This window comes from Ruegeria sp. CDSB022 (assembly GCF_059611145.1).
Genome location: NZ_JBXWOZ010000019.1, coordinates 1 through 55,151 on the forward strand (window position 1 = coordinate 1; position 55,151 = coordinate 55,151).

General features: G+C 58.9%; 59 protein-coding genes. 33 read left to right on the top strand and 26 right to left on the bottom strand.

From position 1 onward, the window contains the following. Window positions 1–306 precede the first annotated feature (306 nt). Genes AC2FIZ_RS18680 through AC2FIZ_RS18700 form a run of 5 tightly spaced genes read left to right on the top strand, consistent with a single transcriptional unit; the run spans window position 307 to window position 4,081 of the window. A complete protein-coding gene (locus tag AC2FIZ_RS18680) occupies window positions 307–957 on the top strand; it encodes a histidine phosphatase family protein (protein WP_142640087.1) in 651 nt (216 codons plus the stop codon). Between the two features lie 21 nt (window positions 958–978). Beyond that, window positions 979–1,593: a glutathione S-transferase family protein gene (locus tag AC2FIZ_RS18685; protein WP_142640085.1), complete on the top strand. Its 615-nt coding sequence runs from the start codon at window positions 979–981 to the stop codon at window positions 1,591–1,593. 15 nt (window positions 1,594–1,608) lie between these two features. Continuing rightward, window positions 1,609–2,655, top strand: a complete 1,047-nt coding sequence (locus AC2FIZ_RS18690; RefSeq protein WP_496791458.1) for a saccharopine dehydrogenase — start codon at window positions 1,609–1,611, stop codon at window positions 2,653–2,655. Between the two features lie 12 nt (window positions 2,656–2,667). Continuing rightward, window positions 2,668–2,916, top strand: coding sequence for a SemiSWEET family sugar transporter (locus tag AC2FIZ_RS18695; RefSeq protein ID WP_142640081.1), 249 nt, complete (start codon window positions 2,668–2,670; stop codon window positions 2,914–2,916). A 22-nt stretch (window positions 2,917–2,938) separates the two neighbouring features. After that, window positions 2,939–4,081, top strand: a complete 1,143-nt coding sequence (locus tag AC2FIZ_RS18700) for a saccharopine dehydrogenase family protein (protein WP_142640079.1) — start codon at window positions 2,939–2,941, stop codon at window positions 4,079–4,081. Between the two features lie 48 nt (window positions 4,082–4,129). Here AC2FIZ_RS18700 and AC2FIZ_RS18705 read toward each other — a convergent pair whose 3' ends face one another. Both AC2FIZ_RS18705 and AC2FIZ_RS18710 read right to left on the bottom strand, forming a co-directional pair. Then, a complete protein-coding gene (locus AC2FIZ_RS18705) occupies window positions 4,130–4,447 on the bottom strand; it encodes a DUF3775 domain-containing protein (protein ID WP_142640076.1) in 318 nt (105 codons plus the stop codon). 79 nt (window positions 4,448–4,526) lie between these two features. Beyond that, window positions 4,527–5,303: a DUF1365 domain-containing protein gene (locus tag AC2FIZ_RS18710; RefSeq protein ID WP_142640074.1), complete on the bottom strand. Its 777-nt coding sequence runs from the start codon at window positions 5,301–5,303 to the stop codon at window positions 4,527–4,529. Window positions 5,304–5,450: 147 nt separating this feature from the next. Between AC2FIZ_RS18710 and AC2FIZ_RS18715 the strand changes: the two genes are divergently transcribed. Together AC2FIZ_RS18715 and AC2FIZ_RS18720 are read left to right on the top strand one after the other, a co-directional pair. Then, window positions 5,451–6,107 carry a sigma-70 family RNA polymerase sigma factor gene (locus AC2FIZ_RS18715; RefSeq protein ID WP_142640072.1) on the top strand — a complete coding sequence of 219 codons (657 nt, stop codon included), beginning with the start codon at window positions 5,451–5,453 and terminating at the stop codon, window positions 6,105–6,107. Window positions 6,108–6,117: 10 nt separating this feature from the next. Then, window positions 6,118–6,768 (top strand): ChrR family anti-sigma-E factor, encoded by a 651-nt coding sequence (locus AC2FIZ_RS18720; protein WP_281973765.1) that lies wholly within the window; start codon window positions 6,118–6,120, stop codon window positions 6,766–6,768. Window positions 6,769–6,828: 60 nt separating this feature from the next. On the opposite strand, the gene AC2FIZ_RS18725 is transcribed toward AC2FIZ_RS18720, so the two are convergent. The 6 genes from AC2FIZ_RS18725 to AC2FIZ_RS18750 all read right to left on the bottom strand — a co-directional run bounded on the left by AC2FIZ_RS18725 (window position 6,829) and on the right by AC2FIZ_RS18750 (window position 14,139). After that, window positions 6,829–8,058 (bottom strand): DNA recombination protein RmuC, encoded by a 1,230-nt coding sequence (locus tag AC2FIZ_RS18725; protein ID WP_282022372.1) that lies wholly within the window; start codon window positions 8,056–8,058, stop codon window positions 6,829–6,831. A gap of 52 nt (window positions 8,059–8,110) precedes the next feature. After that, window positions 8,111–9,961: a DNA mismatch repair endonuclease MutL gene (gene mutL / locus AC2FIZ_RS18730; RefSeq protein WP_496791459.1), complete on the bottom strand. Its 1,851-nt coding sequence runs from the start codon at window positions 9,959–9,961 to the stop codon at window positions 8,111–8,113. 282 nt (window positions 9,962–10,243) lie between these two features. Next, the gene (locus tag AC2FIZ_RS18735) at window positions 10,244–11,173 is read right to left on the bottom strand and encodes a metal ABC transporter permease (RefSeq protein WP_281996045.1); all 930 of its coding nucleotides are present in this window, start codon (window positions 11,171–11,173) and stop codon (window positions 10,244–10,246) included. Further along, window positions 11,170–12,375 carry a metal ABC transporter permease gene (locus AC2FIZ_RS18740; RefSeq protein WP_281973767.1) on the bottom strand — a complete coding sequence of 402 codons (1,206 nt, stop codon included), beginning with the start codon at window positions 12,373–12,375 and terminating at the stop codon, window positions 11,170–11,172. The genes AC2FIZ_RS18735 and AC2FIZ_RS18740 overlap by 4 nt, the downstream gene beginning before the upstream one ends. Before the next feature lie 3 nt (window positions 12,376–12,378). Then, the gene (locus AC2FIZ_RS18745; RefSeq protein ID WP_142640060.1) at window positions 12,379–13,182 is read right to left on the bottom strand and encodes a metal ABC transporter ATP-binding protein; all 804 of its coding nucleotides are present in this window, start codon (window positions 13,180–13,182) and stop codon (window positions 12,379–12,381) included. Window positions 13,183–13,185: 3 nt separating this feature from the next. After that, a complete protein-coding gene (locus tag AC2FIZ_RS18750; protein ID WP_496791461.1) occupies window positions 13,186–14,139 on the bottom strand; it encodes a metal ABC transporter solute-binding protein, Zn/Mn family in 954 nt (317 codons plus the stop codon). Between the two features lie 198 nt (window positions 14,140–14,337). On the opposite strand from AC2FIZ_RS18750, the gene deoC reads away from it, so the two are divergent. The 3 genes from deoC (at window position 14,338) to AC2FIZ_RS18765 (ending at window position 18,590) form a co-directional block, all read left to right on the top strand. Then, window positions 14,338–15,336 (top strand): deoxyribose-phosphate aldolase, encoded by a 999-nt coding sequence (gene deoC, locus AC2FIZ_RS18755; RefSeq protein WP_271952143.1) that lies wholly within the window; start codon window positions 14,338–14,340, stop codon window positions 15,334–15,336. Between the two features lie 11 nt (window positions 15,337–15,347). Further along, window positions 15,348–17,681 carry an aldehyde dehydrogenase family protein gene (locus tag AC2FIZ_RS18760; protein ID WP_281996042.1) on the top strand — a complete coding sequence of 778 codons (2,334 nt, stop codon included), beginning with the start codon at window positions 15,348–15,350 and terminating at the stop codon, window positions 17,679–17,681. A 177-nt stretch (window positions 17,682–17,858) separates the two neighbouring features. Next, window positions 17,859–18,590, top strand: a complete 732-nt coding sequence (locus AC2FIZ_RS18765) for a Crp/Fnr family transcriptional regulator (RefSeq protein ID WP_281996041.1) — start codon at window positions 17,859–17,861, stop codon at window positions 18,588–18,590. Between the two features lie 3 nt (window positions 18,591–18,593). Here the strand turns inward: AC2FIZ_RS18765 and AC2FIZ_RS18770 are convergent, their stop codons facing one another. The 7 genes from AC2FIZ_RS18770 to AC2FIZ_RS18800 form a co-directional block, all read right to left on the bottom strand. Continuing rightward, window positions 18,594–19,898 carry a M16 family metallopeptidase gene (locus AC2FIZ_RS18770; protein WP_142640051.1) on the bottom strand — a complete coding sequence of 435 codons (1,305 nt, stop codon included), beginning with the start codon at window positions 19,896–19,898 and terminating at the stop codon, window positions 18,594–18,596. Next, the gene (locus AC2FIZ_RS18775) at window positions 19,895–21,235 is read right to left on the bottom strand and encodes a M16 family metallopeptidase (protein ID WP_282027878.1); all 1,341 of its coding nucleotides are present in this window, start codon (window positions 21,233–21,235) and stop codon (window positions 19,895–19,897) included. Before AC2FIZ_RS18775 ends, AC2FIZ_RS18770 begins: the two co-directional genes overlap by 4 nt. 81 nt (window positions 21,236–21,316) lie before the next feature. After that, window positions 21,317–21,835, bottom strand: a complete 519-nt coding sequence (locus tag AC2FIZ_RS18780; protein ID WP_271952136.1) for a DUF3035 domain-containing protein — start codon at window positions 21,833–21,835, stop codon at window positions 21,317–21,319. Window positions 21,836–21,885: 50 nt separating this feature from the next. Then, window positions 21,886–22,356 carry a signal peptidase II gene (gene lspA, locus AC2FIZ_RS18785; RefSeq protein ID WP_282022380.1) on the bottom strand — a complete coding sequence of 157 codons (471 nt, stop codon included), beginning with the start codon at window positions 22,354–22,356 and terminating at the stop codon, window positions 21,886–21,888. Continuing rightward, window positions 22,356–23,945 (bottom strand): bifunctional phosphoribosylaminoimidazolecarboxamide formyltransferase/IMP cyclohydrolase, encoded by a 1,590-nt coding sequence (purH, locus tag AC2FIZ_RS18790; protein ID WP_282027879.1) that lies wholly within the window; start codon window positions 23,943–23,945, stop codon window positions 22,356–22,358. Before purH ends, lspA begins: the two co-directional genes overlap by 1 nt. 22 nt (window positions 23,946–23,967) lie before the next feature. Next, window positions 23,968–25,707 (bottom strand): heparinase II/III family protein, encoded by a 1,740-nt coding sequence (locus AC2FIZ_RS18795; RefSeq protein WP_142640040.1) that lies wholly within the window; start codon window positions 25,705–25,707, stop codon window positions 23,968–23,970. A gap of 90 nt (window positions 25,708–25,797) precedes the next feature. Then, window positions 25,798–27,054 carry an RsmB/NOP family class I SAM-dependent RNA methyltransferase gene (locus tag AC2FIZ_RS18800; protein WP_496791462.1) on the bottom strand — a complete coding sequence of 419 codons (1,257 nt, stop codon included), beginning with the start codon at window positions 27,052–27,054 and terminating at the stop codon, window positions 25,798–25,800. An 89-nt stretch (window positions 27,055–27,143) separates the two neighbouring features. Here AC2FIZ_RS18800 and AC2FIZ_RS18805 point away from each other — a divergent pair, with 89 nt between their 5' ends. Further along, window positions 27,144–27,326 carry a DUF1674 domain-containing protein gene (locus AC2FIZ_RS18805; protein ID WP_142640036.1) on the top strand — a complete coding sequence of 61 codons (183 nt, stop codon included), beginning with the start codon at window positions 27,144–27,146 and terminating at the stop codon, window positions 27,324–27,326. On the opposite strand, the gene AC2FIZ_RS18810 is transcribed toward AC2FIZ_RS18805, so the two are convergent. Next, a complete protein-coding gene (locus tag AC2FIZ_RS18810; RefSeq protein WP_496791464.1) occupies window positions 27,327–27,677 on the bottom strand; it encodes a LysR substrate-binding domain-containing protein in 351 nt (116 codons plus the stop codon). Beyond that, window positions 27,641–28,183 carry a LysR family transcriptional regulator gene (locus AC2FIZ_RS18815; protein WP_496791465.1) on the bottom strand — a complete coding sequence of 181 codons (543 nt, stop codon included), beginning with the start codon at window positions 28,181–28,183 and terminating at the stop codon, window positions 27,641–27,643. Before AC2FIZ_RS18815 ends, AC2FIZ_RS18810 begins: the two co-directional genes overlap by 37 nt. Before the next feature lie 99 nt (window positions 28,184–28,282). Between AC2FIZ_RS18815 and tmpA the strand changes: the two genes are divergently transcribed. Genes tmpA through AC2FIZ_RS18830 form a run of 3 tightly spaced genes read left to right on the top strand, consistent with a single transcriptional unit; the run spans window position 28,283 to window position 30,671 of the window. Then, window positions 28,283–29,419 carry a 2-trimethylaminoethylphosphonate dioxygenase gene (gene tmpA, locus AC2FIZ_RS18820; RefSeq protein WP_142640032.1) on the top strand — a complete coding sequence of 379 codons (1,137 nt, stop codon included), beginning with the start codon at window positions 28,283–28,285 and terminating at the stop codon, window positions 29,417–29,419. After that, window positions 29,416–30,006: a (R)-1-hydroxy-2-trimethylaminoethylphosphonate oxygenase gene (tmpB, locus tag AC2FIZ_RS18825; protein ID WP_142640030.1), complete on the top strand. Its 591-nt coding sequence runs from the start codon at window positions 29,416–29,418 to the stop codon at window positions 30,004–30,006. The genes tmpA and tmpB overlap by 4 nt, the downstream gene beginning before the upstream one ends. Next, the gene (locus AC2FIZ_RS18830; RefSeq protein ID WP_496791467.1) at window positions 30,003–30,671 is read left to right on the top strand and encodes an ureidoglycolate lyase; all 669 of its coding nucleotides are present in this window, start codon (window positions 30,003–30,005) and stop codon (window positions 30,669–30,671) included. The genes tmpB and AC2FIZ_RS18830 overlap by 4 nt, the downstream gene beginning before the upstream one ends. 25 nt (window positions 30,672–30,696) lie before the next feature. Here AC2FIZ_RS18830 and dapB read toward each other — a convergent pair whose 3' ends face one another. Next, the gene (dapB, locus tag AC2FIZ_RS18835) at window positions 30,697–31,506 is read right to left on the bottom strand and encodes a 4-hydroxy-tetrahydrodipicolinate reductase (protein WP_271952118.1); all 810 of its coding nucleotides are present in this window, start codon (window positions 31,504–31,506) and stop codon (window positions 30,697–30,699) included. 91 nt (window positions 31,507–31,597) lie between these two features. Between dapB and rbfA the strand changes: the two genes are divergently transcribed. The 14 genes from rbfA (at window position 31,598) to AC2FIZ_RS18905 (ending at window position 42,247) form a co-directional block, all read left to right on the top strand. Beyond that, window positions 31,598–31,993, top strand: a complete 396-nt coding sequence (gene rbfA, locus AC2FIZ_RS18840; RefSeq protein WP_142640024.1) for a 30S ribosome-binding factor RbfA — start codon at window positions 31,598–31,600, stop codon at window positions 31,991–31,993. After that, window positions 31,990–32,727, top strand: coding sequence for a phosphodiester glycosidase family protein (locus tag AC2FIZ_RS18845; RefSeq protein ID WP_281973778.1), 738 nt, complete (start codon window positions 31,990–31,992; stop codon window positions 32,725–32,727). The genes rbfA and AC2FIZ_RS18845 overlap by 4 nt, the downstream gene beginning before the upstream one ends. A 60-nt stretch (window positions 32,728–32,787) precedes the next feature. Further along, window positions 32,788–33,693, top strand: coding sequence for a tRNA pseudouridine(55) synthase TruB (gene truB, locus AC2FIZ_RS18850; protein ID WP_142640021.1), 906 nt, complete (start codon window positions 32,788–32,790; stop codon window positions 33,691–33,693). A gap of 21 nt (window positions 33,694–33,714) precedes the next feature. Next, entirely contained in the window at window positions 33,715–34,218 is a 504-nt protein-coding gene (locus AC2FIZ_RS18855; protein ID WP_271952111.1) for a DUF1643 domain-containing protein, read from the top strand. Window positions 34,219–34,312: 94 nt separating this feature from the next. Then, window positions 34,313–35,326 (top strand): calcium-binding protein, encoded by a 1,014-nt coding sequence (locus AC2FIZ_RS18860; RefSeq protein WP_496690431.1) that lies wholly within the window; start codon window positions 34,313–34,315, stop codon window positions 35,324–35,326. 145 nt (window positions 35,327–35,471) lie between these two features. Further along, window positions 35,472–35,741, top strand: coding sequence for a 30S ribosomal protein S15 (gene rpsO / locus AC2FIZ_RS18865; protein ID WP_142640015.1), 270 nt, complete (start codon window positions 35,472–35,474; stop codon window positions 35,739–35,741). Window positions 35,742–36,430: 689 nt separating this feature from the next. Continuing rightward, entirely contained in the window at window positions 36,431–36,640 is a 210-nt protein-coding gene (locus AC2FIZ_RS18870; protein WP_281996033.1) for a hypothetical protein, read from the top strand. Between the two features lie 316 nt (window positions 36,641–36,956). Next, the gene (locus tag AC2FIZ_RS18875) at window positions 36,957–37,310 is read left to right on the top strand and encodes an ArsR/SmtB family transcription factor (protein WP_142640011.1); all 354 of its coding nucleotides are present in this window, start codon (window positions 36,957–36,959) and stop codon (window positions 37,308–37,310) included. Further along, on the top strand, window positions 37,291–37,713 hold the full coding sequence (locus tag AC2FIZ_RS18880; protein ID WP_281973782.1) for an SRPBCC family protein: 423 nt from the start codon (window positions 37,291–37,293) through the stop codon (window positions 37,711–37,713). Before AC2FIZ_RS18875 ends, AC2FIZ_RS18880 begins: the two co-directional genes overlap by 20 nt. Further along, window positions 37,710–38,078 carry a DUF1761 family protein gene (locus tag AC2FIZ_RS18885; RefSeq protein WP_142640007.1) on the top strand — a complete coding sequence of 123 codons (369 nt, stop codon included), beginning with the start codon at window positions 37,710–37,712 and terminating at the stop codon, window positions 38,076–38,078. The genes AC2FIZ_RS18880 and AC2FIZ_RS18885 overlap by 4 nt, the downstream gene beginning before the upstream one ends. Before the next feature lie 236 nt (window positions 38,079–38,314). After that, window positions 38,315–40,465, top strand: a complete 2,151-nt coding sequence (pnp, locus tag AC2FIZ_RS18890; protein ID WP_281973783.1) for a polyribonucleotide nucleotidyltransferase — start codon at window positions 38,315–38,317, stop codon at window positions 40,463–40,465. A 175-nt stretch (window positions 40,466–40,640) separates the two neighbouring features. After that, the gene (locus AC2FIZ_RS18895; RefSeq protein WP_142640003.1) at window positions 40,641–40,913 is read left to right on the top strand and encodes a PepSY domain-containing protein; all 273 of its coding nucleotides are present in this window, start codon (window positions 40,641–40,643) and stop codon (window positions 40,911–40,913) included. A gap of 23 nt (window positions 40,914–40,936) precedes the next feature. Beyond that, the gene (locus tag AC2FIZ_RS18900) at window positions 40,937–41,467 is read left to right on the top strand and encodes a helix-turn-helix transcriptional regulator (RefSeq protein WP_281973785.1); all 531 of its coding nucleotides are present in this window, start codon (window positions 40,937–40,939) and stop codon (window positions 41,465–41,467) included. Between the two features lie 48 nt (window positions 41,468–41,515). Then, window positions 41,516–42,247: a glycosyltransferase family 25 protein gene (locus AC2FIZ_RS18905; protein ID WP_281973786.1), complete on the top strand. Its 732-nt coding sequence runs from the start codon at window positions 41,516–41,518 to the stop codon at window positions 42,245–42,247. A 71-nt stretch (window positions 42,248–42,318) separates the two neighbouring features. Here AC2FIZ_RS18905 and AC2FIZ_RS18910 read toward each other — a convergent pair whose 3' ends face one another. Further along, window positions 42,319–42,969 (bottom strand): peroxiredoxin, encoded by a 651-nt coding sequence (locus AC2FIZ_RS18910; RefSeq protein ID WP_281996032.1) that lies wholly within the window; start codon window positions 42,967–42,969, stop codon window positions 42,319–42,321. Window positions 42,970–43,176: 207 nt separating this feature from the next. Between AC2FIZ_RS18910 and AC2FIZ_RS18915 the strand changes: the two genes are divergently transcribed. After that, window positions 43,177–44,616 carry an aldehyde dehydrogenase family protein gene (locus AC2FIZ_RS18915; RefSeq protein WP_281973787.1) on the top strand — a complete coding sequence of 480 codons (1,440 nt, stop codon included), beginning with the start codon at window positions 43,177–43,179 and terminating at the stop codon, window positions 44,614–44,616. A 12-nt stretch (window positions 44,617–44,628) separates the two neighbouring features. Here the strand turns inward: AC2FIZ_RS18915 and AC2FIZ_RS18920 are convergent, their stop codons facing one another. The 3 genes from AC2FIZ_RS18920 to AC2FIZ_RS18930 form a co-directional block, all read right to left on the bottom strand. Then, a complete protein-coding gene (locus tag AC2FIZ_RS18920; protein WP_142639994.1) occupies window positions 44,629–45,528 on the bottom strand; it encodes a cation diffusion facilitator family transporter in 900 nt (299 codons plus the stop codon). Between the two features lie 76 nt (window positions 45,529–45,604). Next, window positions 45,605–46,456, bottom strand: coding sequence for a bifunctional helix-turn-helix domain-containing protein/methylated-DNA--[protein]-cysteine S-methyltransferase (locus tag AC2FIZ_RS18925; protein ID WP_271952091.1), 852 nt, complete (start codon window positions 46,454–46,456; stop codon window positions 45,605–45,607). Between the two features lie 77 nt (window positions 46,457–46,533). Beyond that, complete coding sequence (locus tag AC2FIZ_RS18930; RefSeq protein ID WP_142639991.1) at window positions 46,534–47,577, bottom strand: heme-binding protein; 1,044 nt, start codon at window positions 47,575–47,577, stop codon at window positions 46,534–46,536. 210 nt (window positions 47,578–47,787) lie between these two features. On the opposite strand from AC2FIZ_RS18930, the gene nth reads away from it, so the two are divergent. Continuing rightward, complete coding sequence (gene nth, locus AC2FIZ_RS18935; protein WP_271952085.1) at window positions 47,788–48,432, top strand: endonuclease III; 645 nt, start codon at window positions 47,788–47,790, stop codon at window positions 48,430–48,432. Continuing rightward, entirely contained in the window at window positions 48,429–49,418 is a 990-nt protein-coding gene (locus AC2FIZ_RS18940; RefSeq protein WP_271952078.1) for an adenosine kinase, read from the top strand. The genes nth and AC2FIZ_RS18940 overlap by 4 nt, the downstream gene beginning before the upstream one ends. A gap of 55 nt (window positions 49,419–49,473) precedes the next feature. Here the strand turns inward: AC2FIZ_RS18940 and trhA are convergent, their stop codons facing one another. Beyond that, window positions 49,474–50,121 (bottom strand): PAQR family membrane homeostasis protein TrhA, encoded by a 648-nt coding sequence (gene trhA, locus AC2FIZ_RS18945; RefSeq protein ID WP_281996029.1) that lies wholly within the window; start codon window positions 50,119–50,121, stop codon window positions 49,474–49,476. A 1-nt stretch (window position 50,122) separates the two neighbouring features. Then, a complete protein-coding gene (locus AC2FIZ_RS18950; protein ID WP_271952074.1) occupies window positions 50,123–50,608 on the bottom strand; it encodes an RNA pyrophosphohydrolase in 486 nt (161 codons plus the stop codon). 138 nt (window positions 50,609–50,746) lie between these two features. Between AC2FIZ_RS18950 and AC2FIZ_RS18955 the strand changes: the two genes are divergently transcribed. After that, the gene (locus AC2FIZ_RS18955) at window positions 50,747–52,774 is read left to right on the top strand and encodes an FAD-dependent oxidoreductase (RefSeq protein ID WP_496791468.1); all 2,028 of its coding nucleotides are present in this window, start codon (window positions 50,747–50,749) and stop codon (window positions 52,772–52,774) included. Between the two features lie 51 nt (window positions 52,775–52,825). Here the strand turns inward: AC2FIZ_RS18955 and AC2FIZ_RS18960 are convergent, their stop codons facing one another. After that, entirely contained in the window at window positions 52,826–53,434 is a 609-nt protein-coding gene (locus AC2FIZ_RS18960; protein ID WP_142639979.1) for a LysE family translocator, read from the bottom strand. A gap of 127 nt (window positions 53,435–53,561) precedes the next feature. Next, window positions 53,562–54,002 (bottom strand): DUF4399 domain-containing protein, encoded by a 441-nt coding sequence (locus AC2FIZ_RS18965; protein WP_142639977.1) that lies wholly within the window; start codon window positions 54,000–54,002, stop codon window positions 53,562–53,564. A 228-nt stretch (window positions 54,003–54,230) separates the two neighbouring features. Here AC2FIZ_RS18965 and AC2FIZ_RS18970 point away from each other — a divergent pair, with 228 nt between their 5' ends. Then, window positions 54,231–55,136 carry a LysR family transcriptional regulator gene (locus tag AC2FIZ_RS18970; protein WP_142639975.1) on the top strand — a complete coding sequence of 302 codons (906 nt, stop codon included), beginning with the start codon at window positions 54,231–54,233 and terminating at the stop codon, window positions 55,134–55,136. Window positions 55,137–55,151 lie beyond the last annotated feature (15 nt).

Sequence of the window (55,151 nt, forward strand, 5' to 3'; positions counted from 1 at the left end):
CAGCCCGCAAAATCAACCAACTTCCCACCCAACTCAACATGCAAACCATGCAAAGGCGTGCGCTTAATATCCGTCATAAATAAATCCTTTCCCAAGCCAGTTTTCCGAGGTCATCGAATAGCTTGCAACGATGAATTTGCAGGACAGTCTGATATCACCAAGGTTCCTGTGGACGGTCTTGCGAGTCAACAACAATACCGCCCGGCCAGATTCGGGGGTGAGCGAGAATAATTTCCAAACCGCAACGAACGGCTCTGGCCCCGGACCTAGACCTGTCCTAAGACTTGCCACGCAAGAGGGACCGACATGTCACATATCACACTGGTGCGTCACGGGCAGGCCAATACCACCGCGCGCGACGAAAAGAACTATGACAAGCTCAGCGATCTGGGACATCAGCAGGCCCGCTGGCTGGGGGCGCATCTCCAGGACACACGCAGCCATTTTCCCCGGGTCTATTGCGGCACCCTGATCCGCCACGCCGAGACCACCGCCAGCATGGGGCTGACTGATCCGATCCGCGATCCGCGGCTGAACGAGATCGAGTATTTCACCATCGCGCAGCTGTTCGAGGAACAGCACGGAGTGAAAGTGCCCACTGATCGCGAAGGTTTTGTCGAGCATCTGCCCCGCACCTTTGCCGCCTGGGCCGATGGCGCCATCAAAAACACACCGGAAACCTTCGAGGAATTCGAAACCCGGGTGCGCGACGCGCTGACCGATATCGGAACCGAAGGCGGCCCTGCCATCGTTGTGACCTCGGGCGGGTTGATTTCGATGGTTGTCCGGCAGGCGATGGGGCTGGATATCCCGGCCATGGCGCGGGTGGCTCTTGCCATCATGAACACGTCAATGCACCGTTTATACCCGATAGGTACACAGCTCAGCCCGGTTCTGTTCAATGCCGTTCCGCATCTGGAAGCACCAGACCGGCAGTTTGCACAGACCCACCTGTAACCCCAAACCAGAGGCTTTGTGATGCAACTTTACTATGCCCCTCGCACGATTTCGGTCGCCGTTGCGATTGCACTGGAAGAGGCCGGGCTGGACTATGAGGCGATCCAACTGGACTTTGCCAGTGGAGAGCAAACCAAATCCGCCTACAAGCAGATCAACCCAAAAGGCCGGGTTCCGGCGCTGGTGGTTGACGGTGGGATTTTGACCGAAACCGGGGCACTTTTGGAGTTCATCGCAGCAATGGCTCCGAAGGCCGGGCTGGTGCCTGCGGACCCGATCATGGCCGCCCGGATGCGCGAGGTGATGTATTACCTTGCCTCGACCATGCATGTGAACCACGCCCATAAGCTGCGCGGCGCGCGGTGGGCCGACAAGAAATCCAGCTGGAAGGATATGACGGCAAAAGTCGCGCAGACCATGGCAGCGTCCTGCGACTATATCTGTTCGAACGGTCTGCGTGGACCGTTTGTGCTGGGCGAGGCGTTCTCGCTTGCCGATGCCTATTTGTATGTGGTTTGCAGTTGGTTGGAAGGCGACGGCGTCGACATCGCAGCCTACCCCAAGATCGTCGCCTTTCGTGAGGCGGCAGAGGCGCGCGCTTCGCTGAAAGCCGTACGTGCCGCCGGAATGCTCTGATAAAGGGGACAAAATATGACGCATCTATGGGTCCGGGCCGAACAGCGCCCGAACGAAGAACGGGTCGGGCTGACCCCTGAAGGCGCTTTGGCTCTGATCGCTGCTGGCATCCGCGTAACGGTCGAGGAAAGCCATGTTCGCGCCATCCCCATCGACGGTTACAAGGCTGCTGGCTGCGAGATCGCGCCCGAGAATTCCTGGCCAGATGCACCTAATGACGCGATCATCTTTGGCCTCAAGGAACTGCCCGAGGATGGCACGCCCCTGCCCCACCTCCACATCATGTTCGGCCATGCCTATAAGGGTCAGCATTCCGGCCGGGCGCTGCTAGAACGGTTCAAGGCCGGGGGCGGAACGCTGTATGATCTGGAATATCTTGTCGACGAAAACGGCCGCCGAGTCGCCGCCTTTGGCTATTGGGCCGGCTATGCCGGGGCTGCGGTGACACTCAAGACTTGGGCCGCGCAGCAGCGGGGCGCGGAATGCCCTCCGGTTGGTGTCTATCCCAGCAAGGACGCGTTGAATTCCGAGCTTCTGGCTGAACTAGATGCCATCGAGGCCAATAGACCAAGGGCCATCGTCATCGGTGCTCTTGGCCGCGTGGGCACCGGCGCCAGCGACCTTTGCACGGCGATGGGTGTCAGTGTCACCAAGTGGGACATGGCCGAAACCGCCAGCGGTGGGCCGTTCCCTGAAATCCTGGACCACGACCTGTTCCTGAACTGTATCTTCGCGCGCCCAGGTACGCCGATTTTTGTCCCACATGAGGCACTGGCCGCTGACCGCAAGCTGACCGCCATCGGCGATGTCGCCTGTGACCCCGACAGCGATTATAACCCTGTTCCGGTTTATGACCGAGCAACAACTTGGGAGGCACCTGCCCTGCGCGTGGCGACCAATCCGGTTCTTGATGTAGTTGCAATCGACAATCTGCCGTCGATGCTACCGGTCGAAAGCTCGGAAGATTATGCAGCACAGCTTCTGCCTTCTCTGCTGACCCTGACCGACTTGAACAGCGGCGTCTGGGGCCGGGCCCGCGATACGTTCGACAACCATGTCTAGGAGTAGCCACGCATGGAACACCTGATCGGGGGCGCAGCTGCGGTGCTGGGCACTGTATGTTGGCTTCCTCAAACCCTAAAGACCTGGCGCTCCCGCGAGACCAAGGATCTGTCTATGCCGGCGAACCTGTTGATTCTGGCCACGTTGAGCCTGTGGCTGATTTACGGAGTGATGATTGCGGCATGGCCGCTGATATTGGGTAATGTGATATCGATCCTGCTTGTCAGCGCGATCGTGATTGCAAAACTGAGGTTTGGCTGAACAGCCGTAAAGGAGTTTTCACATGACGATTCACTGGTGTGGCACCGGCCTGTCGGCCATTCCCGGCTTACGCCGCCTGATCGAAGGCGGGCACAAGGTCACGGTCTGGAACCGGACAATCGAAAAGGCCAAGGCCGAAGTTGGTGACCTGACCAGCGATATCCGCGTTTTTGACATCGACGCCTTGGCGGCGGTGCTGGAACAGGGCGATGTCATCGTTTCGATGTTGCCCGGCGACTGGCACGTGCCCTTGGCCGAGCTTGCAATCGCGAAACAGGCGAATTTCGTCTCATCCTCCTATATCGCCCCCGAGATGCGCGCGTTGGACGAGGCGGCCCGCGAAGCCGGGGTGGCGCTGGTCAACGAGGTCGGGCTGGACCCGGGCATCGATCACCTGATGGCTCATGCACTGATCGACGACTATCGCGCTTCGGACGCGTTCGACCCGCAGAACCACCTGAGTTTCATCTCTTATTGCGGTGGCATCCCCAAGCATCCGAACCCGTTCCGGTACAAGTTCAGCTGGTCACCGCTGGGTGTGCTCAAGGCGTTGCGTTCTCCATCGAAATCAATTCGCAATTATGCTCCGCTGGACGTGGCGCGCCCATGGGATGCGATTACCAGCTATATCGCACCCCTGCCCACACCCGAAAGCTTTGAGGTCTATCCGAACCGCGACTCGATCCCGTTCATGGCGCAGTACCATTTCGAGGATCACTGGCCGGTCAAGGAATTCGTCCGCGGTACGCTGCGTCTGAATGGCTGGGCCGATGCGTGGTCGGGTGTGTTTGCCGAAATCGAAACCCTGTCCGGCCCCGAAGGCGATGCACGCCTGAAGGAGATGTCGGACCAGTTCTGGGCCGACAACGCCTATGACGAGGGCGAGCCGGACCGTGTGGTTCTGTGTGTGGGCCTGAAGGCGGAAAAAGACGGCGTTCCGGTCTGGCACAAAACCTATGTGATGGATGCCTGGGGTGACGACCGCGGCACGGCAATGGCGCGGCTGGTCTCGGTCCCCGTTTCACTGGCTGTCGAAGCCGTCTTGAACCGCGCTATTCCGGCAGGCGTTCATGCGGCCCCCAATGATCCGAAACTGGTGCAGGGCTGGATGGCTGAAATCGACCGGCTGGCGCAGCACCTCGCGATCATTGACCATTCCAACTGAGATGACCGTCACGCCAATCAGGTGGCGTGACGGCAATAAAACTGGTGCCTACATCAGATCATTTTCCACGTCCTCGGCCGATACCCCTAGCGCATCCAGACCATTTTCCAGATGATCTGACATGTGCGGCGTTCCGATCAGGTAATCAGCACAGGGGGTTGAGGCTTCGGCCCTTGCGGTGGCGATGGCTTCGACCAGATCCTCGGCGAAGAAGCTTTCACGCCCGATCCACATGATAGCCACCAGTTCGGCCTGTTCGTCCTCGCTCATGTGATCAATGAACGCGCGCAACTCGCCCTCGGCCCGATTCAGCTCGCGCCCCATCAGCGCAACCTGAGCAACTTTTCTTGCTGAAATTTCCAACATGACCCGACTCCTGTGTTCGCGGCTTTCGAATGAAACAACCACTAGGCAGAGCCCGAGTCTTTGATCTTGAACAAACGCGTTAGCGCAGGCGCACACGCGAAACCGGCTGATCCGGCACCGGTGCGGTTCTGAACGGGCGAAAGGTGGCTTTTTTCACCCAAAGTTTAAGTGCTTGCCAGATGATCAGCGCAAAGGTCCGCCGCGCACCAAATGGGCGGCGCAGCAGCGACCACAGGATCACCCGGTTGGTCAGCGGACGGCGTGTCCCGGTCAGGGTGGCGATCAATCCGCCCTCGGGGCGGGTATACTCGATCCAAACGCCAACACGTTCGGGGCGATAGTCGAAACGGAAGGTATAGCTGCCCTCGATCTTCTGGAAGGGCGAAACATGCAGCAGCTTGTCAGCCACCATCCTGTCTGTCACTTCGATGGGCGCAAAACCGGGCTTGTGGCACAGATAGCTGTGGCGCGTGCCATAGGTGTTGGTCACCTCGGCCACCACCGCATTAAGCACATCCTGTCCATCAAAACAGAACCAGAAGCTGACCGGGTTGAACACATGCCCCAGAACCCGAGGCTGCGTCAGCAACATCAGGCGCGCCGGTTGCGCCACCTGCAACTGATCAAACCGCGCGCGCAGCCAGGCGGCACCGTCGCCCTGGCCCGGCTCACCCCCGTGATCCTGCGACCGCCAGTTGGCAAGATTGGCCCGGTTCACCGAAAATAGCGCCGGAGTGGTCAGATCGCGTTCAGGGTTCAGAAGAATGTAGTCGACCGAATAGCGGAAGGCGTTTTCGATCGCCCCCTTGCGCCCGTGAAAGGTATGGCCCGCAACATGATCAACGGTCTGTGTCATTCGATATGGTCCGACCCGCTTGTAACCGCCCGGAGGGGCGTGGTTTTCTGAAGGTTTCTGTTACTTAGAATACGGCATCCAGCCAGGATTGGATCAAAAATATCGCTTCAGAGTGATCCGGCTTGGGACACCAACCGTATTGTGGTTATGTTTACCGAGATAGACACCGTGACCTTGGACGAGCCGGCGGCTACACCCGCCGTCCTCAAGCCTTGGCGCACAAGAAAACGCATCAAGGGTAGACAGGTGAACGGAACACAAAGCAGTTGCGACACCAGGATTGAGTGGGTGGACCATGTCAGGCGCATTCGGGATGCGCAGGATCAGGCGGCTTTTGCCGAGCTGTTCCAGCATTTTGCGCCGCGGATCAAGGCGTTCCTGATGAAGTCAGGCTCGGACGCGACCATGTCCGAGGAATGTGCGCAAGAGGTGATGGCGACCTTGTGGCACAAGGCCCATCTGTTCGATCCGACCCGGGCAACGGTGGCCACATGGGTGTTCACCATCGCACGGAACAAACGCATCGACGCCCTGCGCAAGCAACGGCGCCCCGAACCGGAAGAACTGGGCTGGGGCCCCGAGTCCGAACCTGATCAGGACGACGTGATCGTCTTGCAACAAGAAACCGCGCAGCTGCGCACTGCCTTGAAGGCGTTGCCTGACGCGCAAAGAGACTTGATCGAAAAGGCCTATTTCGGAGACCTGAGTCACCGGGAAATTGCGTCTCAGACTGGATTGCCTCTGGGAACGATCAAATCAAGAATTAGGCTGGCGCTGGATCGCCTGCGCCACGCAATGAACTGAGACAGAGACGATGAGCAAACAGATTAAGCATCACCTGACGGAAGATCTGCTGATGGCATATGCCGCCGGCAGCCTGCCCGAAGCGTTCGATCTGATGGTCGCGACCCATCTGTCGCTGTGTGACCATTGCCGCGCGCAGGCTGAAAGCTTTGATGCGGTTGGCGGACAGATACTGGACGCGCTGCCCTATCCTGCCCAAATGAACGACAGCGCGCTGGCTGCGACGATGGCGCTGATCGCCCAAGGCGTACCGACCCCCAAGCCCGTGAACAAGGGCTGCGCCGTGCTACCTGCCCCCCTGCAGGACTACGTCGGCGGCACTGTCAATGACATCCGATGGCGGCCCATCGGAATGGGCGTCAGACAAGCTATCTTGCCGACGAGCGGCGACGCTTCGGCACGTCTGCTGTTCATTCCGGCCGGAACCGCAGTTCCGGATCACAGCCATAACGGTATGGAATTGACCATGGTTCTGCAGGGTGCTTTCTCGGATGAGGTTGATCACTTTGCACGCGGCGATGTTGAGATTGCCGATGAAGATCTGCATCACACCCCGACCGCAGACATTACCGCAGATTGCATCTGTCTGGCCGTTACCGACGCGCCGCTAAAATTCACCAAGCTCATGCCCCGCTTGTTCCAGCCCTTCCTGCGTATCTGATCTCTGGGACCTGACGCGATGCGCTGGCCAAATCCGGCCAATGTCGCATCGAACGGCTTATCAGATTTCGTGCCGCGCCAGCGGTACAACGCCCGGCGTTTCGTCAGGTGCGATCTCTTCGAAATCGAAATTGTCCAGTCGCTGCGCCCGGCGCCCGGCCTTTTCAGCGCTGATCTTGATTTCCGAGATATCCTTGGCCGCCTGCCCGAAATGACGGTCCAAATTGGAAACCCGATCGCCCAGGCGATCTACATCCTTGTGCAGCAGACCCAGCTCTTTGCGGATAGCACCCGCCTGTTCCCGCATCCTTGCGTCCTTCAGGATCGCGCGCATCGTGTTCAGCGTTGCCATGCAGGTGGTGGGCGAGACGATCCAAACACGTTTGGTAAAGCTCTCCTGCACCAATTCGGGAAACTTGGCGTGCAACTCGGCATAAACCGCTTCGGAAGGTAGGAACATCAACGCGCCATCGGCGGTTTCCCCGTCCAGAATGTATTTCTCGGAGATGTCGTTGATATGCTTGCGCACAGTTGTTCGGAACATCTGCACCGCCGCTTTCAGCTCCGTATCATTGGTCGACCCGATCAGCGCCTCATACGCTTCCAACGGGAATTTGCTGTCGATCACAATGGGGCCTGGTGGGTTGGGCAGGTGGATCAGGCAATCCGCCCTACGCCCGTTCGACAAGGTCGCCTGCAGCTTGAAACTGTCCGAGGGCAATGCCTTGGAGACGATATCGTTCAACTGAATCTCTCCGAACGCACCGCGCGTCTGTTTGTTCGACAGAATATCCTGAAGCGACAGCACATCGCCCGACAGTTTGGTGATGTTATCCTGCGCCTTGTCGATGGCCGCCAAACGCTCCTGCAACTGGGTCAGTGACGTCGCCGTCTGTTTCGACGAGCCGTGAAGCGATTCCTTCATCCGCTCCTGCATCTCGGCCAGCGCACGTGCGGATTTCATCGCATTATCTGCCAGCCGATCGTTCATCTGCTGCTGCACCGAAGACAGGCGGGATTCAACCGTCTGGATCACCTGCAGCTGCGCATTGGCCTGCGTGTCCGAGACATGCTGCAGACCACCGCGCAGCTGCTCTTGTCCTTGTCCCAACTGCTGAACATGCTGACCCAGATGCGCCATTTGCCGCGACAGTGGCTCGGCCATCCTGGCTGACCGGTTGGCCGCTCGCAAAGACAGGAACAGCAGCAACAGGATCAATGCCACCACCCCGCCAACGATCAGAATCACGGGGTCGTTCAATGCAAATTGGGTTCCTGCAATCTCGATCATGTTGCCTCGGGTGTTCTTGTTTTATTCTTCATAGCCCGCGCACCCCGCGGGATCAACTGCGTCCGAACAAACGTTCGATATCGGTCAGCTTCAGTTCCACGTAGGTTGGCCGCCCATGGTTGCACTGGCCGGAATGGGGTGTCGCCTCCATCTCGCGCAGCAGGGCGTTCATCTCTTCGGCCCGCATTCGGCGGCCCGAGCGGATCGAACCGTGACAGGCGACACGGCTGAGGATCGCCTCAATCCGCGCCTGCACCATCTGGCTTTCACCCTGATCGGACAGCTCATCCAGAATATCCAGAATCATTGCGCGGGCGTTGACCTCACCCAGAATGGCCGGGGTTTCACGCACGGCAACCGCACCGCCGCCGAAGGGCTCGAGCGTCAGGCCAAAGCGCGAAAGGTCATCTGCCACCGCCATTAGTCGCGCGCAGTCGCCTTCAGACAACTCCACGATCTCGGGGATCAGCAGCGCCTGCGCCGTCACGCCGTTCGCCGCCATCTGGGCTTTCAACTTTTCATAGACCAACCGCTCATGCGCGGCGTGCTGATCGACGATCACCATGCCATCAGCGGTCTGGGCGATGATGTAGTTTTCATGTACCTGCCCGCGCGCGGCCCCCAAAGGCAGGTCTTCGGTCGGCGCCTCGGAAGCGGGCTCCGCGACCGGCTCGACCACGCTGCCGCTGTAATCGCGGGTCAGTTCAGCAAAGCCCGGTGCCTGCGCCTGATAGGCCATCTGGCGCGCGGCGGGTGAGGGGCGATCCATCTGATACACCCGCGCCGGGGTGGAGTGAGACGGCTCGGGTCGCATCGCGCCGAGGGTCGCGTTCGCTACGGTTGAAGACGCCCGATGCCCCGCTTCGGCCAGTGCGTGCCGCAGAGCCGAGACGATCAGCCCGCGCGCCACGCCAGGGTCGCGGAACCGCACTTCGGATTTGGCAGGGTGCACGTTCACATCCACCAGCGTCGGATCACAGTCGATGAACAGAGCCGCCGCCGGATGCCGATCACGGCTGAGAAAGTCGAAATAGGCCGCCCGCAATGCACCGGTCAGCATCTTGTCACGCACAGGCCGTCCATTGACGAACAGGTACTGCGCCACCGCTGCGCCCCGAGAATAGGTCGGCAGAGCGGCATAGCCATACAGCCGGATACCCTCACGCGTGGCGTCAATTTGCAACGCGTTCTCGGCAAACTCGCGCCCGATCACGCGGGCCAGTCGGGCATGCAACGCGTCAAACAGATCACCATTCTCACGGTCAGCCCGGAAGGTCACGCGCCCCTCGCCGCCGCCCGAGACATCGCGCAGGGTAAAGGTGACCGAGGGCTCGGCCATGGCCAGACGTTTGACCGTATCGGCGATGGCCTGCGTCTCGGCGCGGTCGGTACGCATGAATTTCAAACGCGCAGGCGTGGCAAAGAACAGATCGCGCAACTCGACCACGGTACCCGCGCGCAGAGCCGCGGGTTTCACCGCGGACATTGTGCCACCAGCGACCTGAATCTGCGCCGCATCCGCCCCCGGAACACGACTGGTTATGGTCAAACGCCCGACCGCGCCCAGCGACGGCAACGCCTCACCGCGAAAGCCGAAAGTATGAATGTTCAGCAGATCCGACCCGTCGATTTTCGAGGTTGCGTGGCGGGACAAAGCCAACGGCAAATCCGCCGCCGCAATACCACAGCCGTCATCGGTGACGCGAATCAGCGTCTTGCCCCCATCGGCGATCTCTATCGCAACCCGCGTGGCACCTGCATCAATGGCGTTCTCGATCAATTCCTTGACCGCAGAGGCCGGTCGCTCGACCACTTCGCCGGCTGCGATCCGGTTGATTGCAGCATCGTCCAACTGCCGAATTACCGGTCGAAACTCGTTGATATTGGGGTTTGCCTGCTCCATACCCCTAGACCTAGCACATGCGCACACGATTCTGCCACTGCTATGGCATTCAGATTTTGTGCAAGAGGGGGGCGTTCGGACAATCGCGCCATGTCGGCCCGCAAGGCGACGACCTTGATCACGATTGCCCGAACAAGCCGGGGTGAGTGGTGGTCAGTTGCTTAACAATACAACAACCTTAGCACGATCTGCAGATTAAGGCTCATTAACTCTGGTCGTGCTGTTCGCGTTGGCAAAGTTCAGCCGAAATACGGCATCAGCCAACAGCAGGAATATGCCGGATCAAACAGTGCCTGGAGCACCCGCGCGGGTCCGGCAGGGGCCGAAAACAGCCGCAAGCGCCAGAATCACACCAGATACCGTTGCGATCATTCCGGCGGCACTCACGGCATCGCGGGCACCCAGCCATAATGGGCCATAACCCGCCAGAACATAGCCCATCACCGCCGAAACCAAGGCAAATCCAACGCTCCATGCGATTTGAGATTCCAATCGGTTGGTCATCAACCGCGCCGCAGCCGGGGGGCAGATGAACATGGCGATCACGATGATCGAGCCAACCGCGTCGAAGGATGCGACGGCAGCTATCGCCGCTGTGATCACCAGCGCAAACCCCAAAGGACCGGTCCGAATACCAATCGTGCTGGCAAAACCTTCGTCAAAGGTCGAAATCTTCAATGGTCGCCAGAATATCCAGGTAAACAGGGAAACCCCTGCAAGTGTCAGCGCGATACGCGGCAATTCCGGGGGCAACCCTGCAAGCGCTGCCGGGTTCCACAGCGAGACCCATCCCGTTGCGTCCAGCCAGATCAGACTTTCGAGATTGCCATACAGCGCGTGTTCCACATCCAGATGCACGGTCGAGGTGTCCGTCTGCTCCAACAAAAGAACACCCGCCGCAAACAGGGTAGTAAAGACCACGCCCATTGCCGCACCGGGTTCGATCTGACCCAACCTGCGGATCGCCTCGATCATCACAACGGCAACCACGGCAGCACCCGCCGCGCCCAGCATCATCGGCCAGGTCGAGATCGCGCCGGTCAGCAGAAAGGCCACCACGATGCCCGGCAACACTACATGGCTGATGGCATCCCCGATCAGCGCCTGTTTGCGCAGAACCAGAAAGTTCCCCGGAAGGGCGCAGGCGATGGCGGCAAATGTCCCGATCAGCAGCGGTGTCAGTGACAGGGGAACGAATTCTTCGCCGCTCATGGTGCTATCCCCTGCGGGCCGCCGATCTGGCGGTCGATCTCGGTAATCTGGTCGCGGGTCAGCACGGTTTCGATATCGCGCAGCCCGTCATAAAGCGCCGCCGTTGCTTCGTGGGCCTGGTCCGTGCGAACGACCTCCCACCGCTTTTCGTCGCGCAGGGCTTTGGCGGCGCGGGCCTTGCCAGCCTCGGTTGCCACGCCGTCGGGGCGTGCCAAACCGGCCCGGCGCAACAAACGCAGGGTCAGCGGCTCATAGATTTTCTGCCCTTGTGCCAACGCAAGCAAGCCCTGCCGGATATGAACCCGACGCTGGAATTGCAGGTGCCGCAACACCGCCGCCAGAACACCGCGAACCGGCGCCAACAGCAACGACAGGACAAACACGGCAAAACTGACAAGAACGATAAGCGGACCCGTCGGCAGATTGGGAGCCGCCGCCGACAGTGCCGCACCGATATAACCCGAGACGCCCCCGATCAGACCCGCCAGCAACACTACTCTTTCGGACCGCTCAGTCCAAAACCGGGCTGTCACCGGCGGAATGATCAAAAGCGCAACGATCAGGATCAACCCGACAACTTTCAGGCCAACCACTGTGACGGCCATAACCAGACCCATCATTGCAAGGTCGATGCGATGCACCGGCAGGCCCCTGGCTGCTGCAAATTCAGGGTCAAAGGCCACGATCGTCATTGGACGGCGGATAATCATGACAAGCGCCAGCGTTGCCGCGCCTCCGATCGCAATGATCATCGCATCTGTCCAAAGCATTCCTGCGGTCGAGCCCAGCAGAAACCCTTCGAGCCCCGCCTGTCGGCCCACACCCATGGTCTGGATCACCGTCAGCAGCACAATGCCGAAACCAAAGAATACAGATAGGACCGCTCCGATCGCGGCATCCTCGGCCAGCCGCGTGTGCCGCGTCAGCCAGTTCATACACAAAAGGCCGATCCAAGCGGATATTGCCGACCCGACGAGCAGGCCGATCAGGTTTCTGCCGTCCCCACCGAGGGCCACAAGTACCATAAAGGCCAGACACACACCCGGCAATGTCGCATGGCTGATCGCATCGCTGACCAGTGCACGTTTGCGCAAGAACAGAAATGTGCCGGTTACCCCGGCGGAAATGCCCAGCAGGCTTGCGCCGATTGCGACAAGTGTAGCGTTATAGCCAAGCTGAAGGGTCAGAGCATCCCAATGCATGACTCACCCCAGCGCGCGTGAGATCTGGTCGATCTGCGCCGTAGCCAGACGGCCGCCATAGGCAGATTGCAATGTCTTGGCCGTAAAAGCCTCGGCCACGGGCCCCTCGGCGACTTTGCGCGTGTTGATCAGGAAAACATGGTCGAAATAGTCGGTGACGGTCGCCAGGTCATGATGCACCGCAACCACGGTCTTGCCCGCCTCTTTCAGCGATTTCAGGACGGAAATGATGGCCTTTTCCGTTGCCGCATCAACCCCGGCAAAAGGTTCGTCCAGCAGATACAGATCGGCGGCCTGCGCCAAGGCGCGCGCCAGAAAGACCCTCTGCTGCTGGCCGCCTGACAACTGGCCGATCTGCCGGTCGGCAAAGTCACGCATCCCAACACGGTGCAGGCAATCCATCGCCTGCGCCTTATGCCGGGCGCGCACCCGTCCCAACAGCCCCAGTTCGCGCGACAAGCCCATCAGAACCACGTCAATCACGCGCGTCGGGAAGTCCCAGTCCACGCTGGCCCGCTGCGGCACATATGCGATCCGGGACCGCTGTCGATCCAGCCGATCGCCAAACACCGTCACCTGACCGGACAGGGGAGAGACAATCCCCAAAGCCGCCTTCAACAGGGTCGATTTACCAGCACCGTTTGGCCCGATGATCGCTGTCATGGCACCCGGTTGCACGGTCATATCAACCGAGAAAACTGCCGGCTTCTGCCCGTACGAGACGGTCAGGCCACGAATGGCCAGCGGGCTTTTTCCAATGTCGTTTTCCGGAAGGGGGATGCCCTGATGTGCCGCCAGTTCCAGCATCTCTTAAAACCCCGCCGACAGATTGCCGCTCATGCCAGTTTTGGGAATATCAGCCCCCAGAGCGCCTGCGATTACTGTGATATTGTGATCCAGCATCCCGATGTAGGTACCCTCATAGGTGCCGGGCTCGCCCATCGCGTCCGAATAAAGCTGTCCACCGACTTCGACCTGATGTCCCCTGGCCGCTGCACCCTCGATCAGCGCACGCATCGACCGATCCGAGACCGAGCTTTCCACGAAAACTGCCGTCAGTTGCCGGTCAACCAGCGTATCGACCAATTCGCTAATCCGGTTCAGTCCCGCCTCGGATTGGGTTGAAATACCCTGAATTCCAAGCACATCGTACCCGTATTCAGCACCGAAATACCCAAAGGCATCATGTGCCGTCACCAGAACACGGTTGTTTTCCGGGACCGCTGCAAGCACTTGCTTGCCATAAGTCTCCAGTTCCGCGATCTGCGCAAGAAAGGCCTCTGCGTTTGCCGCAAAGGTGTCCGCGGCCTCGGGGCGCGCTTGGGTCAGGGCTTTTTGCACCTCGACCACGACATCGCGCCACAGGGTCGGGCTCATCCAAAGATGGGGATCGTATTTGTCAGCATAATTGTCATGCGCGTGCAGCTTTGACTTATCAACGCCTTCGGCTACCGCAACGACCATGCGTTTACGCCCTAGGTCATGGAAGAACTCTTCCATCTGCGCCTCAAGATACAGACCATGCCACAGGATCAGATCGGACCTGGTCATAGCGACGATATCACTGCGGGTCTGACGATAGGCATGCGGGTCGACGCCGGGGCCCATAAGGCCCTTCACCTCGACCTGATCACCTCCGACCTGACGGGCGGCGTCGGCAATCATACCGGTCGTGGCCACCACTTTCAGCGGCGCATCGGCCCAGGCCGAGAATGGGAATACAGCGGCGAATGCCAGCGCTGCAAGGAAACTACGACGAATCATGTTAGACCCCGGAATTGGTATCTTGATAAGATGAATATGAGAACCGCTCGCAACTAAGTCAATGCTATTGAGAATTATTCGCAAGAAAACGCCTATTTTGTCCATTTGGTCAAAAAATTTACTCTTCCAATGCCGGATGGCCTTCCATTTGCTTCTTACCCGTGCGAATTTGATACAAACCTCCCAAAGGATGTGAAAATGGAAACGCAGAGCTCAGAAAGCCCCGTGCGCACCGCGCATCTGCCGCAAGTGACCGAGCCCCGGAACCCTGGAATGGAGCTTGATCTGGATTGGGTGCGGGCCGTACAGGTCAACACCTCGGCCGTTGAGCGCCGCGCAGCCACCCTGCCGGGTCGGCGCTCGGTGAAAAAGGACTACCAGGCGGCGTGGCTGCTCAAGGCGATCACCCTGATCGACCTGACCACCCTATCGGGAGACGATACCGTCGGCCGTGTCCGGCGCCTGTGCGCCAAAGCGCGGCAACCCGTGGCTTCTGCAACACTTCAGACGTTGGACATGCCACCGATCACCACCGGCGCGGTCTGTGTCTATCACGACATGATCGAAACCGCTGTGGATGCGCTGAAGGGCACCGGGATTCCGGTGGCCGCCGTATCGACCGGATTCCCTGCAGGCTTGTCCCCGTTCCACCTGCGCGTGGCCGAGATCGAAGAAAGCGTCAAAGCCGGAGCCGAGGAAATCGACATCGTAATCTCTCGGCGTCATGTGCTGTCGGGCGACTGGCAGGCCTTGTATGACGAGATGAAAGCGTTCCGCGTGGCTTGTGGCGACGCGCATGTCAAAGCCATCCTTGCAACCGGCGAACTGGGCAGCCTACGCAACGTGGCGCGCGCCTCGCTGGTCTGCATGATGGCGGGGGCGGATTTCATCAAGACTTCGACCGGTAAGGAAAGCGTCAACGCCACGCTGCCCGTGTCGCTGGTGATGATCCGGGCGATCCGCGATTACTATGACCGCACCGGGTATCGTGTCGGATATAAACCCGCAGGCGGGATTTCCAAAGCCAAGGACGCACTAGTTTACCTGTCGCTGATCAAGGATGAGCTGGGCGACCGTTGGCTGGAGCCGGACCTGTTTCGCTTTGGCGCGTCGTCGCTTTTGGGCGATATCGAACGGCAGCTAGAACATTTCGTAACGGGTGCTTATTCCGCCGGTTACAGGCACTCGATGGGCTGAGGACGAAAACAATGACAGTCAAAGAGATTTTCGAGACCATGGATTACGGCCCTGCCCCCGAAAGCTCAGCCGAAGCGCTGGCCTGGCTGGTCGATCAGGGTGACAAATTTGGTCACTATATCGACGGGACCTTCACCAAACCGGGCAAGGGGTTCGACAGCCGCAACCCGGCGACCGGAGAGGTTTTGGCCAAGCTGACCCAGGCCAAGCAAGCCGATGTCGACGCCGCCGTATCCGCCGCCCGCAAGGCGCAGCCAAAATGGGAGAAGATGGGCGGTGCGGGTCGTGCGCGCTACCTCTATGCCATCGCGCGCCTGCTGCAAAAGCACTCGCGCCTGTTTGCAGTGCTGGAAAGCTTGGATAACGGCAAGCCGATCCGTGAATCGCGCGACATCGACATCCCTCTGGTACAGCGTCACTTTTACTACCACGCCGGCATGGCGCAGTTGATGGAAAGCGAACTACCCAACGCCGAAGCGCTGGGAGTGTGTGGACAAATCGTTCCTTGGAACTTCCCGCTGCTGATGCTGGCTTGGAAGATTGCTCCGGCGCTGGCCATGGGTAACACGGTCGTTCTGAAACCTGCCGAATATACCTCTCTGACCGCGCTGCTGTTTGCCGATATCTGCTCACAGGCCGGGCTGCCCAAGGGTGTGGTCAACATCGTCACGGGCGATGGCGCGGTAGGTGAGATGATCGTGGCCTCGGACGTGGACAAGATCGCCTTTACCGGCTCAACCGCAGTGGGGCGGCGCATCCGTGAGGCGACCGCCGGTTCGGGTAAGGCGCTGACTTTGGAGCTGGGTGGCAAGTCCGCCTATATCGTCTTTGACGACGCCGATATCGATTCCGCCATCGAAGGGCTGGTCGACGCGATCTGGTTCAATCAGGGTCAGGTTTGTTGCGCGGGTTCGCGTCTGTTGGTTCAGGAAGGCATCGCCGATCGGTTCCACGAGAAACTGCGCGCCCGAATGGACACTCTGCGCATCGGTGATCCATTGGACAAATGCATCGACGTGGGTGCTGTGGTCGACCCGGTCCAGTTGCAGACCATCAAGAGTATGGTCGACAGCAACACCGCGGGTCACGTTTATCAGGCGGCCGGCGCGCTGCCCGAAAATGGCTGTTTCTTCCCGCCAACGCTGATCTCGGGCCTCGAAACCTCCGATCAACTGATGCAGGAGGAAATTTTCGGTCCGGTGCTGGTGTCCTCGACCTTCCGTACTCCGGAAGAGGCGGTTGAGCTGGCCAACAACACCCGTTACGGGCTGGCGGCGACGGTATGGACCGAGAACGTGAACCTTGCACTGGATATCGCACCGAAGCTGGTCGCGGGCGTTGTCTGGGTGAATGCCACCAATCTGTTCGATGCCGCAGCCGGGTTCGGCGGTGTGCGCGAAAGCGGCTTTGGCCGCGAAGGTGGCTGGGAAGGTCTGACCGCCTACACCAAGCCCAAAGGCAAAGGCAAACCATTGGCCAAGGCCGAGGCCGCGATGGGCGAAGGTGCCCCGGTCGATCCGATTGACCGTACTGCCAAAATGTATGTCGGCGGCAAACAGGCCCGTCCTGACAGCGGATATTCGAAACCCGTCTGGGGCAAGCCTGGCCTGCTGGGCCATGTGGGTCTGGCCAACCGCAAAGACGTCCGCAACGCGGTCGAGGCCGCAGCGGGGGCCAAGGGTTGGTCAAAGACCACCGGCCATCTACGGGCACAGATCTTGTATTACATCGGCGAAAACCTCTCGGCCCGCGCGGGTGAATTCGCTGCGCGCCTTGATGCCATGACCGGCAGGAAAGACGGCGCGAAAGAGGTCGAAGCCTCGATCCAGCGCCTGTTCACCGCCGCTGCCTGGGCCGACAAGTATGACGGCCAGGTGCACGGCGTTCCGATCCGGGGCGTGGCCATTGCCATGAAAGAACCTGTCGGCGTGATCGGCGCGCTCTGTGCTGACGAGGCGCCGCTGCTGGGTCTGGTCTCGGCCATGGCGCCTGCGATTGCGATGGGCAACCGGGTGGTTCTTGCGGCAAGCGAGCCTTACCCGCTGGCGGCGACGGATTTCTACCAAATCCTCGAAACCTCGGACGTGCCCGCTGGCGTGGTCAACATCCTGACTGGCAGCCACACGGAACTGGCGAAGCCGCTGGCTTCGCATCTGAATGTGGATGCAGTTTGGTCATTCTCGTCTACCGATCTGTCGGCCGAGATCGAGCGGGCTTCGGCCGGGAACCTGAAACGGAGTTGGGTGAATAACGCCATGGCAACCGAATGGCACGAGGATCAGACTCGCCGTTTCTTGCAGGCTGCGACCGAGGTTAAAAACATCTGGGTGCCCTACGGTGAGTAGGGACCCAGCCCTGGAGAACCCAGGGGTGCAAACAGTTTGTTCGGGTACAGATGGCGCGCTGCTGCATAGAGTGATCATTGAATGAACATAACGATGATTAACATGTGACATTGTTCATATACAGCGCCGCCACTATCCCTCAGCTTGGACCCAGTCTTAACAAGGTTGGATCGGTCCATGCTGAGTTTTCCATACGAGTTTCCTGAACTGGTACAGGTCGCCACGATGATCGGCGTCTTTGGCGCGGGCCTCTACATCACCAGCTATTTTCTGCTACAGATGGGGATCATCCGGGGCAACGGCAGCCTCTACCCCCTGCTTGTGATCGCCGCAGCCGGATGTGTTCTGTTCAGCATGTCGGAAGAATTCAACCTCGCGGGCTCGATCATTCAGCTGGCCTATATCTCGATCTCGATCCTGGGCCTGCTGCGCGGGTTTCTGTCCCGGCATTTGCTTCGGTTTTCAGATGACGAACGTCAGTTCATCGCCCTGCACCTTGAATCGCTGAAACCCCACCAAGCCCGGAAACTGTTGAACACCGCCGCCGTCAAGACCTATGAAAACGGTGACATCCTGATCGAAGAAGGCAAGACAACCGACTTTTTGGGCTTTGTCTTAAAGGGGCGGACCACGATCCTGAAAAACGGCCGGGTCATCAACCAATGTGGAGAAGATGAGATTTTGGGAGAGCTGACCTTTGGCCTTGGGCTGCCTGCCACAGCCACGGTAATAGCCACCGAACCCACCAAATGCCTGGTCTTCGACAATATCAGCCTGATGCGCTTGCTGCGGCGGAGCCGCCATATCGACGATGCATTGAAAGCAGCGCATTTCCGACATACACGGCAAAAGCTGTTGAACAGCAACAAGCACACGCTGCAGGCCCAGAGAAGACCTGCAGCGGCCTAAGGGTCAGCCGTCCAGACCTTCGGGTTTGCCAACGATGGTAAAGTGTAAACCATCTGGGTCCAGCAGTTCGGACGCCACCCGGTTCACATCCTCAAGCGTCACTGCATTCACCTTGTCATTGCGAGTGGCGATATAGTCGATAGGCAAATCCTCCATCTGCATACCCACCATGATCCCGGCGATCTGGCTGTTGCCATCAAAGCGCAGCGGATAGGCACCGGTCAGATAGGTCTTGGCGTCGTCCAACTCTTTCTGAGTGACCCCTTCGGATGCGGCGCGCGCCCATTCGCTGCGGATCACATCAACGGCTTCGGCGATACGGTCATTGGCCGAGGACACCGACCCAAGATACACAGAGGCCAGATCCTTTGGCACCAGATAGGTCGCCACGCCATAGGTCAGACCGCGTTTTTCGCGCACTTCCTGCATCAGGCGGCTTTCGAAACCTCCGCCGCCAAGAATGTGGTTCAACAGATAGGCGGAAAAGAAATCCGGGTCGTCGCGGTCGATCCCGGCATGGCCGAACAGAGCCACCGATTGCGGCGTATCGAACTCGATCACACTCACTCCGCCAGTGATCGTCACATCGGCCCGCTTAGGGATCGGTTTGCCGGTATCCGGCAGATCAAGCAAGAGCTCGTCCAGCACCGCGCCCAGTTCCTCTGGGGTGATATCGCCGACCGCGCCTACATACAGACGATCCTTGGTAAACACGTTCTCATATGCCGTGACCACATCATCGCGGGTCAAGGCGCTGACACTTTCGATCGTGCCCTTGCCTTCGGAACCGTAGGGGTGATCGCCATAGGCCATTTCCGCGAAGCTGCGCCCGGCAATGTCACTGGGGCTGGTCTGATCTGACCGCAGACCCGACAGAACCTGAGCGCGAACACGGTCTACGGCATCCTGATCGAAACGCGGTTCGTGAATCGTGGTCCGCAGCAGGTCAATCACCTCATCCCTGTTTTCGGTCAGAAACTGTGCCGAGATCGACACTGAATCGTCCGAGGCGCTATACCCGAACGACGCGGCCAGAGATTCCAGCTCGCGCGCATAGGTGCGGGCATCCATTTCGCCAGCGCCTTCTTCTATCAGGCCGCTCATCAGATACACCGCGCCGCGCTTTGTCGGGTCGTCCAGCGACGTGCCACCGCGGAACCGCAGCTCCAGGGCGGTGAAGGGGATCGAGTGATCCTCGACCAGCCATGCGGTGATGCCACCCGGCGAGGTGACCTCTTCAATCTCGATCTCGGCCCATGCAGGAACTGCGATGACCAAAGCTATCAGAGTTACAAATATCCGCTTCATTGCGTTACCTCATCGTCTCGCATCAGCCAGCCCGTGACCGAGGTTTCAGGCTGCAGCACTTCGCGCGCGGCGGCGATGATCTGATCACCGGTCACCGCCTGCAGGACATCAGGCCAAGCCTGTACATCTTCGACCGTCAGCCCGCTGGCCAGGGCACGGCCATAGCGATTGCCGATCCCGTCCACATTGTCTCGCGCATAGGTCTGCGCGGCGCGCAGCTGCATCTTGATCCGATCCAGATCCTCTTCGTTCACACCTTCGGCGATGAAATCGGTCACGGCCTGATCCATCGCATCCTCGGCCTCTTGCAGCGACACGCCTTCGGCCGGAACAACCAGCAGATCAAATGTGGTATCGTCAAGCGACACGCCTCGGTAGAACGCACCGGTATAGACGACCTTTTGCTGCTCGAACTGCAGTTTTTCATTCAGGTACGACGTCGTGCTGCCCCCCAGTAATTCAGCCAGAAGGAACAGGGCGGCGGCTTTTTCCTGTGCACCTGCGTCCCGTTCGGGTGCTAGATAGCTGCGCTGAACATAGGGCTGCGATACGCGCGCATCCTTAAAGGTCAGACGGCGTTCAGCGGTTTGTGGCGGCTCCTGTGATCGCACCCGTTCGGGCAGGTCCGGGTTTGCCGGGATTACCCCGTAATATTGCTCGGCCAGGGATTTGACCTCGTCTGGCTCAACATCGCCGGTCACCACCAGGATGGCGTTATTTGGCGAATAGTGGATCTGATAGAAGGACAGTGCATCGTCCAGGTCCAGCGTTTCCATCTCATGTTTCCAACCGATAACGGGGACACCATAGCGGTGGTTGAGGTATTGCGCCGCGCTGACCTGTTCACCGAACAGGGCGCGCGGGTTGTTTTCGGTACGCTGGTTACGTTCTTCCAGGATCACGTCGCGCTCGGTGGCGATGTCATCATCGGACAGGCGGATATTGCGCATCCTGTCTGACTCCATCCGCATCATCAGCTCAAGCCGGTCGGCAGCAACACGCTGAAAATAGGCGGTGTAATCATACGAGGTGAACGCGTTGTCATTGCCGCCATTGGCCGCGACGGTGGCAGAAAACTCGCCCGCCTCCAGCGTGTCGGTGGCCTTGAACAACAGGTGTTCCAGAAAATGCGCCACACCGGACGAACCAACCGGCTCATCCGCCGATCCGGCGCGATACCAGACCATGTGCTGCACGACTGGGGCGCGGTGATCCTCGATCACGACAACGTCCATACCGTTATCCAGCGTAAAGGTGGTGACCGCCTCGTGCCCATCTTCGGCAAAAACCGGGGTGGCGGCGATCAGAGCAGCCGACAGTGCGAGAGCCCGAACCATGGGGCATCCTCCGTTTCGTTTCTGGTGTTCAAACTACGGTGGTGCCGCCCGGGTTCAACCCCGATGACGGAAAGTTAAGAATTATTCATTGACCGGCGGCGCCGATGGCGTTTCGATCCCAGCGTTCCGCGCAGCCTGGGTTTGCTTGTTCGGGTCGATAGCCCAGCGACGGTAAACCTGCGAATATCGATCTACGTTGAACAGCCGCAAACGGGTCCAGCGCCCCTGACGCTTGCGGAAATCCGCATCTTCTTGGTTGACGACCTGCCGTGTGTTTGACGGAACGCCATATCGGCTGGAGGCCGTGACAAGCGCGCCATCAGAGGCAGGCACAGCGGTATTTGGATTCGAAGCAGCCGGATTCCCGCCCAGCGCGGCAATAGCATCCCCTGTGGGATTGGCATCGGTCAGGTTGGTGCCACCCGGTGTCGGTGCGGGCAAAGAGTTGTAGTTCTCGGGCTGGGTCAGAGGTTTGACCGGCAGAATCGCAAACTCGTCCGGGCCCGGGCCCGGCGGCTCGAGGTGGCGCAGACCGATATCCGAACATCCCGCAACCGCAAGACTCATAGTCACAACAAATATGGAACGCGGCAACCGCATGAAAGTCTCCAGCCTGTTTCAGGCGCTTTTATCGTATTTCCAAACCCGCGTCACGAGGGCTTTTTCCTATCAAACAGCACCAACCCGAACGCACCTGCGAATATGAATACATCGGCCATATTGAACACATAGGGGTTGTCGAAACCACAGCAGGACATGTTCAGAAAATCCAGCACATATCCGTACAACACGCGGTCCACCACATTGCCAATCGCACCGCCGATCAGCAGGCCGCCACAGACCAACATGAGCTTTGAGGGGGCCGTGCGCTTCAACCAAATCAACACGCCCACTGAAATCACCAGTGAAACTCCGATCAGAGCCCAGCGCGCGGCGTCGCCATTGCCCTGAAACAGGCCGAAATTGATGCCGCGATTCTCGCCATATCTGAACACCAGAAAGGGCGGCAGAACGCTGATCGGCCCTTCGGCCACGCGCATCACATGAACGACCAGGTACTTGCTGATCTGGTCGATCAGAAACGCGGTCAGCGCCGCCCAGAGGAGCAATCGGGCACGCATCAGTGACGGAAATGCCGCATGCCGGTAAAGACCATGGCCAGACCGGCCTCATCTGCGGCGGCGATCACGTCGTCATCTCGCATCGAGCCGCCAGGCTGAATCACGCAGGTGGCCCCGGCCTCTGCGGCCTCCATCAAACCGTCGGGAAAGGGGAAGAACGCGTCTGACGCCACCGCCGAGCCGATGGTCAGCGGTTGGGCCAAGCCCAGAACATCGGCCATGCGCTCGGCCTTTTTGGCCGCGATCAGGGCCGAATCCACGCGGCTCATCTGGCCAGCGCCGACACCCACGGTCGCGCCGTCCTTAACATAGACGATGGCGTTGGATTTCACGTGCTTTGCCACCTTCCAGGCAAACAGAAGGTCGCGCATCTGTTCATCCGTCGGGGCCTTCTTGGTGACAACCGTCAGGTCATCCATGCCGACGAAACCGTTATCCTTGTCTTGTACCAGCAGACCGCCCGCGACCTGACGCACGGTTTTGCCACCGGCGGTCACATCCGGCAGGCCTTCGGTCGTCAGAAGGCGCAGGTTTTTCTTGGCGGCAAAGATCGCCTTGGCCTCATCCGAGGCGCCAGGTGCGATCACAACCTCGGTGAAAATCCCTGTGATCTCCTGCGCGGTTTCAGCGTCCAGCGGCTGATTCAGGGCCACGATCCCGCCAAAGGCCGAGGTACGGTCACAGTCGAACGCGGCCTTATAGGCGTCCAGCAGCGTGCCTCCTGTCGCAACGCCACACGGGTTGGCATGTTTGATGATGGCACAGGCCGCACCCTTGACGGGATCGAATTCCGCAACCAGCTCAAACGCCGCATCAGTGTCGTTGATGTTGTTATAGCTCAGTTCCTTGCCCTGATGCTGAAGGGCGGTCGCCACACCGGGTCGGTTGGTACCGTCGGTATAGAATGCAGCGGTCTGATGGCTGTTCTCGCCATAGCGCAGTGTCTGTTTCAACTCGCCCGCAAAAGCGCGGCGTTTGGGGGCCTCAAGCTGCAGCGCATCGGCCATCCAGTTCGACACGGCGGTATCGTAAGCAGCGGTGCGGGCATAGGCCTTTTGGGCCAACCACTGACGGAAACCATATGCGGTCTTGCCGTAATTCTCGTCCAGCTGATCCAACAGCGACGAGTAATCCTCGACATCGACCACGACATTGACGAACGCGTGGTTCTTGGACGCGGCACGGATCATCGCTGGGCCGCCGATGTCGATATTCTCGATACATTCGTCATAGCCAGCGCCTTTAGCCACGGTCGCCTCGAACGGATAGAGGTTCACTACCAGCAGGTCGATCGCGTCGATGCCGTGTTCGTTCATCGCGGCGGTATGGGTGTCATTGTCACGCAAGGCCAGCAAGCCGCCATGCACCATCGGGTGCAGCGTTTTGACCCGGCCATCCATCATCTCGGGGAAACCGGTGATCTCGCTGACATCCTTCACCTCCAACCCCGCATCGCGCAACGCTTTTGCTGTGCCGCCGGTCGACAACAGCTCGACCCCGCGGTCGGCCAGCGCCTTACCCAGCTCGATCAGCCCGGTCTTGTCGGATACGGAAAGCAACGCGCGGCGCACGGGGTGAAGATCGGTCATGGGTCCAAAGGTCCTTTTGGCGTCAGTCAAACTCGGGCTCGTCCCGGTGCAAGTCGCGCACGGCAAAGGCTGTATCCTGCGCCTTGCTCAACGTCCACCGGATGCGCGTCGCATACTCCATTGCGCGGCCAGATAGAACGATCTGTTTTGTCGCGCGTGGCTTCAAACGGCCCTTTTCAAGATAAACACTTGGCTCGATTGACAATTTCCCCACACCATCATGGCGGAACACCCAAATCTCACCGCTTTTGAGCGCCATGGACACCGCCGCACCGCCCAAATCTATCGCCGCATCCACGTCCGGATGCAGATGGAACCGTATGTCAAAGCCGATACCAGTCAGGCTCGACGCATCCAGCGCCTTGTCAAATTGCCGCTTGGCCCTGTCACTTGTGGTAAGCAGAATATCTTCGCCGGTCAGCTCCCGCCCGTCAAAGCGCAGCTCGAACGTTCGGGCATGGGTCAGGCCGAACACTTTGGTATAGCCATCATGCCCGGCCATAAACCGGGTTCCCTCGAACGCGTCTTCGAACTCGACCGGAACATCCTTTGGCGCGTCGACCAGCCCTTCACGTTCCGTACCAGGAACAGCTGAGGTCAGACGCGCACTTGAAAAGCCGTCAAGACAAAGTGTCGAATGCGACGGCGTGGCGCGCCCGGCCCGACGCCATTCCAACCCAAAGGTTTCCCCAGACCCACAATTCACAATCAGAGGTCGGCGGCCCGAGGTCAGCTCGAACGCCAAGGTCGACGCATGTGCGTTATATGACGCATCCCCTTTGGGCGGCGAACTGGCGTCAATTATCACACTGGTCCGTGCCGCATAGAGACGGGCAAATCCCATGGACAGGCCGTTCTCGCTTTGCGGTCTGACGCCGCTTTGCGCCAGAGCCTGATCCAGACGACCCTCGACCCCGCGCCCGCCCCCGTGGAAACGGGCCAGTGCACCATCCGAATGACGCAGATTACGCATGGTCGGGGCCATCCGTTTAATCGCATTCGCCTGCGCCCCAGGTGTACCCCGCCCCAAATCGCTAAGTGCTGCCGATGTCCAGGCGAGCAGCGTGAAGACTTCCAGCAGCTCCTCGGGGTTGCGCGTGGAGATACCACCTTTTTGATCTATCTGACTGTCACATTCCCGCGCCAGAGCGCGCAGGGCGGGCTCTGCCATCTGCTCAAGCCCTTCCAAAGCCAAACCAGCCTGCACCAGACCGGCTAGCGCTTCGAACCGGGGCAGGCCAGGCGTCGCAGCATGCCAGCGTTTCGACAGGAACCAGGCCTGCTGAGATAGCGAACTGAAAAAGACCTTGCTTTGTTGCTCATCCACACCGCGCAGCAAAAAGATCGCGTGATTGATCCACCGCATCACTCGCCGACCTGTCAGATCAGGTGCCCAACCGGGCCCGTGCCCGCGCCCATGTGCTTCGATCCAGCCCCAGACCCAGCGTTGCGCCTTTTCGCGCGCCCGGATGTCGCCAACAGCCGCCAGATCATCCAGCCAGGCAAAACCGTGGCGTTCATCGTCGAATCCGGTGCTGGGCGCAGTGACATCCCATAAGCCTGTATCCTGCGCCTCTACCAGATAGCCCGAGAACAGCAGGTTCCCAGCCACCAACTGACGCCCGCGCGCAAATGATCCAACCGTGCGTGGTTCCGGATCGCCCACAAATCCGGTAACGGCCTTGCGCCGCTGACTGAGCCGCGCATAAAGCCGGTTCTGATATCGCGACCATCGGTTTGCCATGGTGTCCGAATTTGACATGACGCTCGTTACTCTGCCCCTTGCGCTCTGCTGGCGCCTGAGACCCAACGATAGACCGGAGCAATCGTCAAGTCATCGAAAAGCGTGCCTTCAGGTCGATTTCGTCAGGCAGGCGATATAGAAGCCGTCCATGCCGCCTGTCCCCGGCCAATAGTCAGGCCGCAGACGCAAACCGCCCTCTTCGGTGATCCAGCCCGTTTCGATCCCTACGACCTGTAAAGCGGCCCGGTCCGCTTGCATATCAGGATACATCTGTAGCGCCTCTTCAACCTGCACCTCGCCCTCATCGGGCAGTAACGAGCAGGTGCAGTACACCAACCGCCCGCCCGGTTTCAGAAGGGTCCAGGCATGAGCAAGTATCTGCGTTTGCAGCTCGATCAGCGCGCCGAATTCCGACCCGTCCTTGGCAAAGGGCAGATCAGGATGGCGGCGGATCGTGCCGGTGGCGGAACAGGGCGCATCCAGCAGGATAGCGTCATACTGACCTTGATATTCAAGCGCGTCAGCCGCGATGACCGTAGCCATCAGGCCCGTCCGCGTCAGGTTCTCGCGGACTCGTTCCAGCCGCGATTCCGAGATATCCAGCGCAGTCACATCGGCCCCCGCAGCCGCCAGCTGCAACGACTTGCCACCGGGCGCAGCGCAAAGGTCCAGAATTTTCTCTCCGGCCTTAGGCGCCAGAACTCGGGCAGGCAGTGCGGCGGCGGCATCCTGAACCCACCAGTCACCGCGATCATATCCCGGCAGAGCGGACACCTGCCCCGCATCCCGAACCCGCATCGAACCGGTCGGAAGCATCTCACCCGGCGCTGTTGCCCCGGGCTTGACCGAAAGATCCAGCGGCGCGCCCTCGAAATGCGCCAGCTCCATGCCGGTCACGGCCTCGGCACCCCAGGCCATGATCAACGGATCGCGCAGCCACTCGGGTAGGCGCGGCACGCGCATTTTCGGCCAAGCCTCTGGCCCTTCCGCCGCGACCTTGCGCAGAACCGCGTTCACCAACCCCTTGAGCCGCCCATGCTTGCGCGAGCGACCGACAATCTCAACCATGGAATTTACGACGCCATGCGCTGCCTCGCCATGGCACAGCTCAACCGCTCCCAGACGCAGGGCATTATGCACGGTCAGGGCGGGAGTGCGGTTCAGGTGATTGTCCAACAGACGGTCGGCGCGTTCGAGCCCACGCAGCGTTTGCAACGCCAGCCGCTGTGCCCGCGCCCGGTCTTCTGGTGCCAATCGCTCCAACGCACCTGCAGCCAGGCATTCTGACATCAGCCGCCCCTCACCCAAGATCTGATCCAGAAGGTAGATTGCGCTGCGTCGCGCGGCCGTTGCGTTATCGGACATTGAATCGCCTTTGATGTGACCCTCGTCCGCATTGCCAAGGGCGGACGGGGGCGTATATCAAGCCAATGCACTGAAAGGAACCCGATGTCATGAGTGACGAGCCCAAAGACCTGCCGCCTGCCGCACAACGCGCGCTGGCCGAGGCGGAGGACCGCCGCCGCAAGGCCGAAGCCGACGCAAAAGCGCGACCCAAAGAGCTGGGCGGACGCGACGGCCCCGATCCTGCACGTTATGGCGATTGGGAAAAGAAAGGCATCGCGATAGATTTCTGATCAATCCCCGCGCAGGGCCTGCAGAAAATCCGCGATGAGCGCCCGTTGCTTATTGGATTTCGCACGCTCTTCGGGCCAGGTCAGCCAATAGCCATCTTTTGCGTTCAATTCGGGCAAATCCAGTCGACGCAACCGCCCCGCTCGCAAGTCCGATTGCGCCAAGGGCATGGATCCCAACACAACGCCCAAACCCTGCCGAGCCGCCGAAATCGCATGTTCCATCGAATCGAAGCTCATTTTCGAGGTTGGCAGGTCGGTCTGAGTGGTGTTTTTCGCCCAATCACGCCAGCCGGGCCTTTCACCGCGCAGATCAATCAAGGGCGCGGACCAATCCACACCCGGCGCTGCCATCGCACCAGCACTTCGGCGGCAATCAGTTCGGCATCTCGCCCGGGCCACGCCCCACGCCCATAGCGGATTTGAAGCCAAGTCCTCTCTTCATCCAGCGAAGACCGTCGCGCCACAGAATCTGTCAGCACCCGAACTTTGGGGCGCAGGTCGTGAAAACGTGCAAGAGCGGGTATGACGAGGGCTTTGATATGGGACGACAGGCCAGCCACCCGCAATTCGCGCGGGGATTTTCCGAAAAGGTCTTCGGTATTGCGCTCGAGCGCCTGCAAGCTGTCCTGAACCAGCGGCAGATAGCTTTCGCCTTCGACGGTCAGCGATACACCGCGCGCCTCGCGCACAAACAGCGTGCGGCCCAACCAGGCCTCAAGGTTGCCGATGCGCTGACTGACGGCAGCCTGCGTTAGACCGAACTCGCGCGCCGCTGCCGAGAATCCACCCAACCGCCCCGCCGCTTCGAATACGCGCAACCAGTCCAGCGGGGGCAAGCCGATCTTCTTTTTATCCATAAGATTTTCCAGGCCTCAGCAGCAACAAGGATTAATTGTCGTAATGCCATAGGGGGCGTATATCCTCAAGCAAAGCCCCGCGCGAACAGGAGAAACCCCATGCTGCGCTCTGCCACCCATACTCCGTCAATCGTCACCGTGGAATTCGATACAGGCCCAAGTGCCCGCTTTCACGCCATCTGGCTACGCGACAACGCGCTTGATCCTGACACACGGGCACCGGGCAACGGACAGCGCCTGATCACCATTGGCGATATCCCCGCCGATACCATGGTCAGCGCTGCCTCAGTAGCCAACGGCGACCTCACCGTCACATTTCAACCCGAAAACAAGACTGTCACTTTCCCCGCCGATTGGCTGGCTGCGCATAGCTATGACCAAGAGGACAGCCGCAACTTTGGCCGCACCGCGCCCGGGATCACCACCTGGGAGCAAGGGCTCGACGCGCCCAGCGCCGACTGGAGCGACGTCCACGCCAAACCCGCAGCCAAGCGTGGCTGGCTGGCAATGGTCGCCGAATACGGGTTTGCCAAACTGACCAGTGGCCCGACCGAACCGGAATCCCTGTTGAAGGTGGCTGATCTGTTCGGATACGTCCGTCAGACCAACTATGGCCCCTATTTCGAGGTTCGAACCGAAGTGAACCCGACCAACCTGGCCTTTACAGGGCTTGGCCTGCAGGCGCACACGGACAACCCCTATCGCGACCCGGTACCGACATTGCAGATCCTGTACTGCCTGGAAAACAGCGCCGAGGGTGGCGATTCCATTGTTGTGGACGGGTTCCGGGCGGCGGAAAAACTGCGCGATCAGGACCCCGATGGATTTGCCCTGTTGGCAGGTTTCCCGGCGCGGTTCGAATACAAGGGCTCGGACGGGGTCTGCCTGCGGTCGCGCCGCCCAATGATTGAGCTATCGCCCGACGGCGAGTTGATCGGTATCCGCTTTAACAACCGCTCGTCGGCTCCGTTTGTGGATATCCCCTTCGATCTGATGGAGGCCTATTACGCCGCCTATCGCCAGTTGGGTGAGATAATCGACGATCCGGCCATGGGCGTGTCGTTCAAGCTGGAGCCGGGCGAAAGCTTCATCGTTGACAACACCCGCGTCCTGCACGCGCGTCTGGGCTATTCCGGCGCCGGGTCGCGGTGGTTGCAAGGCTGCTATGCCGACAAGGACGGCTTACTGTCAACGCTGGCGGCGATGGAACTGGCGACACTGGAGGCGGCGGAATGAAACCTGATTTCTCGACCCTGACCCCCGACAATATCGTGGCCTTCATCGGGGATATCTTTGACCGCCGCGGAGGCGAGGAATATCTGGGCGAACCCGTCACCATGGCAGAACACATGCTGCAGGGCGCGACCATTGCCGAACAGAACGGCATGCCCGAAGAGATCATCGTAGGGGCATTGCTGCACGATATCGGTCATTTCACATCCGAATTCGGCACGTACCACCCCGACGACACCGAAGACCGCCATCACGAAGATGCAGGCGCCGAGGTGCTGGAACAGTTCTTTCCGTCTGTTATCACCGATTGCTGCCGCTATCACGTGGCGGCCAAACGGTATCTTTGCGCTACCAAGCCCGAATATTTCAACCGCCTGTCCACGGCTTCGGTTCATACACTGGAACTGCAAGGCGGGCCGATGAGTGCCAGAGAAGTTGCCGAATTCGAGCAGAACCCGAACCTGAAAGAGATCATTCAGGTGCGTTATCTGGACGAAGCAGGTAAACGTGCAGACATGGAAACCCCCGATTTCAACCATTTTGCGCCGATGGTGCAGCGAATGGTCGAAAAATATCAGGAGCTCACATGAACGCCCCAGAATACATTTTTGAGGCCAACACCAAACCATCTCTGCCTTGGCACGAGGTCCCCTTGATCCGTGCTACAGACAAGTCGGTCAAGGGCTATGGCTGTCTGGTCGACGACCCCGAAGAATTCGAAATTGAAATCGTCCGTTGGCCACAGCAAGGCTGGCGGCCCATCGACGAAGGCACCGGCGATGAAGCCGGTTGGATCGAAGGCACATTTCATGGTGAGTGGAAAGGGGACGTCCTTTACGGCGAGAACGAAGCGGTCAACGGCCACTATGTCCTCGGCTGGTCCACTGATCCGCAACAGGCCAACGCCAACCGGCAAACTGCTCCGCGCGATCAGGTTCTGCTTTGGCACATGAACTATCACCCCGATGGCGGACAGATGTTCTGGCCGATCGACAACAAGCCTTTCATCATCCCTGCCGCATTGCCGGGCGACAATCTGACACCAGAAAAGGTGGTGGCCTTCTGGTGTGATGGGTCACGCGGGCTGTATATCCATCCTGGCATCTGGCACGAGGGGATATTCCCGGTCGAGGACAATCAGCGTTTTCTGGATCGGCAGGGCAAGGTTCACGCGCGGGTCAGTGCGGATATCGGCAAAGAATTCGGCGTCTATCTCGCCTGCCCTTTGCGCGCAGATAAGATCAGAGAGTTGTAGTCGGTCTGTCGGCTCCCGGGCGGTGTCAAAGCCCCAGAACGTCCACCATGTCATATTGGCCAGGCGCTTTACCCTGCCCCCAAAGTGCGGCTTTCAGGGCGCCGCGCGCGAAAATGGCGCGGTCAGTGGCCAGGTGGCGCAGCACGATGCGTTCGCCCGGTGCCGCGAATAGCACGTCATGCTCACCCACGATGTCGCCGCCGCGAATGGCATGGAACCCGATATCGCCCCGTTTGCGCGCGCCGGTCATACCATCGCGGCCCCGATCGGACACCTCAGCCAGATCTACACCACGCCCTTCCGCAGCAGCCTCGCCCAGCATCAGCGCGGTGCCCGAGGGCGCATCGACCTTGTGGTGGTGATGCCCTTCGATCACCTCAATATCGAAATCTTCATCCAACGCGGCAGCGACCTTTTTGGTCAGCTGTACCAGCAGGTTCACACCCAGGCTCATATTTCCCGCCCGCACGATCACCGCATGACGTGAGGCCGGCTCCAGAGCGGCAATCTGCTCGTCACTCATCCCGGTAGTGCCGATCACATGCACACAGCGCGCCTGCGCCGCCAACGCGGCGAATTCCAGCGTCGCCTCGGGTGCGGTGAAATCAATCACGGCCTGCGCCTGGGCAAAGGCCTCCAGCGGATCATCGGTCACGGTGACGCCCAGCGCGGCACCGCCCATGGCCACACCCACATCCTGACCAACCCAGTCATGTCCCGCGCGCTCGACCACGCCGACCAGACGCGCCTGATCGCTGTCGGTCACGGTCTTGATCAGCATCTGCCCCATACGGCCCGAAGCCCCTGTGATGACGATCCCCGGAATATGGGTCATTGTGCTGGTCCCTTTGCATTGATTGGCTCAAAGCCTCCTACCCGGTTCGCACCCGCTTGGCAAAGCCCCGCTTTGCGCTTAGATCGGGGATATGGCTAAGAACAAATTCCACGATGGCCCCGGCCCGTCCCAACGACAGCTGCGTGTCGGCGAACTGATCCGCCGCACCCTGTCCGAGGTTCTGGCGCGCGGAGATGTCCACGATCCCGACCTGAATCGCATGTCAATCACCGTGGGTGAGGTGCGCACCTCGCCCGATCTGAAGATCGCCACCGCCTTTGTGCTGCCCCTGGGCGGCAAAGGGCAGGAGGATGTAATCGAACTGCTGGCCCGCAACAAACACGAGCTGCGGCGCATGGTTGGTAAAAAGGTCGGGCTGAAATTCTCCCCCGATCTGCGATTCCGGCTGGATGACACATTCGACCGTTTGGATGACACCCGCCGCATGTTCGATCAGGACGCGGTGCGCCGCGATCTCGACGAGTGATCCGGGCATTTGTCACTTTGGGCGCTTTCCTGTGGGCGGCACAAACCGGGGCAGTGACATGCGAAAAGGTCACGCATAGTGACAAACGCTACACTGTCTGCGAGGTGGATGCCGCGAATGAGGACATGCGCTTGTTCCTCAATGACGAGAATGGCGACCTGCTAGGGCATTTCTCGGCGGTGAATGAGGCGCTGGAGCCCGTTGGCAAGCGTCTGGCCTTTGCGATGAACGCAGGCATGTATCACGACGACCGCTCGCCCGTCGGCCATTATGTCGAGGACGGGCAGGAGCAGATGCGTGTGATCCCGAACCCCGGTCCCGGAAACTTCGGCCTTCTGCCCAATGGCGTGTTCTGCATCCGCGAGGGCCGCGCCGACGTGTTTGAAACGCTCGAATTCATTGAACAGGCCCCCGAATGCCGCTTTGCCAGTCAATCCGGCCCGATGCTGGTCATCGACGGAGAGCTGCACCCAAGGTTCCTGCCTGATTCGACGTCGGTTTACGTCCGCAATGGCGTGGGCACCAGCGGTGATGGCACCCGCGCGGTGTTTGCCATTTCCGAAGATTACGTAACCTTCCACCAATTCGGCAGCCTGTTCCGCGACGTACTGGAAACCCCGAATGCGCTGTTCTTTGATGGCAATATCTCACGTATGTATGACCGGGCGAATAATCGATCCGATGTCGGGTTTTCACTGGGGCCGATTGTTGGTGTGGTCGAAGACACGCCCTGAAATTGACAGGGCCCGACCGATCCGCTAACTCGCGCGCCTCAGCAAAGAACAAGGTGCACAATGGGACGCAAACGCAAGGGTCGCGACATTTCCGGTTGGCTGGTGGTGGACAAGCCCGCAGGCATGACCTCGACCGCCGTGGTCAACAAGGTGCGTTGGGCGATGGACGCTAAAAAAGCGGGCCATGCGGGCACGCTGGACCCCGAGGCTACCGGAGTTCTGGCCGTGGCTTTGGGTGAGGCAACCAAGACCGTTCCCTATATCACCGACGCACTCAAGGCCTATACCTTCACCGTGCGACTGGGTCAGGCCACCAATACCGATGACGCCGAAGGCGAGGTAATCGCAAGCAGCGATGCGCGCCCTTCGGATGAGGATATCAAAGACGCCCTCGCCCCCTTTATCGGTGAAATCATGCAAGTCCCGCCGAAATTCTCGGCGGTGAAGATCGACGGGCAGCGTGCCTATAAGCTGGCCCGCGATGGCGAGGATGTGGAACTGGCTGCGCGCCCTCTGTGGGTCGAAGAGCTGGTTCTAGTCGACCGCCCCGACGACGACCACGTCATGCTGGAAATGACTTGCGGCAAGGGTGGTTATGTCCGATCGATCGCCCGCGATCTGGGGGCCGCGCTGGGGTGCTACGGCCATGTCCGCGAGCTGCGCCGTATCTGGTCCGGCCCATTCGAGACCAAAGACGGGCTGAGCATTGAACAGATCGACGAAATGGCCAAAACCACCGCGCTGGATGATTTCCTGCACCCGCTGGAAACTGGCCTATCGGACCTGCCCGAACTGAAATGCACCCCCGAAGGTGCGACCCGTCTGCGTAACGGCAACCCTGGTATGGTTCTGGCGTCCGATGTGGAATACGGGGATGAGGCCTGGGCCTCGCTGGATGGTCAGGCGGTGGCGGTCGGCATCTATAAATCCGGCGAATTGCATCCCAGCCGGGTGTTCGTCACGTAATCTGCGTGCTAGTCGAAACCCATGATCACGCGCACACATACCAAGGGCGACGCGCCCTCGACCGCTGTTTATTCAGATTGCGAGAGATACCGCTATAGCCTGACGCGCATCTGGGATCCGGCCGGGCGCAAGGCGCTGTTTGTGATGCTGAATCCGTCCACCGCGACCGAGGTGCAGAACGATCCCACGGTTGAACGCTGCGAACGCCGGGCGCGCGCGCTGGGGTTCGGCGCGTTTCAGGTCACTAATATCTTTGCATGGCGCGATACTGATCCACGCAAGATGCGGGCCGCTGCCGATCCGGTGGGGCCTGAGAATGACATGGCCATTCTGAATGGCGTGGACTGGGCCGATCAGGTCATCGCTGCCTGGGGCACCCATGGCGCGCATTTGGATCGAGGCACCGCCGTCGAAACCCTGCTGCGCGGCACCGGTCAGCCGATGTACCACCTTGGGCTTACCAAGGACGGCCACCCCAAGCATCCGCTCTATATCGCTTACACGCAAAACCCCGAACCCTGGTGACAAAGGGTTAACCACAAGCTCAGCTAGGCTTTGACCAAAGCCCTGATCGCATGGGACATTTCACCCTCGAAGCAATGCGTTCAAGGAGGTTGTCATGTTTCTGATCGGATTGCTTAGTCTGGCGGCTGTCGGCGGGGTGGCCTATGCCATCGGCGATGTCTTTGACATAGATGAAGATCCCGGTGAGGACGATGTCGTCGACGACCAGCCTCCTGCGGTCGAAACTGGCGAATTCCTTGACGTCGGTGAGAATGTCGAGGAACCCGAAGCGCCCGAGATTTCGACCGGGACGATCATATCCGAAATCGAGGGCGACATGATCATCGCTGGTACCGAGGATCTGGACATCCTGACCGGCCAGGACGGCGACGATCAGATCAATGGATATGCGGGGGATGACACGATTTATGGTGGCGAAGGCGATGACACCCTGCATGGGGGAGGAGGCGCTGATACGATCTTTGGCGGCGCTGGCCAGGATGTCCTTCACGGAGAGGCGGGCGACGATCAAATCTCGGGCGATGAGGGGGATGATGCACTTTACGGGCATTTCGGCGCAGATCACCTGGACGGCGGGATGGGCGAGGATGAGCTGTATGGCGGGCAGGATGACGACATTCTGATCGGCGGTGAGGGCGATGACGCACTGCATGGCGGGTTTGGTGATGACCGGTTGAGCGGTGGCGAAGGCGAGGACGTGCTGTTCGGCGGTGATGGCGACGATATTCTGGACGGTCAGGATGGAGAGGACACCAACGCGCTGGATTTCCTGAACGGTGGCGCCGGGGATGATACGATCCTTGCCGAAGGCGGTGATATCGTAACCGGGGGCGAAGGTGACGATGACATCGTGGTTTCGCCCGAATCGGATGATGACGCCGTCACCGTCATGGATTTTCAGCCCGGTCAAGACAAGCTGCTGATCTCATGGGAAGGTCAGGAAAACCCGGACATTCAGATCAAGACAGACACCGAAGACGAGAACCTGACCCATGTAATTGTCGACGGGCAGAACGTGGTGCAGCTGATCGGGGCAGACGGAGTCAGCGCCGATGACATTCAACTGATATCCTCAGGCGATCTGGCGCAGCTCTGCGCGCTGGGCTGAATTTCCAGAATCCCTTTGCCATTGACCGCAAATGCGCCTATACGCGCGCATCCGTGTCGGAATCGATGCGGTTTTCTCCATGGGCCTGCGCTGGACGACATCCCGGCCTGTGCCATCAACCCTAACCTTTTCAAAGGAGACCCCGATGTCGATTACTGCCGCTGAAAAAGATCGCGTCATGAAAGAATTCGCAACCAAGGACGGCGATACCGGTTCGCCAGAAGTCCAGGTTGCCATCCTGACCTCGCGTATCACCACCCTGACCGAGCACTTCAAGACCCACAAGAAAGACAACCACGGTCGCCGTGGTCTTCTGAAGATGGTTGCCCAGCGCCGTAAGCTGCTGGACTATCTGAAAGGCAAAGAAGAAGCACGGTACCAGGACCTGATCAAAAAGCTGGGCATCCGCCGCTAAGCGCGCGCTGCTGTTTTTGATACAGACGCTGAAAAGCCTATAGATCATGATACGCTCGCCATTCGGCGGGCGTATTTGGTTTTGGGGTTCTCTCCGACCTTGAAGCAAAGCCTTTCGCTGCCTTCTCGATGACCGATCACGACAACATCTCGGACGATGGAAACTTTTTTCGCGCCGTGTGATCCACTTCACCGACAAGCTGCTCAAATCGCTGCAGTCTAGGAACTGTAGTGAGTAGGCGCTTATTTTTTTTCGAGCGTTAGGTTTTTCATAGTCCTCCCTTTTCAAGGCGCGCCCACAATGGGCGCGCCCGTTTTTATTGGGAGCCACGGTTCCGCCTGCTTGCACGATAGAATCGCCCCTAAAGACGGCCGCTTTTTTGCCTTCAGGACCGTTGAATTTGCCCGTGATGAACAGGTGTCAAATTGTGACGTTGCGTCGCAGATTCTGAGCGCTGGTTTAGAAAGTTGACGTAAACGTAAGCAACGTCGTGTTCTTTTATCAGAGAGTCAAAAAATGACGCGAAAGGCCAATATCTTCCCCCTTTGCACAGGATCGGTCGGTTCCTAAATGCCGCCTGTCGCTGCGGGTACACACTCACGGCAAACGGTCTTTGAGCCCTCCCACCCTCGTGGTTCGGACTGGCCCGCAGCGACAGTGTCCGACGACTATTTTACTGGAGTTTAACAATGCCTCTAAAATCAGTTTTGAACCGCGTTTTTGCAGCTAACCTTTCCCAGGCTCCTAAATCAGAAAAAAAGTCAACAACAGTCTCTGGCACAGATGGCATCGTAAAAAAAATGTCCGAGGTGGAAACTGCCGCAATCCTCCGCGGCATATTGAAAGAAGAAGAATTGGGGTCTCCCCAACCGCGTAGCAAAGAAGATTCGTTGCAATAGGCCCAGACCCGCTTTGATCCCGGATATATGAAATCCGCTTTCTGCACGATCATAATAGAATGGATCATCTTCTTTAAGCTGGAGACGGGGCCAATACGGTCCGATCTCACCTGTAGTCAGTGGCTCCACCAAAATCGTTTGCCACACATGTCCTCCCCAAATTTTACCTGACTCAGACTGTATTCGGACACATCTGCACCGATCAGGGCCAAACCCTTATCCAACAGGGTGCATTTGGCGACTGGTCAATCAGGGTTTCAACATGTTATTCACCCAAATGGTTGACTGAAGCAGAATAAGGTTGTAATTCATCCAAATGGTTGAACGAGAGAGTCGATATGACCTCAATGCAATATTGAAGGCCGCGTCCGACCCGACCCGCCGCGCTATTCTGACGATGCTTGCGCAGCAGGGACCATTGCGGGTGACGGACATTGCGCGGCAATTCGATATGAGCCTCAACTCGGTCTCCAAGCACATCAAGGTGCTGGAAAACGCCGAGCTGGTGCAGCGCCGGACCGAATGGCGCGAACATCTGATCGAGGTTCAGATGGCTCCTTTATCAGCCGTTGATTCTTGGTTTGCCGGGTTGCGTTCGATTTGGGCGCTTCGGCTGGACGCCTTGGAAACTGCTTTGGAGGACCCAGAAGATGACGGACCTGTCACTTGAAATAACGCGCGCCATTCCACATCCACCCGAAAAGGTGTTTGATGCCTGGCTCAACCCCGAGATGCTGGCAAAATTCATGCTGCCGGCACCGGGCATGACCGTGCCCGAAGCGCATTCCGACGCCAAGGTCGGCGGCAGGTTCAAAATCATCATGCGCGCGCCCGAGGCTGGCGATCTGCCGCATGAGGGCGAATACAAGGTCATCGACCGCCCCAACCGTCTGCAATTCACCTGGAATTCGCCCTACAGCCAAGACGATTCCACGGTCACACTGGATTTCACACCCACCGAAAAGGGCACCGAGCTGCGGCTGCACCACATCCGCTTTCCCTCGCAGGAAAGCCGGGACAATCACGAGGGCGGCTGGACCGCTATCCTTGCGGCGCTGGAGACGGCACTATGATCAACTGGCTGGCTCTCGGTGCAGGGGTGGTCGCTGCCTTTTTGTTGGGCTGGCTGGTCTACGGCCCTATGGGCTTTCAGAAACGCTGGGCAGAAGGCACCCGCATCGACCCGACGCCGCCCGAAACCCCGCCACTGGGCGCGATGGCCACACAGATCGTGTTCCTGATCCTGCTGGCTGCGGTAATCGCGGTGACCGAGACTACCAATAGCCTGGGCGTCGCCCTGCTTGCAATCCTTGCGGTGGCGGCGCAGACAGCCTCGGTCGGGACATGGGCGCAAAAAAGCGGCTTCGCCATTGCGGTCGACACCGGCTATGCGCTGGGCTGTGGTATCGTCATGATCCTGGCCCACGCGATCCTGTAGGATCGCCGCGTCTGCCCGATCCTCGATGGATCGGGCATGCGCCCTTTATACCCTTACCCTTCCTCGGAACTCCTGCCTTTCCAAAGCCCCCAAACTGCTGTATGGGCGGTCCATCTGAGACGTTGTGCTCTGACCCCAGCACTCGAATGGAAGATAAAGTGGGGTCGGCGGCAATGGGGCCGCCACGCAAACGGGAGACCCGCAGGGGCGGGAGTGCTCCCTTCTAGGATACGCAAATGTTTGATGTAACAAAGAAATCAATTCAGTGGGGCGAAGAGACGCTGACACTGGAAACCGGCAAGGTTGCCCGTCAGGCGGACGGCAGTGTGATTGCCACGCTGGGTGAGACCAGCGTGATGGCAAACGTGACCTTTGCGCGGAAGCAAAAACCCGGTCAGGACTTTTTCCCGCTGACCGTCCACTACCAAGAGAAATATTATGCCGCCGGTAAAGTTCCGGGTGGCTTTTTCAAGCGCGAGGCGCGCCCGACTGAAAAAGAGACGCTGACCGCGCGTCTGATCGACCGGCCGATCCGCCCGCTGTTTGTTGACGGCTTCAAAAACGAAGTTCTGGTGATGTGCACCGTGCTGAGCCACGATCTGGTCAACGACCCTGACATGGTGGCGATGATCGCAGCCTCTGCCGCGCTGACCATTTCCGGCGCACCGTTCAGAGGCCCGATTGCTGGTTGCCGCGTTGGTTTCGAGGATGGCGAATACATTCTGAACCCGACAGTGGACGACATGCAGGACCTGCGCCTGAACCCTGAACAGCGTCTGGATCTGGTTGTTGCCGGCACCAAAGACGCCGTGATGATGGTTGAATCGGAGGCTTACGAACTGTCCGAGGCCGAGATGCTGGGTGCGGTCAAATTTGCACACGAGCAGATTCAGCCGGTGATCGACCTGATCATTTCACTGGCCGAAGACGCGGCAAAAGAGCCGTTTGATTTCCAGGCGCCCGATTATTCCGAGCTGTCCGCCGCCGTTAAGGCTGCCGGTGAAGAACAGATGCGCGCCGCCTTCGCGATCACCGACAAGCAAGAGCGCACTGCTGCTGTTTCCGCTGCCCGCGACGCAATCAAGGAAGCCCTGACCGAGGAACAGCTGGAAGACGCGAACCTTGGCTCGGCGATGAAAAAGCTGGAAGCAGGCATCCTGCGCGGCGACGTCGTCAAAGGCGGCAAGCGGATCGACGGTCGTTCGACCACCGATATCCGTTCGATCGTTGCAGAAACCTCGATGCTGCCGCGGACACACGGCTCGGCCCTGTTCACCCGTGGTGAAACACAGGCGCTGGCTGTAACCACGCTGGGCACCGGTGATGATGAGCAGTTCATCGACGCCCTGCACGGCAACTTCAAATCGAACTTCCTGCTGCATTACAACTTCCCTCCTTATTCGGTTGGTGAAGCGGGTCGCGTGGGCCCTCCGGGACGTCGTGAGATTGGTCACGGCAAACTGGCATGGCGTGCGTTGCAGGCGGTTCTGCCTGCGGCAACCGACTTCCCCTACACGATCCGCATCGTGTCGGAGATCACCGAATCCAACGGATCAAGCTCGATGGCGTCTGTTTGCGGCGGTTCGCTGTCGATGATGGATGCGGGCGTTCCGCTGAAAGCACCGGTTGCCGGTGTTGCCATGGGTCTGATCTTGGAAGATGACGGCGATTACGCGATCCTGTCGGACATTCTGGGTGACGAAGACCACCTGGGCGACATGGACTTCAAGGTTGCGGGTACCGAAAACGGCATCACCTCTCTGCAGATGGACATCAAGGTTGCGGGCATCACGCCCGAGATCATGGAGAAAGCCCTGGCGCAAGCCAAGGACGGCCGGATGCACATCCTGGGCGAGATGGGCAAAGCCCTGTCCGAGACCAATGATTTCTCGGTCCACGCACCGCGCATCGAGACCATGAACATCCCCACCGACAAGATCCGTGAAGTGATCGGTTCCGGCGGCAAAGTCATCCGCGAAATCGTCGAAGTTTCTGGTGCCAAGGTCGACATCAACGATGACGGCGTGATCAAGATCGCCTCGCCCGATGGCGAATCGATCAAGAAGGCATACGAGATGATCCACTCGATCGTCGCAGAGCCGGAAGAAGGTCAGATCTACACCGGTAAAGTGGTCAAGATCGTCGACTTCGGCGCCTTCGTGAACTTCTTTGGCAAGCGTGACGGTCTGGTCCACGTGTCCCAGATCGAGAACCGCCGCCTGAACCATCCGTCAGACGTTCTGAAGGAAGGCCAGGAAGTGAAGGTCAAGCTGCTGGGCTTTGACGATCGTGGCAAAGTGCGCCTGTCGATGAAAATCGTCGATCAGGAAACCGGCGAAGAGATCGCACCTGAGAAGAAAGAAAAGAAAGAGGAAGGCGCAGAATAATCTGCTCGCCCCTCTGATTTCTCGAAAGACCCCGGCTTTGTCCGGGGTCTTTTTTTTTGTTCAGTCAGCATAAACCTTGGGCCAATTCCGCCCAATTCAACCGAAATCCAATCGCACCACCGGCCAGGCGAACCCACGTCTCCTACATCGACGCAACAAATCTAGGAGATGCGAAATGGAGACTTTCAAAATGCTGACTCTGACCGGACTGATCGCGACCGCCCCGGTGCTGGCTTTTGCCAACGTGACAGTCGGGGACAAGCTGGGCACCACCGAGACCGATATCCGCACCACTCTCGAGGCGCAGGGATACCAGATCGAAGAGATCGAATTCGAAGATGGCGAGATCGAGGTTGAACTCGTCAAGGATGGCGTGGAAACTGAACTGGTCCTGAACAAGACCGATGGCGTTGTCACCGCGATCGAGCTTGAAGAGGACGACGACTGACCAGACAATCTTAAAGGAGCGCTATGAAGATTTCACAGACGTCTTTACTCTGGCTCCTTCTGGTGGTGCAGGCTGTCTGCGCCACCTTTTTCCTAACCGATGCAGCGCTAGATTGGTTTGGCGGCGAAACTGCCGGGTTTCGGCATTTGCACCAGTTCGAATTGTTCCTGTCCCTGGCTCTGATCGGTGGTTTGGTGGCGACAATCACCCTGATCCGGGCTCAGGGCTTGCGCGTGCAGGACATGCAGCGTCAACTGGGCGTGGCGCAGGGCGCGTTTTCGCAGGTCATCGAAAATCAATTCACGCAGTGGCAGCTCAGCAATGCGGAACGCGATGTTGCAATATTGTCCATCAAGGGTTTGTCGATCGCAGAAATCGCCGAGCTGAGACAGACGAAAGAAGGGACTATCAAGGCACAAAGCGCTGCGATCTACCGCAAGGCGGGTGTCTCAGGGCGGCTCCAACTGCTCAGCTTTTTTGTCGAAGAGCTTTTGTCCGAACCCCTGGTCAACACGTCCTCGTCGTCAGAACCCGCCGACCAGGGCCAGGCTTGATCCACGGTTGCTCTTTCCCCGCCTGACGCGGTGTTCTATGCACGGGGTATGCGATCCTTTGTCATCCATATGTCCTCGAGCACCGCGCGCCGTCCCAATGCTGATCAGCTCTGCGCGGCCCTGCCCAATGCTGAACTGTTTGAGGCCGTAAATGGCCGCGACCCTGACCAGATTTCCGGTGTCGAACTGCATTCCGGAAATCTGCACCGCCCGCATTACCCATTCCCCTTGCGACCCGCAGAAATCGGCGTGTTCGAAAGCCATCGACGCATCTGGCGCAAGCTGGTCGAGGACGATATCGACCTGGCCATCATCTCCGAGGATGACCTGCGCATAGATCGGGCGCGAATGGAAAAGGCGCTTGGGTTGCTGGCCTCAATCGCCACCCCCGATCACTATATCCGCATCCCCGTAAAACAGCGCGAAGTACCGGCACAGGTCCTGGCAGAACAAGACGGCCTGCGGCTGATCCTACCCAAGGTGATCGGCCTGCAATGCGTATGTCAGATGGTGGGGAAAAACGCCGCCGAACGCCTTTTGGCGACCACCGACCAAATCGACCGCCCTGTCGATACCTTCTTGCAGATGCACTGGCTGACAGACCAGCCGGTTCACGCCTTGCAAGGCAGCGGAAATCAGGAAGTGGCCCAGGAAATCGGCGGCTCGACCATTCAGACAAAACCGCCCCTGTCAGACAAATTAACCCGAGAGTTCAAGCGCGCAGCCTACCGCGCCAAGCTGCACCTGCACCCGCAGCGCCCGCCTGCTTCATCTGGCTGAAAATACCTTCCGGGGGGAATCGCGCCGCGAGGCGCGATGGGGGGCAGACAGCCCCCCTGACCTGGGCCGTCTTACGACGGCGCCTTGGTCTTGCGCAGATAGGGGAAGATGGTCTCGAACTCGCCAAACTTTGCTTTGGCGTCGTCGTTTGAGACAGCAGGCGGAATGATTACGTCTTCGCCAGGCACCCAGTTCGCCGGGGTAGCCACGCCTTTCGACGACATCTGCAACCCGTCCAGTGCACGCAAAATCTCGGCAAAGTTACGTCCCACAGTCATAGGATAGGTCATCGAAAGCTTCAGTTGCTTGTCCGGCCCGATGATAAAAACCGACCGCACGGTCGCGCTGTCGGCCGGGGTACGCCCGTCCGGCAAATAGGCCTCGGCGGGCAGCATGTCGAAGGCCTTTGAAACGGCCAGACCATCATCGGCAATGATTGGAAAACCGGGACGCGCGTTGCCATAGGCCTCGATATCCTTTTTCCACTTCTTGTGGTCTTCGACGCCGTCAACCGAAACGCCCAGGACCTTGGTGTTGCGCGCGGCCCACTCATCGCTTAGCTGCGCGACGGCCGAAAACTCGGTGGTGCAGACAGGAGTGAAATCCTTTGGGTGCGAGAACAGAATGGCCCAGCTATCCCCAATCCAGTCGTGGAACTGAATGGTGCCCTGATCCGTTTCTGCAGTGAAATTGGGGACTGTGTCGTTGATGCGCAAACCCATGAAGCATCTCCTTTGCTAATTACAAAACCGAGTCGGTTGTCCAGAACCTAATCACTTTGCGCCGATGTTAAACAGTCAGCAAGTCACTTTAGCCCTAGGCCAGACCTCAAAATTCCATTTGATCAAATCGCGCTTGCCGGTTTCCTGAAGGCCTGACACAGTGGCGCCGAACCAAGAATCCCCGTCGCATGGTCAGGAGGATGCACCATGATCGAGAAACGCAATTTTTACATCAACGGTCAGTGGGTTGCCCCATCGGTTACGCATGATTTTCAGGTCATCAACCCCTCGACCGAAGAACCATGTGCCGTGATTTCGCTGGGCGATCAGGCCGATACGGACGCAGCTGTTGCAGCGGCCAAGGCGGCGTTGCCCGGCTGGATGGAAACCCCGGCGGAAACCCGCATCGCGATGGTCGAAAAGCTGATCGCGCTTTATGCCGAACGGTCCGAGGATCTGGCCCAGGCAATGTCGTTGGAGATGGGCGCCCCGATCGACATGGCGCGTAGCCAGCAAGTCGGAGCAGGCAGTTGGCACCTGGCAAATTTCATCCGCGCTGCCAAAGCGTTTCCTTTCGAGCGGCCGCTGGGCGATCACGCTCCCAACGACCAAATCATCTATGAGGCCGTCGGTGTCGCCGCCCTGATCACACCGTGGAATTGGCCAATGAACCAGGTCACGCTGAAGGTCGGTGCGGCTGCGATTGCGGGCTGCACAATGGTTCTGAAACCCTCGGAGCAAAGCCCGCTGAACGCGATGATCTTTGCTGAGCTGATGGATGAGGCCGGATTCCCGCCCGGTGTCTTCAACCTTGTCAACGGTGACGGGGTTGGCGTCGGATCTCAGCTGTCCACGCACCCCGATGTGGATATGGTCAGCTTTACGGGATCCACCCGCGCGGGCACGGCGATTTCCAAAGCCGCAGCCGATACACTGAAGAAGGTGCATTTGGAACTGGGCGGCAAGGGTGCAAATGTGGTCTTTGCCGATGCGGATGAAAAGGCCGTCAAACGTGGCGTGCTGCACATGATGAACAACACCGGTCAAAGCTGTAACGCCCCTAGCCGGATGCTGGTCCAGCGTCCCATCTATGACGCGGCGGTGGAAACCGCAGCTGAGGTTGCCAAAGGTGTCACCGTTGGCCCGGCGATGGAAGAAGGTCGCCATATCGGCCCGGTTGTGAACGAGCTGCAATGGGGCAAGATTCAGGACCTGATCCAAAAGGGTATCGACGAAGGCGCGCGCCTTGTCGCTGGTGGCACTGGCAGGCCTGAAGGGTTGAACAAGGGCTATTACGTGCGGCCTACGGTCTTTGCCGACGTCAACAACCAGATGACCATCGCCCGCGAAGAGATCTTTGGACCGGTTCTGACCATGATCCCCTTCGATACCGAGGAAGAGGCCATTGAAATCGCCAATGACACACCTTATGGGCTGACCAACTATGTCCAGACGCAGGATAACGTCCGTGCCAACCGCATGGCCCGCGCTTTGCGGTCGGGTATGGTCGAGATGAATGGCAAATCCCGCAGCGCGGGTTCTCCGTTCGGCGGCATGAAACAATCCGGCAACGGGCGCGAAGGCGGCGTCTGGGGGCTGGAGGATTTCCTTGAGGTCAAGGCCGTCGGCGGCTGGGCTGCCGAGTAACCCACCTGCCGTCTAACCTGTTTTCGGGGCCCGTGCGCTATCTGCGCCGGGCCCTTTAGACTCTGAATCCGGCTCAAGATGAATCACAAAAACCGATCCGGGGAACTGATCGGTCAAAGCGTCTTCGATATCGTCACAGATATCATGGGCCGTCGCCACGCTCATGCCACCGTCAACGACCAGATGGAACTCGACAAAGATCATGCTGGCGGATCGACGGCCCCGCAGGTCGTGATATTCCAGCGCCCGGCCCAGATTTGCATCGATGATGCTCCGCACTTCATCCAGTTCGGGATCAGTAAGGGATACGTCCATCAGACCGTCAATCGACTTGCGAATGACCTTCCATCCCTCCCACAGAATGTTCAGGGCGACCAGAATGGCCAGGATCGGGTCCAGGATCAGCCAGCCGGTGGCAAGGGCCAGCACCAATCCGATGACAACGCCCACCGAGGTGAACACATCGGTAAAGATATGCTTTGCGCTGGCCTCAAGCGCCGGAGAGGCGTACTGCCGCCCGACCCGCAGCAACATATAGGCCCACGCACCGTTCAAAGCGGTTGCCAGCACATTGATTGCCACCCCGGTCAGCGGGGCCTGGTCCAGATGCGACGATGACAGCGCGGCAACGGCCTCTCGCAGGATTAGAAGCGCCGCCAGCACGATCAGCACACCTTCGACAACAGCAGACAGGTATTCGGCTTTCTTGTGCCCAAAGGGGTGATTATCGTCAGGAGGTTTGCCGCCGATCGAAACCGCAAAGAACGCCAGCAAGGCCGCGACCACATTGACCACGGATTCCATCGCATCGGACAACAAGGCGACTGATCCCGTCAACCACCAGGCCAACAGTTTCAAGGCCAGAACCGCGATGGAAATCGGGATCGACCACAGGGCAAATTTCTGGATCATCGCTTTGGTGTCCTGCAACCTTGGGACAGGTCTATCACTTTGTTCGATGATCCCTATGGCTTTTTCTGATCAGAAATCAAGCGTCTGCTTGTGCCGCCTCATAGGCCAGCATGGCGCGTTTCACCGGCAGGCCCCAATGATACCCACCCAGCCCTCCGGATTTTCGCAGCGCGCGGTGGCAAGGGATCAGCCAACTGACCGGGTTTCGACCCACGGCCGTCCCGACGGCGCGCACAGCTTGCGGTGATCCCACCCGTTGCGCGATCTCGGAATAGGTTGTGACCTGCCCCGAAGGGATATGCATCAGCGCTTCCCACACTTTGATCTGCAGGGGCGAGCCAATCAAATACAGAGGCGTTGGTTCCAATCGGTCGCTCACCGCGCCAAATGCACTGAGCGCCCAGGGCCGCAGGCGCATCGGGTCCTCGACGAAATTGGCATTGGGCCAACGCGACAACATATCCGCCATGGCATTTTCTTCGCCGGTTTCGGCCCCAAAGGCCATTCCGCAGATGCCCTTGTCGGTGCCCATCACCAAAGCAGGACCAAAAGGACATTCAAACCATCCCCAATAGATGGTCAAACCGGCACCCCTACGGGCGTATTCGCCGGGGCTCATGGATTCCCATTTCAGGAACAGATCATGCAGGCGACCGCTGCCGGACAGGCCCACATTCAGGGCGGTTTCCAGTGTCGTGTACCGCTCGCGCAGCAACGCCTTGGCATGGCCCAGCGTCAGATATTGCTGATACCGCTTGGGCGATACCCCGGTCCAACGTGAGAACAGGCGCTGGAAATGCGCGGGGCTCATATCCATCTGCTGTGCCAGTTCCTCAAGACTCAGGGCCTCTCCGCCCTGATCAATCAGGTCAATCGCCCGGCGCATGACATTATAGTGATAGCCGCTTTCTGGGGTCTGAACATTCATGATCGCACTCCTTCCATAGACAGAAGATGGCCTGTTAACGACCAGAGTGCGACCCGATTCTTGCGCTATCTGCGCCCTCAGACCTGCGGGATAACGGTATAAGGTGCCGCCTCTTCCGGGGGTGCAACCTTTTCCATGACGTTGATGCTGACATGCGGCCAGCGGATCAGACCGGGCTTCCCGTCAAAGCGTGGGAAGAAATCCAGACCGACATTCTGCAGATACATCATCAGCAGCTTGGGTTCACCGCCAATTCCCGGCTCGTCCAGCTCCATGATCCAAAAGATCGAATCCATCACCGCCGCGTTGGCTTGTTTGACAACAAACGGAATGTTGACGATCCCGGCATCCTCAAGCGCGGTGTTGAACGGCAATATCGTGGTTTTTTTCACATTGTTCGGTATTCCAGCTGCCAACAACAGATGCGGATGCACAGGGTCGAAGCCTGGGAACCCCGGGGCGGTCACAACGCCGTTGAACGGATTATCGTGATAATGTTTGTAGGGCGAAAGATATCCGCTGTTCAGGTCCTTTGTGGCCCCTTCGGGCAGCCCGTCCACCACCGGAATCGTCGGCGGTCCATCGATCTCGCTCGCTTCTCCAAGACCTAACAACGAGTCGCCATGTGGCACCGTTCCCAAACGTGCAACGTTCAGATTGTTTGTGGTCAGATTGGTCATATGCAGGAACAGACCGGGCTCGTGATGGATGGCCAGATCGGCAGGTCCCGCCAGTCCGCTGTCGGGGCGATCTTCAGCCGAGAGCTGCGCGATGGACTGCTGATAGTCCAGCGTGACGACAAACTGATCGGTGTTAATGGTCGGGTCTCCTGAGGCCGGGTTCGGACGCTCAATCCCGCGGTTTGGAACCGCTTTGTCAACGGTCGTGAATTGAAGCGTTTCCTCGAATTGATTAACCAGCAGACGGTAGTTGAGACGGCTGCCAGGCTCGGTCGCAAACGGAAGCGCGATCATGTTCCAGCCACGTCCGCGCGTGCTGTCGCCGTTCTTCCAAACTCCGGGCAGTAATTTCAGGGGGCCGAGGTCTTCGTCACCTTGATGGGCCAGCTCAACAGACCGATAACGGGACTGCAGTTTTGCGGCAAGATCTGGGTTCGCCATGGATCAACCTTTCAATAATTAAATAAAATATCCGCCAATGCGGGAAAAATGCGCTGAAATAAAAATAGGCTGCGCCTGGCAAGAATAACACGAATCAGGCTTACCTTACGTAATCCAAAACCCACAGCTATCCGCTAAGCAGATTCTTGCTTGTGTGGTTACCCGAGCCATCGGCTTGCCCTGCGCCGCAATACGTGCATACGTCGCCGCATGGCCAAGCAACTTGATTACCACACTATCCGAGAGATTTTTACCCGCTTTCAGCAGGCTGACCCGGAACCTGAGGGTGAGCTAGAGCATGTGAATGTCTATACTCTGGTCGTAGCGGTGGCGCTGTCTGCACAGGCCACCGATGTCGGCGTCAACAAGGCTACGCGCGCCCTTTTCAAAACCGCCGACACCCCGCAAAAGATGCTGGACCTGGGCGAGGATGGTCTGATCGAGCATATCAAAACCATCGGTCTATTCCGCCAAAAGGCAAAGAACGTTATCAAGCTCAGCCGTATTCTGGTCGAAGAGTATGACGGCGAAGTTCCCAATTCCCGCGCCGCGTTGCAATCGCTGCCGGGCGTCGGGCGTAAGACCGCCAATGTGGTGTTGAACATGTGGTGGCGCTATCCGGCGCAGGCCGTGGATACGCATATTTTTCGTGTCGGAAACCGAACAGGCATCTGCCCGGGAAAACATGTGGATGCGGTTGAACGCGCAATCGAAGATAACATCCCGACCGATTTCCAACTGCACGCACATCACTGGCTTATCTTGCATGGCCGGTATCACTGCAAAGCACGCAAACCTATGTGCGGAACCTGTATCATCCGCGATCTCTGCCAATTCGAGGACAAGAACCTATGAAAACCTACCAGCTCACCGGTATTGGAAACGCCGTTGTGGACGTGATCTCTCAGGCCGATGACAGTTTTCTGGAACTGATGGGCATCGAGAAGGGCATCATGCAGCTGATAGAACAGGAGCGGGGTGAACTTCTTTACGCCGCTATGGAAGGCCGCGTGCAAACGCCGGGCGGATCCGTTGCTAACACGATTGCCGGTGCCGGCGCACTGGGACTGAGCGCAGCCTTTATCGGACGCGTACATGATGATGCGTTGGGACGATTCTACGCAGAGGCGATGCACGAGGACGGTGTGGATTTCGTGAACCCGCCCGTACCGGGTGGAGAGCTTCCGACTTCGCGCTCGATGATTTTTGTCTCACCCGACGGTGAACGGTCGATGAACACCTATCTGGGGATTTCCTCGGAGCTTTCCTCGGCGGATGTGTCAGCCGGGGTCGCGGGTAACAGCCAGATCATGTTCCTTGAAGGCTATTTGTTCGACAAGGAAAAAGGCAAAGCTGCGTTCCTTCAGGCCGCACGGGATTGCCACAAGGGCGGCGGCAAGGCCGGGATCGCCATTTCTGACCCGTTCTGCGTTGAACGGCACCGGGTCGATTTCCTGCTGCTGATCGAAAACGAACTGGATTTTGTGATCGGCAACGAGGCCGAGATCAAATCCCTGTTCGAAACCGACGATCTTGAGGATGCACTGGCGAAAACCGCCGATATCTGCCCTCTGGTGGTCTGCACCCGGTCAGGCGACGGGGTAACTGTGCTGAATGAAGGTCAGCGCTTTGACATTCCGGTGGAAAAAATCGTTCCCGTCGACGCCACCGGCGCAGGCGACCAATTCGCAGCCGGGTTCCTGTTTGGCATGGCCACCGGGCGCGACTATGAGACCTGCGCCAAGATGGGCAATGTCTGCGCCCGAGAGGTGATCAGCCATATCGGCCCGCGCCCCAAGGCGGATATGATCGATTTGCTCAAGCAGGGCGGCTTGCTTTAATCGGATCAGGACTGGCCTATAGTTTGTGGGAGGGGCAGAGCCCCTCCCCTCACGGTTATCTCTGCACGAACAGGGCGATCCAGACGCCTACGAACATGAATATGCCGCCAAGATTGACCCAAGTGTGCCAAATCGCATAGCGGAAAGGCAGTGTCTTGCGGGCATAAAAGACTGTGCCGATCACGTAGCTTGCCGCCCCGGCCAGAATGCACCACAGGACTGAAACGGGGACATCTTTCAGATCGGGTATGGCGCACAGCCCCAGCGCGCCCAGACCCAGATAGGATGCTGTTGACCATCGGGACTTGACCGTCTTGTTGGCGATCTTGTTCCAGATGGCCACCACAGTCAGCCCCCAGCACAACCAGAGCAAAGTCATGGTCCAGCCGGTACCGGCCAGCAGGAAAAAGGGTGTGAAGGTGCCGCAGATACTGGAATAGATTGCGGCATGGTCTATGCGTCGCAGCAGCTGCCGACGCTGGTGCCAGCGGGAAAAGTGATAAAAACACGAGGCCAGATTAGAGCCCAACGCACAGGCTACATAAACCAGAACCGCAAGAATAAGCCCGCTGTCGAGCATCAGGTACGATTTGCGGATCAGCGCTCCGCCAGCGGTCAAAATCAACGCCAGACCGATAAGATGCACGACCAGATCGGCGCGGCGGTGGCATGGGTCCGGACTGGGATAGGTCTGTGGGATCATGTCAGTTCAGGTGATCCGAAAACGCTGCAACCACGCGTTCATACACGTCGCGTTTGAACGGCACGATTTCGGCAACCAGCTGGTCCGGTTCCTGCCATTTCCAGCGGGTGAATTCGGGATGCTCAGTCTGAATGTCGATCTGATCGTCGCGGCCAGAGAACCGCATCAGATACCATTTCTGCTCTTGACCCCGATACCGACCTTTCCAGATCTTCGGCACGATGTCATGCGGCAGATCATAGGGCAACCACCCCTCGGTCTCGGCGATGATCTCGACCAGATCTGCCGTGACGCCGGTTTCTTCCCACAGCTCGCGCAGCGCCGCATCGCGCGGGTCTTCACCCTGGTCCACACCACCCTGAGGCATCTGCCAGGCGTCCTTGTGGCGGTCGTTGCGCTGGCCGACGAATATCTTACCCTCGGCATTCATCAACATCAGCCCGACGCAGGGGCGGTAGGGCAGTTTGGCAATCTCTTCGGGGGTCATACGCGGCCTCGTGAACATGCTTTGGAGCGTCTGTAACAAGCAGCGGGCCCAAGGCAAAGGGTATGACGTTAGGTTTCGCGTGACAAAGATGACGCGAAGGTCAATCTGGCAGCCAAATTCTATAAGGGAGAGTTCTGGATGACTGCATACCCAAACATGCTGGCCCCGCTGGATCTGGGCTTTACCACGCTGAAGAACCGCGTGCTGATGGGCTCGATGCATACCGGGCTTGAGGAGACCGGCGATTGGAATCGGGTGGCCGAGTTCTATGCCGACCGCGCGCGCGGTGGCGTGGCGCTGATGGTGACTGGTGGGATCGGACCAAATCTTGAAGGTTCGGTACTGCCGGGGGCATCAATGATGACCAACGACAAAGAAGTGGCAAACCACTCCATCGTCACCCAACGGGTGCATGAGGCCGGTGGCAAGATCGCGATGCAGATCCTGCATGCGGGGCGCTATGCCTATGGGCCGAAATGTGTCGCACCCAGCCCTGTGAAATCTCCGATCTCTCCGTTCCCGCCGACCGAACTGGACGAAGAGGGTATCGAGAAACAGATCAGCGATATCGTGAGCGCCGCGGTCCTGGCCCAGAAAGCGGGCTATGACGGGGTCGAGATCATGGGGTCCGAAGGGTATTTCCTCAACCAGTTTCTGGTGACTCACACCAACAAGCGCGAGGACCGTTGGGGTGGCTCTTACGAGAACCGGATGCGCTTGCCGATCGAAGTTGTCCGCCGCACGCGCGAGGCCGTCGGCACGGAATTCATCATCATCTACCGCTTGTCGATGATTGACCTGGTTCCCAACGGATCTACTCATGATGAGGTTGTGGAACTGGCGCAGCGGATCGAACAGGCCGGCGCCACGATCATCAACACCGGCATCGGCTGGCACGAGGCGCGGATTCCCACCATTGCCACCAGCGTTCCGCGCGCGGCCTTTGCTTGGGTGACCAAAAAGCTGATGGGTAAGATCTCGATCCCGGTCATCACGTCGAACCGGATTAACACGCCGGAAGTCGCCGAAGAAGTTCTTGCCACGGGGTGCGCCGACATGGTTTCGCTGGCCCGCCCGATGCTGGCAGATGCGGATTTCGTCAACAAAGCCATCGCTGCTGAGGCGGCGACGATTGCACCCTGCATCGCTTGCAACCAGGCCTGTCTGGATCACACATTCCAGGGCAAACTGACCTCGTGCCTGGTAAACCCGCGCGCTTGTCACGAAACCGAATTGGTGATCACACAGGCCGACAGCGTCAAGAAAATCGCCATCGTAGGGGCGGGCCCGGCAGGCCTGTCCACCGCATTGACCGCCGCGCAACGCGGCCATGACGTTACCATTTTTGACCGTGCCCGTGAGATCGGCGGTCAGTTGAACATGGCCAAGCAGGTTCCGGGCAAAGAGGAGTTCTGGGGACTGGTCAACTGGTACCGCGCCATGATTGCTGATCTGGGCATCAAGGTCGAGCTTGAGCGTGAAGTGGGCGCCGATGATCTGGCAGGCTATGACGAGGTGGTAATCGCAACCGGCGTCGTCCCGCGTGATCCGAAAATCCCCGGTCAGGACCGCGACAATGTCGTCGACTATATCGACGTCCTGCGCCACAAAACCCCGGTTGGCCAATCGGTTGCCGTGATCGGAGCGGGCGGTATCGGCTTTGACGTGTCCGAATTCCTTCTGGAAGAAGGCCACAGCATCACCACCGACCTGCCCGCCTGGATGAAGGAATGGGGGGTGACCGACCCGGCCGAGCATCGCTCGGGGCTGGCACCTGAAGGGCCACAACCTGCCGCCCCCGCGCGCCAGGTGACTTTGCTGCAGCGCAAGGCGCAAGCCCATGGCAAAGGGTTGGGCAAGACCACCGGCTGGATTCATCGCGCAACGCTGAAGATGAAAAACGTCAATTTCGTCGGTGGCGTGAATTATGAGCGGATCGACGATGACGGGCTGCATGTGAGTTTCGGCGAAGCACGCGAGAACCCGACAGTAATTGCGGTGGATACGATTGTTCTGTGCTCGGGCCAGATCTCGGACCGCAGCCTGGCGGATACGTTGATCGAACGTGGCATCACCCCTCATGTGATCGGCGGCGCGGATGTTGCAGCCGAATTGGACGCCAAACGGGCCATCAATCAGGGCACGCGGCTGGCAACCACTTTCTGATATGCCTTGGCCCGGTCCAGAACCGGGCCAATCGCTCTGCTGGTATTGGGGTCAGTCGGCCAGCGCCAGCTTTGCACCCAATGCCCCAAAGGCCCCGGCGAAACAGCGCCTGACCCAAGCCATGACAGTGGGCCGCTGGATCACATAGTCGCGTGCCACCGCAGCGAAAGCGCCATAGCCAACAAAGACGACAAAGGTCATGGCCATGAAGGACAAGGCCAACTTGATCAGCTCTGCTTCGGCGGCACCTGTACCGGCGGGAATGAATTGCGGCAGAAAGGCCAGAAAGAACAAAGATAGCTTGGGGTTCAACACATTGATCAAGGTGCCCGTGATTGCAATCTTCACATACCCTTTTGCGGGTTTCTGGCTCTGTACATCCAATGCTCCGCCTTGCCGGACGATCCCCCAGGCCATGTAAAACAGATACAGCACCCCAAGGTATTTTAGCACCAGAAAGGCCAGCGCGCTGGTATGCAGCAGGGCCGCAAGACCGACGATACTGGCCAGCGCAGCAGGTACGATCCCTATGGTACAGCCAATCGCCGCCGCAAAACTGGCCCAAAAGCCACGCCCCAACCCAACCGCAAGCGTATAGATCACGCCGGTGCCCGGTAAAAGCACAACGATCAGAGACGTCAGTAGGAACTCTGTCGACATCCTAGCCCTCCCTTTCCTAGCACGCAGAATTTCCGGTTCGAAAGGAAAAGTAAACGCCATACATCACTGTGGCCCGGCGACATTCCTGAAAGCCCGCCGGATACCAATAGCAGAAGTCTCTTATCGCTTATTCAACGGTTATCGTAATCACGTCAGACACGATGGGCGTGGAATGCGGTACATGACCTGCATCGCCCAGAACCAGCTGCAGCGTATGTTCGCCCGCTGCCATATCCAGCGTTACCTCGGTCTGGCCACCGCCGAAATGGATATGATTGTCATCCGCGGGCAGACCATAAGACAACTCATCCGCACCGTCCTCTCCCTGCCCCAAAGGCGGTCGGTCGATCAGCAGATGATGATGCCCGGTGTTTTCCTTTTCAGTACCCGCCGGCGCGACCCCCATGCCGCTGAGGCCAAAGACCACGGTGATCGGAGATTGGACAACGTCGCCGTCAGACAATTTCACAAAATAGACCTGCGCTTCGGGGTTTGATGGTGTTTCACCCCCGGCCAGAGCAAATGTCGCCGACAGGCAGGTTGCGGCAATAGCTAAAACAGCTTTCATAATCTTCTCCGTTGTCACAAATTTGCCATCCTCATGGTAGCATGTTTCGGCCCGAAATCGAGGATACCCGTTGTCAAAAGGCTTGTGGCCCATATGGAAACCACTGTTTCAGAGTTTCCCAAGCGCAAACGATCCGATTCAAATCCCTGATATTATCCCATGTCCGCCCTGTTTCCGCCCAGATTTGACGTAAAGATCAGTTAAAGAACCTACACCTGGGGAACAAGAATGGACCGACTGACCGAAATGGAAGCCTTCGCCAACGTGGTGGACCAAGGCGGTTTCACCGACGCGGCCAAGAAAATGGGCATCTCAAAATCGGCTGTGTCCAAGCACGTTTCCAGCCTGGAAGCACGCCTGGGCGCAAGACTGCTGAACCGCACGACGCGCCGCGTGTCACCAACCGAAATCGGGCTGGCCTATTATGACCGGGCCCGCCGCGTTCTGAATGACGCGGGCGAGGCTGATGCGCTGGTCACCTCGATGCAATCTGCCCCCTCTGGTCTGCTGCGGATCAGTGTGGCGACAGATTTCGGCGTGAATCACCTGTCTCCGGTTCTGTCGGGATTTCTAGCTGCCTATCCCGACATCACGGTGAATATGGTGCTGAACAATCGCTATGTTGAGCTGATCTCGGAAGGGTTCGACGTTGCCGTGCGGATTGGTGAGCTGGAAGACAGCACATTGCGCGCCCGCAAGCTGACCGAAACCGTCAAGCGGATGGTCGCCGCGCCCACCTATATCGAGAAATTCGGGCGTCCGCAAAAGATCGACGACCTGAACGAACACAAGCTGTTACATTATTCCAGCCAGTCTTCGGGCAATGTGTGGAAACTGACCGCACCTTCGGGTGAAAAACGTCAGGTTCGCACCGCCGGGTGGCTCAGCGTGAATGATGGGCAATCCTTGTTGAACGCTGCGGTCTCAGGGCTTGGGATCGCGCATCTGCCCAGCTATCTCTATTCCGACGCGCTGAAGTCGGGCGAAGTTGTCGACGCAATGCCGTCGCTGCCCGATGAAGTGCAAGGCGTTTATGCCGTCTACCCGCCCGGTCGCTTTACGCAGCCCAAGGTGCGGGCATTCATTGATTTCCTCGTCGATGCCTTCAACGAAAAAGGCCCGATGGACTGGTAATTTCTCCCGGTGGAA

Bases quoted from the DNA above. Each gene is read 5' to 3' on its own strand.
- AC2FIZ_RS18680 (WP_142640087.1), top strand. From the start codon at position 307: ATGTCACATATCACACTGGTGCGTCACGGGCAGGCCAATACCACCGCG.
- AC2FIZ_RS18685 (WP_142640085.1), top strand. From the start codon at position 979: ATGCAACTTTACTATGCCCCTCGCACGATTTCGGTCGCCGTTGCGATT.
- AC2FIZ_RS18690 (WP_496791458.1), top strand. From the start codon at position 1,609: ATGACGCATCTATGGGTCCGGGCCGAACAGCGCCCGAACGAAGAACGG.
- AC2FIZ_RS18695 (WP_142640081.1), top strand. From the start codon at position 2,668: ATGGAACACCTGATCGGGGGCGCAGCTGCGGTGCTGGGCACTGTATGT.
- AC2FIZ_RS18700 (WP_142640079.1), top strand. From the start codon at position 2,939: ATGACGATTCACTGGTGTGGCACCGGCCTGTCGGCCATTCCCGGCTTA.
- AC2FIZ_RS18705 (WP_142640076.1), bottom strand. From the start codon at position 4,447: ATGTTGGAAATTTCAGCAAGAAAAGTTGCTCAGGTTGCGCTGATGGGG.
- AC2FIZ_RS18710 (WP_142640074.1), bottom strand. From the start codon at position 5,303: ATGACACAGACCGTTGATCATGTTGCGGGCCATACCTTTCACGGGCGC.
- AC2FIZ_RS18715 (WP_142640072.1), top strand. From the start codon at position 5,451: ATGTTTACCGAGATAGACACCGTGACCTTGGACGAGCCGGCGGCTACA.
- AC2FIZ_RS18720 (WP_281973765.1), top strand. From the start codon at position 6,118: ATGAGCAAACAGATTAAGCATCACCTGACGGAAGATCTGCTGATGGCA.
- AC2FIZ_RS18725 (WP_282022372.1), bottom strand. From the start codon at position 8,058: ATGATCGAGATTGCAGGAACCCAATTTGCATTGAACGACCCCGTGATT.
- mutL (WP_496791459.1), bottom strand. From the start codon at position 9,961: ATGGAGCAGGCAAACCCCAATATCAACGAGTTTCGACCGGTAATTCGG.
- AC2FIZ_RS18735 (WP_281996045.1), bottom strand. From the start codon at position 11,173: ATGAGCGGCGAAGAATTCGTTCCCCTGTCACTGACACCGCTGCTGATC.
- AC2FIZ_RS18740 (WP_281973767.1), bottom strand. From the start codon at position 12,375: ATGCATTGGGATGCTCTGACCCTTCAGCTTGGCTATAACGCTACACTT.
- AC2FIZ_RS18745 (WP_142640060.1), bottom strand. From the start codon at position 13,182: ATGCTGGAACTGGCGGCACATCAGGGCATCCCCCTTCCGGAAAACGAC.
- AC2FIZ_RS18750 (WP_496791461.1), bottom strand. From the start codon at position 14,139: ATGATTCGTCGTAGTTTCCTTGCAGCGCTGGCATTCGCCGCTGTATTC.
- deoC (WP_271952143.1), top strand. From the start codon at position 14,338: ATGGAAACGCAGAGCTCAGAAAGCCCCGTGCGCACCGCGCATCTGCCG.
- AC2FIZ_RS18760 (WP_281996042.1), top strand. From the start codon at position 15,348: ATGACAGTCAAAGAGATTTTCGAGACCATGGATTACGGCCCTGCCCCC.
- AC2FIZ_RS18765 (WP_281996041.1), top strand. From the start codon at position 17,859: ATGCTGAGTTTTCCATACGAGTTTCCTGAACTGGTACAGGTCGCCACG.
- AC2FIZ_RS18770 (WP_142640051.1), bottom strand. From the start codon at position 19,898: ATGAAGCGGATATTTGTAACTCTGATAGCTTTGGTCATCGCAGTTCCT.
- AC2FIZ_RS18775 (WP_282027878.1), bottom strand. From the start codon at position 21,235: ATGGTTCGGGCTCTCGCACTGTCGGCTGCTCTGATCGCCGCCACCCCG.
- AC2FIZ_RS18780 (WP_271952136.1), bottom strand. From the start codon at position 21,835: ATGCGGTTGCCGCGTTCCATATTTGTTGTGACTATGAGTCTTGCGGTT.
- lspA (WP_282022380.1), bottom strand. From the start codon at position 22,356: ATGCGTGCCCGATTGCTCCTCTGGGCGGCGCTGACCGCGTTTCTGATC.
- purH (WP_282027879.1), bottom strand. From the start codon at position 23,945: ATGACCGATCTTCACCCCGTGCGCCGCGCGTTGCTTTCCGTATCCGAC.
- AC2FIZ_RS18795 (WP_142640040.1), bottom strand. From the start codon at position 25,707: ATGTCAAATTCGGACACCATGGCAAACCGATGGTCGCGATATCAGAAC.
- AC2FIZ_RS18800 (WP_496791462.1), bottom strand. From the start codon at position 27,054: ATGTCCGATAACGCAACGGCCGCGCGACGCAGCGCAATCTACCTTCTG.
- AC2FIZ_RS18805 (WP_142640036.1), top strand. From the start codon at position 27,144: ATGAGTGACGAGCCCAAAGACCTGCCGCCTGCCGCACAACGCGCGCTG.
- AC2FIZ_RS18810 (WP_496791464.1), bottom strand. From the start codon at position 27,677: ATGGCAGCGCCGGGTGTGGATTGGTCCGCGCCCTTGATTGATCTGCGC.
- AC2FIZ_RS18815 (WP_496791465.1), bottom strand. From the start codon at position 28,183: ATGGATAAAAAGAAGATCGGCTTGCCCCCGCTGGACTGGTTGCGCGTA.
- tmpA (WP_142640032.1), top strand. From the start codon at position 28,283: ATGCTGCGCTCTGCCACCCATACTCCGTCAATCGTCACCGTGGAATTC.
- tmpB (WP_142640030.1), top strand. From the start codon at position 29,416: ATGAAACCTGATTTCTCGACCCTGACCCCCGACAATATCGTGGCCTTC.
- AC2FIZ_RS18830 (WP_496791467.1), top strand. From the start codon at position 30,003: ATGAACGCCCCAGAATACATTTTTGAGGCCAACACCAAACCATCTCTG.
- dapB (WP_271952118.1), bottom strand. From the start codon at position 31,506: ATGACCCATATTCCGGGGATCGTCATCACAGGGGCTTCGGGCCGTATG.
- rbfA (WP_142640024.1), top strand. From the start codon at position 31,598: ATGGCTAAGAACAAATTCCACGATGGCCCCGGCCCGTCCCAACGACAG.
- truB (WP_142640021.1), top strand. From the start codon at position 32,788: ATGGGACGCAAACGCAAGGGTCGCGACATTTCCGGTTGGCTGGTGGTG.
- AC2FIZ_RS18855 (WP_271952111.1), top strand. From the start codon at position 33,715: ATGATCACGCGCACACATACCAAGGGCGACGCGCCCTCGACCGCTGTT.
- AC2FIZ_RS18860 (WP_496690431.1), top strand. From the start codon at position 34,313: ATGTTTCTGATCGGATTGCTTAGTCTGGCGGCTGTCGGCGGGGTGGCC.
- rpsO (WP_142640015.1), top strand. From the start codon at position 35,472: ATGTCGATTACTGCCGCTGAAAAAGATCGCGTCATGAAAGAATTCGCA.
- AC2FIZ_RS18870 (WP_281996033.1), top strand. From the start codon at position 36,431: ATGCCTCTAAAATCAGTTTTGAACCGCGTTTTTGCAGCTAACCTTTCC.
- AC2FIZ_RS18875 (WP_142640011.1), top strand. From the start codon at position 36,957: ATGGTTGAACGAGAGAGTCGATATGACCTCAATGCAATATTGAAGGCC.
- AC2FIZ_RS18880 (WP_281973782.1), top strand. From the start codon at position 37,291: ATGACGGACCTGTCACTTGAAATAACGCGCGCCATTCCACATCCACCC.
- AC2FIZ_RS18885 (WP_142640007.1), top strand. From the start codon at position 37,710: ATGATCAACTGGCTGGCTCTCGGTGCAGGGGTGGTCGCTGCCTTTTTG.
- pnp (WP_281973783.1), top strand. From the start codon at position 38,315: ATGTTTGATGTAACAAAGAAATCAATTCAGTGGGGCGAAGAGACGCTG.
- AC2FIZ_RS18895 (WP_142640003.1), top strand. From the start codon at position 40,641: ATGGAGACTTTCAAAATGCTGACTCTGACCGGACTGATCGCGACCGCC.
- AC2FIZ_RS18900 (WP_281973785.1), top strand. From the start codon at position 40,937: ATGAAGATTTCACAGACGTCTTTACTCTGGCTCCTTCTGGTGGTGCAG.
- AC2FIZ_RS18905 (WP_281973786.1), top strand. From the start codon at position 41,516: ATGCGATCCTTTGTCATCCATATGTCCTCGAGCACCGCGCGCCGTCCC.
- AC2FIZ_RS18910 (WP_281996032.1), bottom strand. From the start codon at position 42,969: ATGGGTTTGCGCATCAACGACACAGTCCCCAATTTCACTGCAGAAACG.
- AC2FIZ_RS18915 (WP_281973787.1), top strand. From the start codon at position 43,177: ATGATCGAGAAACGCAATTTTTACATCAACGGTCAGTGGGTTGCCCCA.
- AC2FIZ_RS18920 (WP_142639994.1), bottom strand. From the start codon at position 45,528: ATGATCCAGAAATTTGCCCTGTGGTCGATCCCGATTTCCATCGCGGTT.
- AC2FIZ_RS18925 (WP_271952091.1), bottom strand. From the start codon at position 46,456: ATGAATGTTCAGACCCCAGAAAGCGGCTATCACTATAATGTCATGCGC.
- AC2FIZ_RS18930 (WP_142639991.1), bottom strand. From the start codon at position 47,577: ATGGCGAACCCAGATCTTGCCGCAAAACTGCAGTCCCGTTATCGGTCT.
- nth (WP_271952085.1), top strand. From the start codon at position 47,788: ATGGCCAAGCAACTTGATTACCACACTATCCGAGAGATTTTTACCCGC.
- AC2FIZ_RS18940 (WP_271952078.1), top strand. From the start codon at position 48,429: ATGAAAACCTACCAGCTCACCGGTATTGGAAACGCCGTTGTGGACGTG.
- trhA (WP_281996029.1), bottom strand. From the start codon at position 50,121: ATGATCCCACAGACCTATCCCAGTCCGGACCCATGCCACCGCCGCGCC.
- AC2FIZ_RS18950 (WP_271952074.1), bottom strand. From the start codon at position 50,608: ATGACCCCCGAAGAGATTGCCAAACTGCCCTACCGCCCCTGCGTCGGG.
- AC2FIZ_RS18955 (WP_496791468.1), top strand. From the start codon at position 50,747: ATGACTGCATACCCAAACATGCTGGCCCCGCTGGATCTGGGCTTTACC.
- AC2FIZ_RS18960 (WP_142639979.1), bottom strand. From the start codon at position 53,434: ATGTCGACAGAGTTCCTACTGACGTCTCTGATCGTTGTGCTTTTACCG.
- AC2FIZ_RS18965 (WP_142639977.1), bottom strand. From the start codon at position 54,002: ATGAAAGCTGTTTTAGCTATTGCCGCAACCTGCCTGTCGGCGACATTT.
- AC2FIZ_RS18970 (WP_142639975.1), top strand. From the start codon at position 54,231: ATGGACCGACTGACCGAAATGGAAGCCTTCGCCAACGTGGTGGACCAA.